We start from the raw sequence: 56,291 nt of genomic DNA, 5'->3' as shown, positions 1-56,291 counted from the left end.
TCCTGCGGCCCCGCGCTGCGCTTCGGCACCGGCGCGGGCATCACCTGGGGCTCCGACCCGGAGCGCGAGTGGCGGGAGACCGAGTTGAAGGCATCCCGGCTGCTCGCGGTAGCGTCGGAAGCGGAAGTCACGAGTGAAGGGACCGTACGCCCATGAAGGTCTGGCTCGACGGCGGGCTGCGCGAGGTGGCCGACGCCCGGGTCTCCGTGTTCGACCACGGCATCACCGTGGGCGACGGCGTCTTCGAGACACTGAAGGCCACCGGCGGCACCGCCTTCGCCCTCACCCGGCACCTGGAGCGGCTGGCCCGCTCCGCCCGCGGCCTCGGCCTGCCCGAGCCCGACCTCGACGAGGTGCGCAGGGCCTGTGCCGAGGTGCTGGCCGCGGAGCCCGTGCCGCACGGCAGGCTGCGCATCACGTACACCGGCGGTTCGGCGCCGCTGTCCTCCCACCGCAGCGACCCGGACGACAGCCGTCCCACCCTGGTCGTCGCCCTGGCCGCCGCCGCGCCGCGGCCGGACGAGACGGACGCCGTCACCGTGCCCTGGACGCGCAACGAGCGCGGGGCCGTCGCGGGGCTGAAGACCACCTCGTACGCGGAGAACGTCGTCGCGCTCGCCCGCGCGCACGACGGCGGCGCCAGCGAAGCGCTCTTCGCCAACACCCGCGACCGGCTCTGCGAGGGGACCGGCTCCAACGTCTTCGTCGTCCTCGGCGGCGAGCTGCACACCCCGCCGCTCGCCTCCGGCTGCCTGGCCGGGATCACCCGGCAGTTGGTGCTGGAGTGGACCGGCGCCCGGGAGACGGACCTGCCGTTCTCGGTGCTCGCCGAGGGCAGCGAGGTGGAGGAGGTCTTCCTGACGTCCTCGCTGCGCGACGTCCAGGCCGTACGGCGCCTCGACGGCCGCACACTGCCGGGTGCCCTGGGTCCGGTCGCGGCGAAGGCCATGCAGGTGTTCGCGGAGCGGTCGGCGGCGGACGTCGACCCGTAGGCCCGACCCGTGGAAGGTCCTGGCCACCGGCAGACTCCGCGCGTCCGAGGACGAAGGGGAAGCGATGACGACCCATCTGCGCCCGGCCGGAGCCGAGCGGCGTGAGCCGGGCGGCGGCCGTACGCGCGCCTTCGCCGTGTGCGTCAACGGCCGCCCGGTCGGCGAGGTCGAGCTGACCGCCGACCCGCGCCCCGGCCCCGCCACCGGGCGGGTGCGCACGCTGCGGATCCAGCAGTCCGAGCGCGGCCGCGGCCGGGGCACGGTGGCGGCGCTGGCGGCCGAGGAGGTGCTGCGGGGCTGGGGCTGCCGGGAGATTCTGCTCAGCCTGGACCCGCGCGCGGAGGTCGGCCTGCGGCTGGCCGCGGCGCTCGGCTACACCGAGACGGGCCGGACGATGGCCAAGGAGCTGGCGGCGGCGCCCGAGCTGCCGCCCGGCTCCGCGGTGCGGCCGATGGCGGCGGGCGAGTACCCGGGCTGGCGGGCGGCGGAGGTGGAGTCGTACGCGCGCCGCTGGCTGGACGAGGGGGCGCCGCCCGACGAGGCGCGGAGCCGTGCCGCTGCCGCCCAGGACGCGCTGCTGCCGGCGGGCGCCGCCACGCCGGACGTGGCGCTGCGCGTCCTGGAGCACGACGGGGCGGGGGTGGGCACGATCTGGATCGCGCTGAAGCCGCGGATCGCCACCGGGGGGTACGTCTACGCCGTGACCGTCTCGCCCGAGCACCGGGGGAGGGGCCACGGCCGGACGCTCATGCTCGCCGCGGAGCGCGAGTGCCTGGCGGCGGGGCTGCCCACGCTGGGCCTGCACGTCTTCGCGTGGAACGAGGTGGCGCGGCGGCTGTACGAGTCCCTGGACTACGCGCCCACGGCGTACCACCTGCGCAAGCCGCTGATCTGACCCGGGCGCGGGCCCGCCGCGCCCCGGCCGGGGGCACGGCCCCGGGACCCCGGGCGCCGCCCGGGCGGTGGGCGCTCGCCTCCGGCCCCCGCCTCCGGCCTTCGGCCCCGCAGTCCCGGCCCCGCCTCAGTCCGCCGCGGCCAGCAGCCGGTCCGCGATCTCCTCGATCCGCTCGCGCAGCCCCTCCTGGCTCTTGCCGCCGTCCAGGCGCTCGCCCCCGATGACGTACGTCGGCGTCCCCGTCACCCCGATCGCCTTGCCCTCGGCGACGTCCGCGTCCACGATCAGGAAGTGCCGCCCGTCCACCAGGGACGTCTCCACCTCCGCCGCGTTCAGGTCCAGCTCGCGCGCCGTCTCGACCAGCAGCGGCTCGCCCCGCTTGCCGAACTTCTCCGCCGCGGCCAGCACGGCCTCGACGTACTCCCAGCCCTTCCCCTGCGCGAACGCCTCCTCGGCGGCCTGGGCGCCCGCCATCGCGTGCTGGTGCTTTTCCAGCGGGAAGTGGCGCAGCCGGATGTCGAGCCGGTCCCCGTAGCGCTCCCGCAGCGTGCGCAGGTCGGCGAGCGCCGTCCGGCAGTCCGGGCACTGCAGCTCGCACCACACGTCGAGGACGGGCGCACCGTTCACATCGTTCTCCATGGACGTCAGTCTTCCAGGCCCCGGGGGGTGGCGCCGTCTCGGTCCTGCGGACGACCCGGACCCGGAGATGTCCCCCATGCCGTGCCGCACCATGGCAATCGCGGCGCGTTCCGGTGCACGATGGATGCATGTTCACCACCACGGTCTGCGCCGCGCTCTCCGCGGCGGGGCTCGCGATCGCGCTGTTGACCGCATACCGGCGAAGGTTCCGGCGGGCGACGAAGATCGCTGCCCTGTCGCTGGTGCCCGTCGGCCTGGCCATGGCGGGGCTGGTCAAGCTCGGCGGCAAGGTAGGCAAGGCCACCGGGGACTGGGCTACGGATCTCGTCTTCAAGCCCTCGGTCTGGGGCGGCTTCGGCGTGCTCGCCGTCGCCGTCGTGCTCTGGGTCGCCCAGCGCTTCGCCGGCGAGCGCGCCAAGCGCAAGGCCGGCGGGGGCGCCGCGTCCGCCCCTGCGGCAGCGCCCGCGGCGTCGCAGCCGGCGCTCGGCGGGGGCCGGGCCGGCACGTCGCGCGGTTCTGCGCCGGCGCCGAAGGGGCGCCGGGGCGCCGGCTCCGGGGACGAGGACTTCTCGGACATCGAGGCGATCCTGAAGAAGCACGGAATCTGACGCTACGGGCCCGCCGAACTACCCTGCGCAGCCGCGAAGTCGATCTCTGTCGACAAGAACTGATCATGCGCGGCCGATCTTCGTGAACAGGCCGGGTTTTCCTGGCGTGTTGCCCACTTGGGCATGCCTGCCTGCGCAATTATCTGCGCGAGATGAACGACCACACCCCCGCACCGCGGCCGCCGGCCCCCGCCGAGCCCCGCGGCTGCCTCTTCGCCCTGTCCCAGCCGCCGTTGATGCTCTTCCTCACCGTCGTGGGCGTGCTGATCTTCGGCACCTCGGTCTACGACCTCATCGGCTGGTGAGCGCCGCACCGCCGGCGGCCCCGGCCGCCGCCTTCCCCTCCCCGCTCCCGGTCCCGCCTTTGGCCGCGTCGCCCGTTCCGCTCCCCGCGCCGTTCCCGTTCCCCGTCCCGTTCTCCGCCGCCGCCTCGCGCTGCCGGGCGCGGTACGCCGCCACGTGCAGCCGGTTGCCGCAGGTGCGGCTGGAGCAGTAGCGGCGGGAGCGGTTGCGCGAGTAGTCGACGAAGGCCCGGCCGCAGCCCGGGGCCTCGCAGCGGCGCAGCCGCTCGCGCTCGCCGGCGACGACGAGGAACGCCAGCGCCATCCCGCCGTCCGCGGCCAGGTGTTCGGCCACGGAGGCGCCGGGTGCGAAGTAGTGCACGTGCCACTCGTAGCCGTCGTGGTCCGTGAGCTGCGGCGTGGTGCCGGCGGCGGCCACGATCGCGTTGAGCCGCTCCGCCGCCGCCCGGTCGTCCTCGGCGGCGAAGACGGCCGAGAGGTCGCTCCGTACCGCACGGACCGCGTCCAGATCGGAGCGGCAGAGCGCTTCGAGGCCGCTGATCTCCTGCTCGTCGACGAACCCCTGGAGCGCCCCCACGTCCACGAGTACGTCCCTTTCCTGTCCCCCGTCCCCGGCGTCGGTGTTCAGAAGCGCCACGACGATGTCGAGCGCGCACCGGGTGTCGTGATTGATGAGCACCGTTCCGCTCCCCTGGTCGGGCCGCGCGTTCCCCTGGTCGGTCTGACGCCGACTCTAGCCAAAACGTGACACCGCCGTCGCCCACGGTGGAACGACGGCGGTGCCGTGATGCGGTTGTCCGGTGGGGGGTCCGGCCGTCTCCCCGAGGCTGACGGCTACGGACGGTGAGGTCGTAGGGGCTCAGCTCTCCGCGAGGATGTGCGAGAGCTCGGTGTCGAGGTCGAAGTGGCGTGGCTCCGTCCCGGGCGGCACGGCGGCGTCCGTGCGCTTCAGGAAGGACTCCAGCGCCCTCGCGGGTGCTTCGAGCAGTGCCTCGCCCTCGGGCGAGCTGAGGGCGATGCAGACGACGCCCTGGCCGTGGCTTCTGGATGGCCAGACGCGGACGTCGCCGGTGCCGGTCGGGCGGTGGAGCCCTTCGGCGAGCAGATCGCGGGCGAACACCCATTCGACCGTCTCTTCTGCGCCCGTGTGGAAGGTGGCGTGCACGGCGTAAGGATCCGCGGTGTCGTACCGCAGACCTGCGGGGACAGGCAGGGAAGACTCGCTCGACACAACGAGGCGCAGGTGCAGCTCGCAGCTGACCGTGTGGTTCATAAGCGCCAGGGCCTTTCGCTCAGTGTGCGCTCGGGGATTCGCACGTCGGCGAAGTCGACATGCCACCTACCGGGGCGTTGTAAACCCCTCTGACTGTTTTGCGATGTTTTTCGTAGTTCGTACGGCCTAGTGAGGGTTCTCGGAGCAGGGCCGTTCCGGTGAACTCTCGGGCACGCATAGTTTGCGCTCTCTGGATGCGGAGAGTAACGAGAATCGGGCGCAGTGTGACGGAGGCGCGCGGAGGGTGCGTCGGTGATGGCCGGTAAGGGGTATACGGGGATGCTCACGCCGGGTGACATCGCGGTCGCCGTCACCGCGCGGCCGCGTCGCGCGGACGGGGTCTCTTCGGCCTCCCCGCGGCAACGGGTTTGAACGCCGACCCCGCCGCCCTGTATGGTTCTGACCGCGCCACCAAGGTGCTTCAGGGCGATTAGCTCAGGGGGAGAGCGCTTCGTTCACACCGAAGAGGTCACTGGTTCGATCCCAGTATCGCCCACAACGACGAAGGCGGTCTGCGTCCGCAAGAAGCACGGACGCAGACCGCCTTCGTCGTTACTGCGCGGCTCCGCCGCGCGGGCGGGGGCTCTGCCCCCGCACCCCCGCTTCCCGGCAACGGGGCACGCGGCAACGTCAATCGGGTCACGCCACCGTCGCCAGGCCGCTCGTGCGCAATGGCCAGGCCGGGTCGCAGCGTTCGTCCGAGCCCGTACGCGCGAACCACGCCGTCAGGCCGCGCGCCTGCGCGCCGTGCCAGGTCGCCTGCCGCACGTGCAGCTCCGGCGCGGTCAACTCGCCCAGCCGGTCCGCGTAGCGCTGCCCGATGGCCCGTACGAGGCGCAGCGCCGCCGTCGCGTCCGCGCCCGCCTCGTGGGCGCCGGCCAGCTCCACGCCGTAGTGCTCGCACAGCGCCGTGAGGGTCCGGCTGCCCTTGCGGTAGCGGTCGAGGTGCCGGTCCAGCACCAGCGGGTCCAGCACGCACAGCGGCGCGCCGCCGAGGTACTTCGGCAGCGAGGAGGCGCGGTGCCGGCGTAACTCGCGGTCCAGCAGCGTCAGATCGAACGGGGCGTTCATCACCACCAGCGGTACGTGGCTCGCGCACTGCGCCGCCAGCGCCTTGCCGACCTCCTCCATCACCGGCGCCGGCCAGCGGCCCAGCCGCTGCAGATGCGCCAGCGTCAGCCCGTGCACCGCCGTCGCCGCGGCCGGGATCTCCACGTCGGGGGAGACGAGCCAGGACGTACAGCGGGGCGGCGAGGTGATGTGGGGCTGGACGACGACGGCTGCGGAGAGTATCCGGTCGCGTTCCACGTCCACGCCGGTCGTCTCGGTGTCGAAAGCGGCCAGCGGCCCCTCGTACCAGAGCGTCATCAGCCCAACTCCCTGGAGTTTTACGGTCGGTGGGGTCGTCCCCACCCGACCGGGTGATACCCCCAACACCCCCCGTTCGAACAATGGTTGTTTGGCGGAGAGCCGGTGCGGTGACAACAGAGAGTGAGGGCCGGGCGCGCCTCGGCCGCCCGTGGCGGGGCCGGCCCCCGTCAGCTACCGACAGCGCGTGGAAGGCAGTTGGGCCATGGCCCTCACCCGGCCGGAACCGCGCGGCCCGCTCCCCGAGCGGACCGCACCGCGGCGCGGTGCTCTCACCGCGACGGCGTGCACGGAGACGCTGCAGACCGCCTGTCTGCACGCGGTCGTTGCCGCTGCCCGCTGCACCCCGGTGCAGCCCTTCCCCGGCAGCGGCATCGACCGGCACGTCCCGGTACGGGCCGCGCACCACCCTGCCTGCCACGCACTGATCCGTGTCTTCGCCGCCCGCGCGCACCGCGCGGGCCGGCAGGGGAGGGAGACCCCGATGTACCGGCAGCCTCCGGAGCCCGACCCCGCCCATACGGACCCCGCCGTGCTCGGCGCCCTCCTCGCCCGCCATGGCTGGCGCCGGCACGGCGGTTCCACCGGCCGGTACGCGCGCTTCACCCCGCCCGGCGACGCACCGGGCGGCGCCGGCGTCCTCGTACCGTCCGACCGCGCCTTCCCCGACTGCACCGACCTGCTCGCGGAAGCCCTCACCGCGCTGGCCCGCAGCCCCGAGCCGTCCGCCCCGCTCGTGCTCACCGCAGTGGCCGTGCCCAGCGACGAGGTGAGCTGGGAGTACGGCGCCGAGCGGCGCGCCGGGCCCGCCCGGTGGGCCGACGCCGAGCGGCTGTCCGCCGCCGCCCGCGCCATGCTGCTGGCCGGCGCGCTCGCCGCCCGCCGCCCCGCGGGCTTCCACGGCGCCCGGCTGCGCCCGCACGCCGCGCGGGACGTCGAGCAGACCCTGCTCGGCCCCGGCGCCCACGCCGCCCGGCTCACCGCCTTCGTCCCCGCGCCGGAGAGCCGCGCGGTCACCACCACGCTGCTCCGCGCCCTGCGCGGCACCCGCGAGGCGGTGGACAGGCAGCACACCACCGGGGCCATGGACGCCTTCGACCACGCCGTCGAACTCGGCGGGTGCCACGAGCTGGCCGAGGCCCTGACCGCCCTCGTGCGCGGCACGGACGGCGTGCGCATCGCCCTGGCCTGGGCGCCCGCGCACCCGCCGCCGAAAGGCTTCGCCGCCGCCCCCGAGCCGGTGGAGTTCACCCCCGGCGACATCCCGGCCCTGCAGCGGGCCGCCGTGCGCTACCGGCACCGGGAGCCCTCCCTCCCGGTCCGGCTCACCGCAGCCGTCACCCGGCTCAGCCGGACGGCAGCCACCGGCCCGGGCCGGGTGCGGCTGCGGGTACTCGCGGGCGCGGACGTCACCGAGGTGCGCACGTCGCTCGACGAGGAGGCGTACCGCGTCGCCGGCCAGGCGCACCTGGCCGGCGTCCCGGTGCGGCTCAGCGGCATGCTGGAGAGCCGCGGCGGCTTCCGGCGGCTGACCGGGGCGTCGGGGGTGCGGCCCGTACCGGTGGCGGACGCCGAGGGGGACCGGCTGCCGAAGGCGCACGAGCACCTGGACTTCTTGGACGAGGCGTACGGCGACGGCTGAGAGCACAGGTCCGCGCACGCGACGCCCGATTTCGCCGTGCGCCCCCCTGTCTCGGTACGATTCACGCCGTGCCGCCGCCGCGCGCGGCACCCCGTTCCCGTGAAGGAGACCCCGTGTCCGACGTCCGTGTGATCATCAGCCGCGATGCCGCCGAGCGGGAAGAGCGCGTGGTCACGACGGGCACGACGGCCGGCGACCTCTTCCCCGGCGAGCGCACCGTGATCGCCGCCCGCGTCGCCGGCGCGCTGAAGGACCTCGCGTACGAGGTCGCCGACGGCGACGAGGTCGCGCCGGTGGAGATCGACAGCCCCGACGGGCTGGACATCCTGCGCCACTCCACCGCCCACGTCATGGCCCAGGCCGTGCAGGAGCTGTTCCCCGAGGCCAAGCTCGGCATCGGCCCGCCCATCAAGGATGGCTTCTACTACGACTTCGACGTCCCCGAGCCCTTCCACCCCGACGACCTCAAGCGCGTCGAGAAGAAGATGCAGGAGATCGTCAAGCGCGGCCAGCGCTTCTCCCGCCGCGTCACCACCGACGCCGACGCCCGCGAGGAGCTGGCCGCCGAGCCGTACAAGCTGGAGCTGATCGGCCTCAAGGGCAATGCCGCCGAGGCCGCGGAAGGCGCGTCCGCGGAGGTCGGCGCCGGCGAGCTGACGATCTACGACAACCTCGACGCCAAGACCGGCGAGCTGTGCTGGAAGGACCTCTGCCGCGGCCCCCACCTGCCGACGACGCGGCTCATCCCGGCCTTCAAGCTGATGCGCTCCGCCGCCGCGTACTGGCGCGGCAGCGAGAAGAACCCGCAGCTCCAGCGGATCTACGGCACGGCATGGCCGTCGAAGGACGAGCTGAAGGCGCACCTGGAGTTCCTGGCCGAGGCCGAGAAGCGCGACCACCGCAAGCTCGGCACCGAGCTGGACCTCTTCTCCATCCCCGAGGACATCGGCTCGGGCCTGGCGGTCTTCCACCCCAAGGGCGGCATCGTGCGCCGCGTGATGGAGGACTACTCGCGCCGGCGGCACGAGGAGTCGGGCTACGAGTTCGTCTACACCCCGCACGCGACGAAGGGGAAGCTCTTCGAGAAGTCGGGCCACCTGGACTGGTACGCCGACGGCATGTACCCGCCCATGCAGCTCGACGAGGGCCAGGACTACTACCTCAAGCCCATGAACTGCCCGATGCACAACCTGATCTTCGACGCCCGCGGCCGCTCGTACCGCGAGCTGCCGCTGCGCCTCTTCGAGTTCGGGACCGTCTACCGGTACGAGAAGTCCGGCGTCGTGCACGGCCTCACCCGGGCCCGGGGCTTCACCCAGGACGACGCGCACATCTACTGCACCAAGGAGCAGATGGCCGGCGAGCTGGACTCGCTGCTCACCTTCGTGCTGAACCTGCTGCGCGACTACGGCCTGGAGGACTTCTACCTGGAGCTGTCCACCAAGGACCCGGAGAAGTCCATCGGCTCCGACGAGGTCTGGGCGGAGGCCACCGAGACCCTGCGCCAGGCGGCGGAGAAGCAGGGCCTGCAACTGGTCATGGACCCGGGCGGGGCGGCGTTCTACGGGCCGAAGATCTCGGTGCAGGCCAAGGACGCCATCGGCAGGACGTGGCAGATGTCCACGATCCAGGTGGACTTCAACCTCCCCGAGCGCTTCGACCTGGAGTACACCGCGGCGGACGGCTCGCGGCAGCGGCCCGTGATGATCCACCGCGCCCTCTTCGGCTCCATCGAGCGGTTCTTCGCCGTCCTGCTGGAGCACTACGCGGGTGCCTTCCCGGCGTGGCTGGCGCCGGTGCAGGTCGTCGGCATCCCGATCGGCGACGACCACGTGCCGTACCTCCAGGAGGTCGCGGCGAAGATGCGGGCCCGCGGGCTGCGGGTCGAGGTCGACTCCTCCTCCGACCGGATGCAGAAGAAGATCCGCAACGCCCAGAAGGCCAAGGTCCCGTACATGCTGATCGCGGGCGACGACGACATCGCCAAGGGCGCCGTCTCCTTCCGCTACCGCAGCGGCGAGCAGAACAACGGCGTGCCGATCGACGACGCGATCGACGAGGTGGCCCGCGCCGTCGCGGAGCGCGCCGGGTCGTGATCCGGCGCGGCCGGGGGCGCCGGGCCGGGCCCGGCGCCCGGTCGGCGGGGCCGTACGCCATATGCTGCTGAGCATGACCAGTGAGCCGGAGCAGCAGCTCGGGGTCGGCACCCCGGATCAGTTCCAGCGGCTGTGGACGCCGCACCGCATGGCGTACATCCAGGGGGAGAACAAGCCCACCGGCACCGACGCGGGCGAGGGCTGCCCGTTCTGCGCGATCCCGGAGAAGTCCGACGAGGACGGGCTGATCCTCGCCCGCGGCGCACAGGTCTACGCGGTGCTGAACCTGTACCCGTACAACGGCGGGCACCTGATGGTGGTCCCGTACCGGCACGTCGCGGACTACACCGAGCTGACCGACGAGGAGACCGCGGAGCTGGCGGTCTTCACCAAGCGCGCGATGACCGCCCTGCGCACCGCGTCCGGGGCCCAGGGGTTCAACCTAGGCATGAACCAGGGCCCGGTCGCGGGCGCCGGCATCGCCGCGCACCTGCACCAGCACGTGGTGCCGCGGTGGGGCGGCGACACGAACTTCATGCCGGTCGTCAGCCACACCAAGGTGCTGCCCCAACTCCTCGCGGACACCCGCACGATGCTCGCCGCCGCCTGGCCCGCGGGCTAGCCGCCGCCCGTCCGGGCCGCCTCGTCGCGATCGCGGCGTCCGATCGGGGTGAGTTTTCCAGTGTTTCGTGCACACTGGATCGGAAAGCGGGGGGTTCGGCCACCGCTGGCACGACGGTGTGCAGGGGGGCACAGATGTCGGGTGACGAGACGGTCGTCTATGCGGAGAAATCGTGGCACCCGCGGGCGGCGAAGGTACGGCTGACGACGGACACGCTGTCCGCGGGGCGGGGCCCGCGCGTGCGGGTCCGCGACATGAACCTGATGGCCATGGCCGAGGCGTATCTGCGCGGGAAGTGGCTCGGCGGCCGCGGGATGGAGCGCGAGCTGGCGCGGATCAGGAACGGGCCGGGCGTCGTGCCGCTGATCCACGTGACCGGTTCCGCCCATGTGATCCGGGTGCGGCAGGCGGCGGCGTTCGCCCGGGCCCTCGGGGAACTGGCGGTGGAGCTGAGCGGCGGGCCCAGGGAGGTGACCGCGGCGCGGCGGCGGGCCGAGGAGGAGGGCGTGCCGCTGTGGATGGCGCGGCGCTCCGCCGCGGGGCCGCACGGCGGCTTGGTGACGGTGGCCGTCGACCGGCGGCTGATACGGGCAGACGTGTGGGCCGAGGACGCGCCCGGGACACCCGCGGTGCGGCTGCGCGGTGAGGCCGGCCTCACCAACGAGGAGCTGCAGACGAGGAATCCGCCGCTGACGGTCACCGTGGCGGGGCGGCCGGCCGTGCTCACCGTCCTCGACTCCTCGGTACGGGGGTGGGTCGCCGTGCTCCGGACGGTGAAGGTGCAGTGGGAGCTGGAGGGGCGGGACGTGGAGTCGTCCCGGCTGCTCCGCGGCGGGCGCCCGGTGGCCCTGCTCACCCGCCGCCAGGACTGGGAGGTGCGGTACGCGCCGGTGGAGCCGCTGATGGACGTGCGGTACGAGACCGCGGACCCGCTGGACGCGGTGGTGGCCCACTTCTTCGGCGCGGTGTGCGGCGCGGGTGACGAGAACGCGCTGATCCGCCTCGGCACGATGCACCCGGTGCAGGACCCGTACGGGACGGGCGGGACGGATGGCGCGAGCCGCGGCTGGGACGACCCGTGGCCCACCAACCTGGGCTCCTCGCCCGGCGGCGCCGCCGGGGGCTGGTTCGACGGCGGTGATGTCAGTGGCGGCGGTGGCGGCGGCTTCGACGGCGGCGGTGGCGGGGGAGGGGGCGGCGACGGGTGAGCCCCGGAGGCGCTCCGGTCCTTCGGAACCGGGGCGCCCGCCCTATGCCGGGTCCGCCGCCTTCGCCAGCGCCTGCGCCAGGTCCGCCCACAGGTCGTCCGGGTGCTCGATGCCCACCGAGACCCGCACCGTGCCCTCGCCGATGTCCATCGCCGCCAGCGCCGCCGCGTCGAGTTGCCGGTGCGATGTGCTGGCCGGGTGCATGACGAGCGTCTTGACGTCGCCGAGCGACGGGCTCAGCAGCGCCAGCCGCAGCGACTCGACGCACCTGCGCCCCGCGTCCCGGCCGCCCGCCAGGTCGAACGCCAGCACCCCGCCGCCCGCGGCCAGCAGCCGGGCGGCCGTCGCGCGGTCCGGATGGTCCGGCAGCCCCGGGTGGCGGACCCGGGCGACCGCCGGGTGGGCGGCGAGCCGTTCGGCCAGCGTCAGCGCCGTCGCGGACTGCCGCTCGACGCGTAGCGCCAGGGTCGCCATGCCCCGCAGCGTCAGCCACGCCGCGAACGGGTCGGCCGCCGCGCCCTGTTCGACGGCGTGCGCCCAGACCCGGCGGCGCAGCTCAGCGTCGCGGAAGACGGCGACGCCGCCCAGGACGTCGGCGTGGCCGCCGAGGTACTTGGTCGCCGAGTGCACGACGACGGCGGCGCCGTGCTCGACCGGGCGGCAGAGCAGCGGGGTGGCGAAGGTGTTGTCGACGACGCCGGTGACCCCGGCCTCCGCGGCGGCGGCGAGGAGCGCGGGCAGGTCGGTGACGGCGGTGGTGGGGTTGGCGATGGTCTCCAGGTAGAGGACCCGGGTGCGGGGCGTGCAGGCGGCCCGTACCTCGTCGGCGTCCCGGCCGGAGACGTACGTGACCGACACTCCCCAGCGCTCCGCCAGATCGGTCAGCGTCGCGTACGTGCCGCCGTACAGCGAGCGCTGCGCGATGACGTGGTCGCCCGCGGAGAGCAGGCTGAGCAGCACGGCGTTGATCGCGCCCATGCCGGACGCGAACGCCAGCCCGCCCGCGCCCCCTTCGAGGTCGCTGACGGCCTCCTCCAGCGCGCGGACGGTCGGGTTGCCGAAGCGGCTGTAGAGGTACGCGCCGTCCGGGTCGTGGAAGGCGGCGGCCATCGCGTCGGCGGAGTCGAACGAGAAGACGTGCCCCTGGTGGATCGGCACGGTCACCGGGCGGCTGCCCTCGGGGACCGGCACGGGCGGATGGGCGGTACGGGTCGAGGGGTGCAGGTCGGCGCTCATGGCGAAAGTCTCCGCGGCGAATGGGTTGCCGGAACAGGGCCAATTCCGGGAGATTGGTCCGCCATGGACACCGACGACGTGCGGGCCTCCGACCTGGTGGCCGCCCTCGGCCGCTGGTCGGCCGGCCGCGGCCCGCTGTACGTGCTGCTCGCCGCCCGGCTCCGCCGGCTGGTCGACGAGGGCCGGCTGCGCCCGGGCGCCGCCCTGCCGCCGGAGCGGGCGCTCGCGGCGGCGCTGGCCGTGGGGCGCACGACGGTGGTCGCGGCCTACGGCGTACTGCGCCAGGAGGGCCGCGTCGTACGGCGGCAGGGGAGCGGCACCCGCGTCGCGGAGGCGGCGCTCGTGCCGGGGCGCACCGCGGAGACCGCGAACCCGCTCTTCCTCAACCTGCTGGAGCCGGCCGACGGCGTGATCCTGCTGAGCTGCGCCGCCCCCGACGGCCCGCCGCCCGAACTCGCCCGCGCCTACCGCGATCTGACCCTGCCCGCGACCGGCCTCGGCTACCATCCCGCCGGGCTGCCGGCCCTGCGCGCCGCCGTCGCCGCCCGCTACGCCGCCCGCGGCATCCCCACCGACCCGGCGCAGATCCTCGTCACCACCGGCGGCCAGCAGGCGCTGGCGCTGCTGACCCGGCTGTTCGTCGCCCCCGGCGACCCGGTGCTGGTCGAGGCGCCGGCGTACCCCGGCGCGCTGGACCTGTTCCGGGAGGCGGGCGCCGTGCTGCGGCCCGTGCCGGTGGGGCCGCACGGGATCGACGTGGACGCCGCCGTGCGGACGCTAGCGGAGCACCGGCCGGCGCTCGCGTACGTCGGCTCGGTGCACCAGAACCCGACCGCCGCCGTGCTGCCGCCGCTGCGCGGGCGGCGGCTCGCGGAGGCGGCGGGGCACTTCGGCGTACCGCTGGTGGACGACGAGGTGGTGGCGGACCTCGCGTTCGAGGGCGCCGCGCCGCCTTCGCTCGCCGCGTCCGCGGAGGGCGCCGAGGTCATCAGCGTCGGGTCGCTGAGCAAGGTGGTGTGGGGCGGGCTGCGCATCGGCTGGGTGCGCGCCCCCGCGGGGGTCGTCACCCGGCTCGCCCGGCTGAAGGCCGTCCACGACCTCGGCACCGACGTGCCGGCGCAGCTCGTCGCCGGCTCCCTGCTGGCCGCGTACGAACCGCTGCTCGCCCGCCGCCGCGCCGAACTGCGCGCCGCCCACGACCATCTGCGCGCCGAGCTGGCCCGGCTGCTGCCCTCCTGGGACTGCCCGCCGGTGCCCGGCGGGCAGACGGTGTGGCTGCGGCTGCCGTACGGGGACGGGGTGTCCTTCGCGCAGGTCGCGCTCCGGCACGGGGTCGCCGTCCTGCCCGGCGCCTGCGTGGACGCCGCCGGGGGCAGCGGCCCGTATCTGCGGCTGCACTTCTGCTCCCCGCGGGACGTGCTCACCGAGGCCGTCGAGCGGCTGACCGCGGCCTGGACGGCGTACGACGGGAGCTCCCGCCCGGCGACGCCCGCGGCCCTCGGCGGCGTGACGGTGTGACGGGGGCAGAACCCCCGCCCGCGTGCGCCGTGTGCGCCGTCAGGCGTCGTACACGTCCGCCCGCCGCGGCTCCGCGCCCTGCACCATCCCGCTGAGCGCCATCGACCGGCCGGCGAAGTTCGTGGTGTCCACGTTGTTCTCCTCCAGCACCCGCAGCGCGGCCTGGTGCACCACCCGCAGCACCGGCGTCGCCGCGCGCAGCGCGTCGTCCGCCATGAAGCGGTGCCGCCACGGCTTGTCCGCCCACACGTGCCGCAGCCCGAAGGGCTCGGGGAGCTTCAGCTTGCCGCCCAGGTAGTCCAGCAGCGGCGGATACCAGGTGAACGGCGCCCGCGCGGCCAGCCGCACCACCTCGCGGGTACGGACCAGGGGGAGCGGCTTCTCCTTGGTCTCCCAGAACTTCATGCCGCTCACGGTCTTCGTCTCGCGGCTGGGCTTGCTGGTGAACAGCGGGTGCACCGGGCCCAGCGCGTGCCCCGTGACCTCGATGCGCAGCGTCTGGTGCAGCACGGTCACGGAGACCAGCAGCGTGATGACCAACTGGCCGTCCCAGAGCGTGAACTGCACGCCCAGATAGTGCCGGTTGCCCGCGCCGAACTGCTGCTCGTTGCAGATCCGCTGGACCTCGAAGTCCCGTACGGAATAGCCGTCCACGATCGTGCCGCCGGGCCGGGCGACCTCGCCCGCGCCCTCGCCTATCGGCGAGACGATCCAGTGCTTTATCGCGGGTGCCGGGAAGCCGCCGGTGTGCAGCGGGGTGCGCTCCAGCATGCGCAACTGGTCGTGCACCGCCTTGGCGATGTCCCAACTGCGGAAGGGGTTGATCTCGCCGCCGGACTCCTTCGGCTTGAGGTCCTCCGCCAGGTGCCAGGCGCCCCAGCGGGTGCCCATGCCGAGTATCCCCTTGGGGCCCGCGTAGAAGACGACGTTGCTGTGCTGCTCCGCCGACAGCTTCGCCAGGCCCAGCCGCAGCCGCTCCGCGCTGGCGTCGCCGGGGTTGCTCGGCACCGCCTCGGGGATCTTGGCGCCGAGGCCGCCGCCGGACAGCAGCGCCGTCCAGTGCTCGCGCAGGCCCTTGGCGTACTGCTCACAGATCCGGTTCGCCCAGAACCACCCTATGATCGGCGCGACCAGCAGGCCGCGCAGATAGATGTACAGCAGGCCGCCGAGCGGCATCGTGATGAAGAGGTAGATGGCGGCGACGCCGATGATGCCGAGCAGCACGTACCCCACCGCGCCGACGCGCTTGTCCGACGCGCCGGCCAGGGTGCGGCGGAGCTGGAAGACGCCGAGCCAGAGCAGCACCCCGGGCAGGAAGAGCAGCCCGAAGACGCCCATCACCACGGTCAGCCGGGTGTCGCGCTCCTTGCGGTAGCGGTTGGCCGCCAGGCAGTGCTCCAGCACCGCCTGCGGCTCCGTGCCGAACGACTGGATGAGGGGCTTGCGGCCGTCGGCGAGCATGCGCACCGTGACGGCGCGCGCGAATGCCTCGCCCAGGTTCGGCTCGAAGAGCGAGAGCCGGCCCTTCTTGAAGTCCGACTTGCTCCAGTCGTTGTTGGCGTCGAGGAGCTTGGTGACGGCGCTGTCGCGGTACGCCGTGGAGGCGAGCGCGTGCGTCGCCGCCGTCTGACCCTGGGCGCCCGAGAGCGGCACCTGTGCGCGCGGGGCGAAGTCGAACTCCAGCCCCTCAGAACCTGCCACTGCCGCCCCCAACGCCGCGCGTCCGCCCCGGTGATGGGGCCGGGCCCGCGGGCAAGCGGGCCCGACCACCAATGTGCCCCAGCCTAGCCGCGGTCAACCTTCGCCAGCCTGCCGATCACGGATCTTCGCCGCCAACTGCTGCGGCATCGGCTCGTGTCTGGCGTACGAGCGGTCGAAGCGGCCCGTGCCGTGCGACAGGGAGCGGAGATCCACCGCGTACCTGCCGATCTCGAACTCCGGCACCTCCGCGCGCACCAGCGTCCGGCCGCCGCCGGCCTGCTCGGTGCCGACCACCCGGCCGCGCCGCCCGGACAGGTCGCTCATCACCGGGCCCACGTACTCGTCCGCGACGAGCACGCCGATCTCGGCGACCGGCTCCAGCAGGTGGATCTGCACCTGCGCCGCGGCCTCCCGCAGCGCCAGCGCGCCCGCCGTCTGGAACGCGGCGTCGGAGGAGTCCACCGAGTGCGCCTTGCCGTCGACGAGCGTGATCCGCACGTCGACCAGCGGATAGCCGGTGGCCACGCCTTTGACCGCCTGGCCGCGTACGCCCTTCTCCACCGACGGGATGAACTGCCGCGGCACCGCGCCGCCGATCACCTTGTCCACGAACTCGATGCCCGAGCCCTCCGGCAGCGGCTCGACCTCGATCTCGCAGATGGCGTACTGCCCGTGGCCGCCGGACTGCTTGACGTGCCGCCCGCGCGCCGCCGACCGGCCGGAGAACGTCTCGCGCAGCGACACCTTGTGGTCCACCGAGTCGACCTGCACGCCGTACCGCGTGCGCAGCCGCTCCAGCGCCACGTCGCGGTGCGCCTCGCCCAGGCACCAGAGCACCAACTGCCGCGTCGAGGAGTTCTGTTCCAGCCGCATGGTCGGATCCTCCGCGCACAGCCGCGCCAGGCCCTGCGACAGCTTGTCCTCGTCCTGCTTGGTGTGCGCCTCGATGGCCACCGGCAGCAGCGGGTCGGGCATCACCCACGGCGCCATCAGCAGCGGCTCGTCCTTGGCCGAGACCGTGTCACCGGTCTCCGCGCCGTTCAGCTTGCCCACGCAGGCGATGTCGCCGGCGATGGCCGCGTCCAGCGGGCGCTGGAGCTTGCCGAACGGGGCGGTCAGCGAGCCGATCCGCTCGTCGGTGTCGTGGTCCTCGTGGCCGCGGTCCTCCATGCCGTGCCCCGAGACGTGCACCGTCTGGTCGGGGCGCAGGGTGCCGGAGAAGACGCGCAGCAGCGAGAGCCTGCCGATGTACGGGTCCGAGGACGTCCTGACCACCTCGGCGGCCAGCGGCCCTGCCGGGTCGCAGGCCAGTTCCGCGCGCTCCTCGCCGCGCACGCTGGTCACGTCGGGGATCCGGCGCTCCGGCGGGGTGGGGAAGCCGCCGGTGATCAGCTCCAGCAGCTCGACCGTGCCGAGCCCCTGCGTGCCGCCCTCGGCGGCGGGCGCCGCGGCCAGCACCGGGTGGAACACCCCGCGCGCGACCGCCTTCTCCAGGTCCTGCACGAGCGTCTTGACCTCGACGTCCTCGCCGCCGAGGTAGCGGTCCATGAGGGACTCGTCCTCGCTCTCGGAGATGATGCCCTCGATGAGCCGGTTGCGCGCCTCCTCGATCAGCGGCAGCTCCTCCTCGCGAGGCGGTCTGTCCTCGCGGGCGCCGGAGGTGTAGTCGAAGACGCGCTGCGTGAGCAGGCCGATCAGCCCGTGCACGGGCGCGTGGCCGTCCGCGGCCTGCTCGCCGAGCAGCGGCAGGTACAGCGGCAGCACGGCGTCGGGGTCGTCGCCGCCGAACGCCTCCCGGCAGGTCTCCGTCATCTGGTCGAAGTCGGCTCTGGCGGCGTCCAGATGCGTGACGACGATCGCCCGCGGCATCCCGACCGCCGCGCACTCGTCCCACAGCATCCGGGTCGCGCCGTCCACGCCGTCCGCGGCCGAGACGACGAAGAGGGCCGCGTCCGCGGCGCGCAGACCGGCCCGTAGCTCCCCGACGAAGTCCGCGTAGCCGGGGGTGTCCAGCAGATTGATCTTGATGCCGTCCCATTCCACCGGGACCAGCGAGAGCTGCACCGAGCGTTGCTGGCGCTGTTCGATCTCGTCGTAGTCGGATACGCAGCCGCCGTCCTCGACCCGGCCGGCCCGGGTGAGCGCCTTCGTGGTCAGCGCCAGCGCCTCCACCAGCGTCGTCTTGCCGGATCCGCTATGGCCGACCAGCGCCACGTTCCGAATGTCGGAGGGCCGGGCGGCCGCCGCTGCCCTGCCGGCGGCTCCGGGGTGTGCGTTTGCCTTGTCACCCATGTGTCTCGCCTCCGTCTGACACGTGCGGTGCATTCGAGCTTTGCACCGCGGTCAGACCCCGTCCATAGCACGGACGGCTTCGGAACCGGCCACCGGCCGGACGTGCGTACGGGCCGCCGGTCAGGGGCCTACGGCCCGCGCGCCCCCGCCGGGGCGCTGGCTACGATGGCTGCGCTACCTTGAGCGACTTCCACCGACGAGTCCCCCGGCCAGCCGCGGGGGCCCGCCGACCGGCGACCCTGGGACGGCCATGCTGAACAAGTACGCGCGTGCGATCTTCACGCGTGTCTTCGCACCGATCGCCGCGATGCTGCTGCGTCGTGGCGTGAGCCCGGACACCGTCACCTTCGTGGGCACCCTCGGGGTGATGGCGGGCGCCTTGGCCTTCTTCCCGCGCGGGGAGTTCTTCTGGGGCACGGTGATCATCACCCTCTTCGTCTTCTCCGACCTGATCGACGGCACCATGGCCCGCCAGTCGGGCCGCTCCAGCCGCTGGGGCGCGTTCCTGGACTCGACGCTCGACCGGGCCGCGGACTCCGCCGTCTTCGGCGGCATCGCCCTCTGGTACGCGGGCGGCGGCGACGACCTCGTGCTGTGCGCGGTGGCGATCTTCTGCCTCGCCGGCGGCCAGGTCGTCTCGTACACGAAGGCCCGCGGCGAGAGCATCGGGCTGGCGGTGAAGGTCAACGGCCTGATGGAGCGCGCCGACCGGCTGGTGATCACGCTGGTGCTCGCCGGCTTCGCGGGCATGGAGCGCACCTTCGGCATCCCCCACATCGACCTCCTGCTGCCCATCGCGCTGTGGGCGGTCGCCGCGGGCAGCGCCGTCACGCTCTTCCAGCGGATGGTGACCGTGCACCGGGAAGCCGCGGAGAAGGACGCCGCCGACCCGCTGCCGCCGCCCGCGCCGCGCGGCGGCCCGCCCCCGGAGGCCGAGGCCGCGTCGGCGGACCAGGAGAGCGCGTGAAGGAGCGCCTGACCGACGGGATGTACGGCCTGGGCTGGGCCGCCGTGAAACGGCTGCCCGAGCCCGCCGCCAACGCCCTCGGCAGGCGCATCGCCGACACCGCCTGGCGCCGCGACGGCAAGGGCGTACGGCGGCTGACGTCGAACCTCGCCCGCGTCGTCCCGGACGCCGGGCCCGAGCGGCTGGCCGCGCTCAGCCGGGCCGGCATGCGCTCGTACATGCGCTACTGGATGGAGTCCTTCCGGCTGCCGGCCTGGAGCAAGCAGCGCGTCCGCGACGGCTTCGACCCCCGGGACGTGCACTTCCTCGAGGACGGCCTCGCCGGGGACACCGGCGTGATCCTCGCGCTGCCGCACATGGGCAACTGGGACCTGGCGGGCGCCTGGGTCACCACCAAGCTGGGGGTCCCCTTCACCACCGTGCAGGAGCGGCTGAAGCCGGAGTCGCTGTACGACCGCTTCGTCGCGTACCGCGAGAGCCTGGGCATGGAGGTGCTCGCGCACGGCGGCGCGAGCGCCTACGGCACCCTCGCCAGACGGCTGCGCGGCGGCGGTCTCGTGTGCCTGGTCGCCGACCGCGACCTGTCGGCCACCGGCGTCGAGGTGGACTTCTTCGGCTCCGCCGCCCGGATGCCCGCGGGACCCGCGCTGCTCGCCCAGCAGACCGGCGCGCTGCTGCTGCCCGTCACGCTCTGGTACGACGACTCTCCCGTCCTGCAAGGGAGGGTGCACGCGCCCGTCGAGGTGCCCGCGACCGGCACCCGCGCCGAGAAGACCGCCGTGATGACGCAGGCGATGGCCGACGACTTCGCCGCCGGCATCGCCGAGCACCCGGAGGACTGGCACATGCTGCAGCGCTTCTGGCTGGCGGACCTGGAGTCGCGGTGAGGGTCGGGATCGTCTGCCCGTACTCCTGGGAGGCGCCCGGCGGGGTGCAGTTCCACGTCCGGGACCTGGCCGAGCACCTGCGCGCCGCCGGCCACGAGGTCTCCGTCCTCGCGCCCGCGGACGACGACACCCCGCTGCCCGAGTACGTCGTGGGGGCCGGCCGCGCCGTCCCCGTGCCGTACAACGGATCCGTGGCGCGCATCAACTTCGGCTTCCTGTCCGCCGCCCGGGTGCGCCGCTGGGTGCGCGACGGCGACTTCGACGTGCTGCACATCCACGAGCCGGCCGCGCCGTCGCTCGCCCTGCTGGCCGTCTGGGCGGCGAAGGGGCCGATCGTGGCCACGTTCCACATGTCGAGCCCGCGCTCGCGCGGCATGATCGCCGCGTACCCGATCCTGCAGTCCGCGCTGGAGAAGATCAGCGCGCGCATCGCGGTCAGCGAGTACGCGCGCCGCACCCTGGTCGAGCACCTGGGCGGCGACGCCGTCGTCATCCCCAACGGCGTCGACGTCTCCTTCTTCGAGGGGGCCGGGCCCAAGGCCGAGTGGCAGGGCCGCACGCTGGGCTTCATCGGCCGGATCGACGAGCCGCGCAAGGGTCTGCCGGTGCTGATGGAGGCGTTCCCGCGGATCCTGGAGCGGGTGCCGGACGCCCGCCTGCTGGTCGCCGGGCGCGGTGACCCGGCCGAGGTCGCCGGGCACCTGGCGCCCGAGGTGCGCGAGCGGGTGCGGTTCCTCGGCATGGTCAGCGACGAGGACAAGGCGCGGCTGCTGCGCAGCGTCGACCTGTACGTCGCGCCGAACACCGGGGGCGAGTCGTTCGGCATCATCCTCGTCGAGGCGATGTCCGCGGGCGCGCCCGTGCTCGCCGCCGACCTCGACGCCTTCGTGCAGGTGCTGGACGGCGGCACGGCGGGCGAGGTGTTCGCCCGCGGGGACGCCGGGGACCTGGCCGAGCGGGCGGCCGGGCTGCTGCTGGACGACGCCCGCAGGGCCGAGCTGCGCGAGCGCGGCAGCCGGCACGTACAGCGCTTCGACTGGTCGACGGTCGGCGCGGACATCCTGGCGGTGTACGAGACGGTGACCCAGGGCGCCGCGTCGGTGGCGGAGGACGAGCGCGCCGGCCGCTGGGCGGCCCGCTTCGGCCCCACCCGCGACCGGGAGGCATGACGTGTCGACCGCCCTGACCCTGCTGCTCGTCGCCGTCGGGCTCTGCCTGATCGGCGTCTACCTGAGCTGGACCGCCGGCCGGCTCGACCGGCTGCACACCCGCATCGACGCCGCCAAGGCGGCCCTCGACGCCCAACTGCTGCGCCGCGCCTCGGTGGCGCAGGAGCTGGCCACCAGCGGCGTGCTCGACCCGGCCGCCTCGATCGTGCTCTACGAAGCCGCGCACGCCGCCCGGCAGGCGGAGGAGGACCAGCGCGAGGTCGCCGAGAGCGAGCTGAGCCAGGCGCTGCGGGCGGTCTTCGAGGCGCCGGAGCAGGTGGAGGCGGTGCGCGGGGCGCCGGGCGGCGAGGAGGCCGTACACGAGCTGGCGGAGGCCGCGCGGCGGGTGCCGATGGCGAGGCGCTTCCACAACGACGCGGTACGGGCGGCGCGGGCGCTGCGCCGGCACCGCAAGGTGCGCTGGTTCCGGCTGGCCGGGCACGCGCCGTTCCCGCTGGCGGTCGAGATGGACGACGAGCCGCCGCCGGCGCTGACCGACCGCGCCCCCGCGAGCTGACCCCCGCCGCCCGCCGGGCGGCCACAGCTTGCCGATTGGCTCTTTCCCGACCCCTCCCGCCTGGGGTTTCCTTGACGGTGGCGCGCGTTCGGGCCCGGCGTCCGAACGTGTTTACGATGGAAGCAGCGCACCGTACGCCACCCACACATCCACACCGCACCCATCACCGAGCGAGGTTCCACCGTGTCCAGCACGCCCAGCTCCGCCCCCCAGTCGTCGGCCCCCGAGACCGGCACCGCACGCGTCAAGCGCGGCATGGCCGAGCAGCTCAAGGGCGGCGTGATCATGGACGTCGTCACGCCCGAGCAGGCGAAGATCGCCGAGGACGCGGGCGCCGTCGCGGTGATGGCCCTGGAGCGGGTGCCCGCCGACATCCGCAAGGACGGCGGCGTGGCGCGCATGTCGGACCCCGACATGATCGAGGGCATCATCGAGGCCGTCTCCATCCCCGTGATGGCCAAGTCCCGCATCGGCCACTTCGTGGAGGCCCAGATCCTCCAGGCGCTCGGCGTCGACTACATCGACGAGTCCGAGGTGCTCACCCCCGCCGACGAGGTCAACCACTCCGACAAGTGGGCCTTCACCACCCCCTTCGTCTGCGGTGCCACCAACCTCGGCGAGGCCCTGCGCCGGATCGCCGAGGGCGCCGCCATGATCCGCTCCAAGGGCGAGGCCGGCACCGGGAACGTGGTCGAGGCCGTCCGCCACCTGCGCCAGATCAAGAACGAGATCGGCGCCCTGCGCGGCCTGGACAGCCACGAGCTGTACGCCGCCGCCAAGGAGCTGCGGGCCCCGTACGAGGTCGTCGCCGAGGTCGCGAAGCTCGGCAAGCTGCCCGTCGTGCTCTTCTCCGCGGGCGGCGTCGCCACCCCCGCCGACGCGGCGCTGATGCGCCAGCTCGGTGCCGAGGGCGTCTTCGTCGGCTCCGGCATCTTCAAGTCCGGCGACCCGGCCAAGCGCGCCGCCGCCATCGTCAAGGCCACCACCTTCTACGACGACCCGAAGGTCGTCGCGGACGCCTCCCGCAACCTCGGCGAGGCCATGGTCGGCATCAACCTCGACACCCTGGACGACGCCGAGCGCTACGCCGGCCGGGGCTGGTGAGGTCGGCAGCCATGGGCACCGCCCCCGCCATCGGCGTCCTCGCCCTCCAGGGCGACGTACGCGAGCACCTGGCCGCCCTGGAAGCGGCCGGTGCGCACGCCGTGCCGGTCCGCAGGCCGGCGGAGCTGGCGGAGGTCTCCGGCCTGGTCATCCCCGGTGGCGAGTCCACCACGATGTCCAAGCTCGCGGTCGCCTTCGGGCTGCTGGAGCCGCTGCGCGAGCGGGTGCGGTCGGGGATGCCCGCGTACGGCTCCTGCGCCGGCATGATCATGCTGGCGGACAAGATCCTCGACCCGCGCTCCGGGCAGGAGACCGTCGGCGGCATCGACATGATCGTGCGCCGCAACGCCTTCGGCCGGCAGAACGAGTCGTTCGAGGTGCCGCTGGAAGTGGCCGGCGTCCCCGGCGGCCCGGTGCACGGCGTGTTCATCCGGGCGCCGTGGGTGGAGTCCACCGGCGCCCGGGTGGAGCGGCTGGCGGAGGCCGGCGGGCATCCCGTCGCCGTCCGGCAGGGTCCGCTGCTGGCGACGTCGTTCCATCCCGAACTCACCGGCGACCACCGCGTGCACGCCCTCTTCGCGGATATGGTGCGCCGGGCCGCCTGACCGGCACCGGTAGGATCGACGAGTTCGTTGCCGGTTAGTCGAATGCGCGGAACGCGGAATGGAGCGGGGCTGTGTCCGGCCACTCTAAGTGGGCAACCACCAAGCACAAGAAGGCCGTGATCGATGCCAAGCGAGGAAAGCTCTTCGCCAAGCTGATCAAGAACGTCGAGGTCGCGGCGCGGCAGGGGGGAGCCGACCCCGACGGAAATCCCACGCTGTACGACGCGATCCAGAAGGCCAAGAAGCAGTCCGTCCCGAACAAGAACATCGACAGCGCCGTCAAGCGCGGCGCCGGTCTCGAAGCGGGCGGCGCCGAGTACGAGACGATCATGTACGAGGGCTACGGCCCCAACGGCGTGGCCGTGCTCATCGAGTGCCTGACGGACAACCGCAACCGCGCCGCCTCCGACGTCCGCGTCGCCATGACGCGCAACGGCGGCTCGATGGCCGACCCCGGCTCCGTGTCGTACCTGTTCAACCGCAAGGGCGTGGTGATCGTCCCCAAGGGCGAGCTGGGTGAGGACGACGTGCTGGGCGCGGTGCTGGACGCCGGCGCCGAGGAGGTCAACGACCTGGGCGAGTCCTTCGAGGTGCTCAGCGAGGCCGGCGACATGGTCGCGGTCCGCACCGCGCTGCAGGACGCCGGGATCGACTACGACTCGGCCGAGGCCAACTTCGTCCCCACCATGCAGGTGGAGCTGGACGAGGAGGGCGCCCGCAAGATCTTCCGGCTCATCGACGCCCTGGAGGACAGCGACGACGTCCAGAACGTCTTCGCCAACTTCGACGTCTCCGACGAGGTCATGGAGAAGGCCACCGCCTGAGCCGTACGCGCACACCGTGAGGGGCCCGCAGGATGGCGACATCCGGCGGGCCCTTCGGCCGCGCTGTCGGTGCCGGCCGGTAGCCTGCACACACGTACGCGGGCAGACGAGAGGGGGCGGCCGGTGCGGGTGCTCGGAGTGGACCCGGGGCTCACGCGGTGCGGTGTGGGCGTCGTGGACGGAGCGGCGGGCCGGGCGCTGCGGATGGTCGCCGTCGGGGTCGTACGCACCCCGTCCGACGCCCCGACCCCCGAGCGGCTGCTGCTCATCGAGCGCGGCATCGAGGAGTGGCTGGACGCGCAGCGGCCCGAGGCCGTCGCCGTCGAGCGGGTCTTCAGCCAGCACAACGTACGCACCGTGATGGGCACCGCCCAGGCCAGCGCCGTCGCCATCCTCTGCGCCGCCCGCCGCGGCCTGCCCGTCGCGCTGCACACCCCCAGCGAGGTCAAGGCCGCCGTCACCGGCTCCGGCCGCGCCGACAAGGCGCAGGTGGGCGCCATGGTCACCCGGCTGCTGCGGCTCGACGCCCCGCCCAAGCCGGCCGACGCCGCCGACGCCCTGGCGCTGGCCATCTGCCACCTGTGGCGCGCCCCCGCCCAGGACCGCCTGCTGCGCGCGCGGGCCGCGGGCGCAGCCCCGCGCGCGGCGACGGCCGCCCGCGCCGCCGCCCCCGGCGTGCGGCGCACCGCTCGCCCGGCCGACCGGAGCGCCGCCGGCCAGGGCGCCCCGCGCGCGGGCCGCGCGGGCCAGGACCGCCCGGAGACCCGGGACCGCGAGATCCGGAGAGACCCCGCATGATCGCCTTCGTCAGCGGCCCCGTGGCCGCCCTCGCCCCCGACGCCGCGGTCATCGAGGTCGGCGGCATCGGCATGGCCGTGCAGTGCACGCCCGACACCCTGTCCACGCTGCGCGTCGGCAACGACGCCCGGCTGGCCACCTCCCTCGTCGTCCGGGAGGACTCCCTCACCCTCTACGGCTTCGCCGACGACGACGAGCGCCAGGTCTTCGAGCTGCTGCAGACCGCCAGCGGCGTCGGCCCCCGGCTGGCCCAGGCCATGCTCGCCGTGCACCGCCCGGACGCGCTCCGCCTCGCCGTCTCCACCGGTGACGAGAAGACGCTGACCGCCGTCCCCGGCATCGGCAAGAAGGGCGCGCAGAAGCTGCTGCTGGAGCTGAAGGACCGGCTCGGCGAGCCGCTGGGCAGCAGCGGCCTCGTCGGCAGGCAGGCCGGCGCCGCCGCGGCCGCCGGCTGGCGCGAGCAGTTGCACGCCGCCCTCACCGGCCTGGGGTACGCGCCGCGCGAGGCCGACGAGGCCGTCGCCGCCGTCGCCCCGCAGGCGGAGGAGAACGGCGCCGCGCCCCCGCCCCTGCCGCAGTTGCTGCGCGCCGCCCTGCAGACCCTGAACCGCGCCCGATGACGGCGCCCGGCCCCGGGCGCGTACGGCGAACCTCGACAGCAACCGAACCACGACGGACGGATCCACGATGACCTGGGAGGACGCCGACCCGCGGCTGGTGGACTCGGCCGCCGGCGCCGACGACCGGGCGGTGGAGACGGCGCTGCGCCCCAAGGACCTGGCCGAGTTCGTCGGCCAGGAGCGGGTGCGCGAGCAGCTCGACCTGGTGCTGCGCGCCGCCCGCCAGCGCGGCGGCGCCGCCGACCACGTGCTGCTCTCCGGCGCCCCCGGGCTGGGCAAGACCACCCTCGCGATGATCGTCGCCGCCGAGATGGCCGCCCCGATCCGCATCACCTCGGGCCCCGCCATCCAGCACGCGGGCGACCTCGCCGCGATCCTCTCCTCCCTCCAGGAGGGCGAGGTGCTCTTCCTCGACGAGCTGCACCGCATGTCCCGCCCCGCCGAGGAGATGCTCTACATGGCGATGGAGGACCTGCGCGTCGACGTCATCGTCGGCAAGGGCCCGGGCGCCACCGCCATCCCGCTGGAGCTGCCCCCCTTCACCCTGGTCGGCGCCACCACCCGGGCCGGGCTGCTGCCCCCGCCGCTGCGCGACCGCTTCGGCTTCACCGGGCACATGGAGTTCTACTCGCCGGCCGAGCTGGAGCGCGTCCTGCACCGCTCCGCCCACCTCCTCGACGTCTCCGTGGACGCCGCCGGCGCCGCCGAGATCGCCGGCCGCTCCCGCGGCACCCCCCGCATCGCGAACCGCCTGCTGCGCCGGGTGCGGGACTACGCCCAGGTCAAGGCCGACGGCGTGATCACGCGCGAGATCGCCGCCCGCGGCCTGGAGGTCTACGAGGTCGACGGCCGCGGCCTCGACCGCCTCGACCGCGCCGTGCTCGGCGCCCTGCTCAAGCTCTTCTCCGGCGGCCCCGTCGGGCTGTCCACGCTGGCCGTGGCGGTGGGGGAGGAGCGGGAGACCGTCGAGGAGGTCGCCGAGCCCTTCCTCGTACGCGAAGGGCTGCTGGCCCGTACGCCCCGCGGCCGCGTCGCCACCCCGGCGGCCTGGGCCCACCTGGGCATCCCGCCCCCGCAGCCCGGCGGCGGCATGCAGCAGACGGCGTTCTGAGCGCCCCGGCGCGCCCGCCGCGGCGTGCCGGGGGCCCGGCGGCGCGGGTGCCCCCGCGGATACCGCGGCGGCGCGGGGAGTCGCCGGTTACGGAACCCGGGTGACATGCTGGGCGTTGTTCACACGGCGGAACTCGCTTAGACTCCGCCGACGCCTTCCGGAACCGGAGGGCACCCCCGCCCCCCAGAACGAGGCCGTGGCGAACGCGGTCCTACGAAGGAAACCCGGACACCGTGGATATCACGATTCTCTTGCCGTTCATCGTGCTCATCGGGGCGATGTTCCTGATGACCCGCTCGGCAAAGAACAAGCAGCGCCAGATGACGAACATGCGGGACCAATTGCAGCCGGGCAGCGGCGTGCGGACCATCGGCGGCATGTACGCCACGGTCAAGGAGGTCCACGAGGACACCCTCCTTCTGGAGGTGGCCCCGGGAGTACACGCGATCTACGCGAAGAACTCCATCGGCGCCGTCCTCGACGACGCCGAATACAACCGCATCGTGCACGGCGCTCCGGAGTTCGACGACGAGGACATTTCGGCGCCCGACGACGCCTCCTCGCTGACCGGGTCCGCCGACGACGCCGGTGACGAGGACGCCGAGGACCGCAAGGAGACCTCGGACCGCATCGACCTCGACAAGAAGGACGCGGCCGACGACGCCGAAGGCGACGCCGGGGCAGCGGACACCACCGACGAGGACGAAAAGAAGAACGGCGGCTCCGCCGCGAAGTGACCGCGGCCCTTCGGCGGCGGCCCCGCACCTGGTGCGGAGGCGCCGCCGGCCGCGGTGAACGGGGGACCGGTCACTTTTCGCCTCGCGGCACCGCGGGGCTACACTTCGTGATCGCGCGACGAGCCCCGCCGCGCGGTGTCTGGACAGGAGAATCGAGAAGGTGGCAGCACCCAAAACGGGCCGCAGGTCCCAGGGATCTCACGGCAGGCCCTGGCGCTCCCTGCTGCTGATCCTGACCGCGATCGCCGCGCTCACCGGTGGGATGTTCCTCTCCGGGCACACCACCCCGCGTCTCGGCATCGACCTCGCCGGCGGCACCAGCATCACGCTGGAGGCCAAGTCCCAGCCGGGCAGCGAGAACGCGATCAACTCCACCAACATGGATACCGCCGTCAACATCATCGAGCGCCGTGTCAACGGCCTCGGGGTGCAGGAGGCGGAGGTCCAGACCCAGGGCGACCGGCACATCATCGTCAACATCCCCAAGGGCACCGACCAGAAGTCGGCGCGCGAGCAGGTGGGCACCACCGCGCGGCTCTTCTTCCGCCCCGTGCTGTCGTACGAGGCGAACGAGCCGCCGTCGCCGTCGCCCAGCGCCTCGGAGTCCGGGGACAAGGAGAAGGACAAGGGCAAGGACGCCTCCTCCTCGCCGTCCCCGTCCGAGACCGCCTCCGACGAGGCGAGCGACGGCACCGGCCCGAGCGACGGCGCCACCGAGCAGGGCCGCGCCCTGTCCGAGGGCCTCGCCCAGGCCGACGACTCGCCCAGCCCGTCCGAGTCGCAGGCGCCGCCCGCCGAGACGCCCCCGGCCGAGCAGGCGCCCACCGGCCAGGTCCCCGCCGACGTGCAGAAGAAGCTGGACGCGCTCGACTGCTCCGACGTCGAGGAGCGCACCAAGATCGGCGAGAACGCCAAGCCGACCGACACCGTCGTCGCGTGCGACAGCGAGGGCGCGTACAAGTACGCGCTCGGCCCGGCCGAGGTCGAGGGCACGGACGTCGACGACGCCTCCGCCACCTACGACGCCCAGTCGGGCTCCGGCTGGATCGTGCAGCTCGAGTTCAACGGCAAGGGCTCCGACAAGTTCGCCGACGTCACCGGCACCCTCGCCGGCCAGGCCCCGCCGAACAACCAGTTCGCCATCGAGCTCGACGGCGAGGTCGTCTCCGCGCCCTCCGTCGACGAGTCGATCACCGGCGGCCGGGCGCAGATCTCCGGCAGCTTCAACCAGGAGTCGGCCGAGGAACTGGCCAACGTCCTGTCGTACGGTGCCCTGCCGCTGTCCTTCGAGGAGTCCGAGGTCACCACCGTTTCGCCGGCCCTCGGCAACGAGCAGCTCGAGGCGGGCCTCATCGCCGGTGCCGTCGGCCTGGCGCTGGTGATCATCTACCTCGTCGCGTACTACCGCGGGCTGGCCCTGGTGGCCGTCGTCAGCCTCATGGTCTCCGCCGCCCTCACGTACACGATCATGGCCCTGCTCGGCCCCGGCATCGGCTTCGCGCTGAACCTCCCGGCGGTCTGCGGCGCGATCGTGGCGATCGGCATCACGGCGGACTCGTTCATCGTCTACTTCGAGCGCATCCGGGACGAGATCCGCGAGGGACGCACGCTGCGCCCCGCGGTGGAGCGCGGCTGGCCGCGGGCCCGGCGCACCATCCTGGTGTCCGACTTCGTGTCCTTCCTGGCCGCGGCGGTGCTCTTCGCGGTCACCGTCGGCAAGGTGCAGGGCTTCGCCTTCACCCTGGGCCTGACCACGCTCCTCGACGTCGTCGTGGTCTTCCTCTTCACCAAGCCGGTCATGACCCTCCTGGCCCGCAAGCGGTTCTTCGCCAGCGGCCATCCCTGGTCCGGGCTCGATCCCAAACGGCTGGGAGCCAGGCCGCCGCTGCGCGGCCGCCCGCGCACCGCCGGTCCCGTCAACCCGAAGGAGGTCTGAGATGTCGCGCCTCGGCACCCTCGGCGCCCGCCTCTACCGCGGTGAGGCCGGCTACGACTTCGTCGCGAAGCGGTTCCTCTGGTACGGCGTCTCCATCCTCATCACGATCATCGCGGTGGCCGGCTTCTTCATCCGCGGCCTGAACATGGGCATCGAGTTCGAGGGCGGTGCGGTCTTCACCACCCCGAAGACCGAGACCTCGGTCTCGCAGGCCCAGGAGGTCGCCGAGGAAGCCTCGGGCCACCAGGCGATCGTCCAGGAGCTGGGCAGCGGGAAGCTCCGTATCCAGGTCAGCAGCATCGAGACGCAGCAGTCCGACAAGGTCAAGACGGCGCTCGCCGAAGAGCTGAACGTCGACGCCAAGGACATCAACGACCAGCTCGTCGGGCCCAGTTGGGGCGAGCAGATCGCGAACAAGGCGTGGCAGGGCCTGGCGATCTTCATGGTCCTGGTGGTGATCTACCTCGCCATCGCCTTCGAGTGGCGCATGGCGCTCGCGGCGCTCGTCGCACTGATCCACGACCTGACGATCACGGTCGGCGTCTACACGATCGTCGGCTTCGAAGTCACCCCGGGCACGGTCATCGGCCTGCTGACCATCCTCGGTTACTCGCTGTACGACACGGTGGTGGTCTTCGACGGGCTCAAGGAGAGCACGAAGGACATCACCAAACAGACGGGCTTCACCTACCGCGAGGCGGCCAACCGCAGCCTCAACGGCACGCTCGTCCGGTCCATCAACACCTCCGTCGTGGCCCTGCTGCCGGTCGCCGGCCTGCTGTTCATCGGCGGCGGCGTGCTCGGCGGCGGCATGCTCAACGACATCGCGCTGTCGCTGTTCGTCGGCCTCGCGGCCGGTGCGTACTCCTCGATCTTCATTGCCACCCCGCTGGTGGTCGACTTCAAGGAGCGCGACCCCGCCATACAGGCCCACAACAAGCGGGTCGCCGCCCGGCGCGCCTCCGACGCCCGGTCCGCCGCCCGCGGCGAGAAGGGTCCTGGCGGGCACGAGGACGGCCCGGGCGCGGCCGTCGAGGACGACGACCCCGAGGACGACCCCCGCGCCCCGCAGCCCGCGGGCCAGGGCGTCGTCGGGCCCCCGCGCGGCGAAGGGCGCCGGCAGCAGCCGGTGTCCCGGCAGCGCGGCCGGGGCCGCCCCTCCGGCAGCCGCGGCGGCCGGTCGGGAGGCAAGCGCCGGTGAGCGTGCCCCAGGGGACCAGAGAGCTGCTGCTCAGCCGGATCCAGGACGTGCCGGACTATCCGCAGCCGGGCGTGATGTTCAAGGACATCACCCCGCTGCTGGCCGACGCCAAGGCGTTCGCCGTGCTCACGGACGCGCTGACGGAGGTCTGCCGGGAGCAGGGTGCGCAGAAGGTCGTCGGCCTGGAGGCGCGCGGCTTCATCCTGGGCGCCCCTGTCGCGGTGCGCGCGGGGATCGGCTTCGTGCCCGTACGCAAGGCGGGCAAGCTCCCGGGCGCCACCCTCGGGCAGGCGTACGACCTGGAGTACGGTACGGCGGAGATCGAGATACACGCCGACGCCGTGCAGCCCGGCGACCGCGTGCTCGTCATCGACGACGTGCTGGCCACCGGCGGCACCGCGGAGGCGTCCGTGCAGCTCATCCGGCGGGCCGGCGGCACCGTCACCGGCGTGGCCGTGCTGCTGGAGCTGGGCTTCCTGGCCGGCCGGGCCCGCGTCGAGCAGGCGCTCGCCGGGGCTCCGCTGGACGCGCTCGTCACCGTCTGAGCCGCCGCCGGGGCCCGCACCGGCCCCGGCGCGTCCGGAGAGGCCGCCCGGCCGGCGTTCTGCCCGGTCGGGGGCCTGGTCAGGCGGTTGCCGGGTGGTGGGGGCGCGACGGCAGATACCATGGCAGTTCCGGGGATCTCCCCGCGGGCCGTCCACCGCCAAGGAGTGCTCTTGCCAGACGAGGCTCATCGGTCCACCGCGGCGCCGCCCGAGAAGCAGCGGCAGTCCGGCGCGGCGGACCGCCCGCTGCCCGCCCGGGCCGCCGAGAACGGCTCGGGCCGCCGGACCGCGCCGCCGGAGGGGGGGACGCAGCCGGCCACTCCGGCGCGCGTCGAGCCCGCCTCCGGCCACGGCGGCGGGCAGGCCGGCCGCGGCGGCTCCCCGAGCCGTGTGCGGGCCCGGCTGGCGCGCCTCGGCGTGCAGCGGCAGAGCCCGTACAACCCGGTGCTGGAGCCGCTGCTGCGGATAGTGCGCGGGAACGACCCGAAGGCCGACACCTCGACGCTGCGCCAGATAGAGCGCGCCTACCAGGTCGCGGAGCGCTGGCACCGCGGCCAGAAGCGCAAGAGCGGCGATCCCTACATCACCCACCCGCTGGCCGTCACCACGATCCTGGCCGAGCTGGGCATGGACCCGGCCACGCTGATGGCGGGGCTGCTGCACGACACGGTGGAGGACACCGAGTACGGGCTCGAAGACCTGCGCCGCGACTTCGGCGACCAGGTCACGCTGCTGGTCGACGGCGTCACCAAGCTGGACAAGGTCAAGTTCGGCGAGGCCGCGCAGGCGGAGACCGTACGCAAGATGGTCGTCGCCATGGCCAAGGACCCCCGGGTCCTGGTGATCAAGCTCGCCGACCGGCTGCACAACATGCGCACGATGCGCTACCTGCGCCGCGAGAAGCAGGAGCAGAAGGCGCGAGAGACGCTGGAGATCTACGCCCCGCTGGCCCACCGGCTGGGCATGAACACCATCAAGTGGGAGCTGGAGGACCTCGCCTTCGCGATCCTCTACCCGAAGATGTACGACGAGATCGTCCGCCTGGTCGCCGAGCGCGCCCCGAAGCGGGACGAGTACCTGGCCGTCGTCATCGACGAGGTGCAGCAGGACCTGCGCAGCGCCCGGATCAAGGCGACCGTCACCGGCCGCCCGAAGCACTACTACAGCGTCTACCAGAAGATGATCGTGCGCGGCCGCGACTTCGCCGAGATCTACGACCTGGTGGGCATCCGCGTCCTCGTCGACTCGGTCCGCGACTGCTACGCGGCGCTGGGCACCATCCACGCGCGGTGGAACCCCGTCCCCGGACGGTTCAAGGACTACATCGCGATGCCCAAGTTCAACATGTACCAGTCGCTGCACACGACGGTCATCGGGCCCGAGGGCAAGCCCGTCGAGCTGCAACTCCGCACGTTCGACATGCACCGCCGCGCCGAGTACGGCATCGCCGCGCACTGGAAGTACAAGCAGGAGGCGACCGGCGGCGCCGCCCGCCAGCAGGGCGCCGGCACCCGCAGGGGCAGCAAGTCCGAGCAGGTCAACGACATGGCCTGGCTGCGGCAGTTGATCGACTGGCAGAAGGAGACCGAGGACCCCGGCGAGTTCCTGGACGCGCTGCGCTTCGACCTCTCCCGCAACGAGGTCTTCGTGTTCACGCCCAAGGGCGACGTGATCGCGCTGCCCGCCGGCGCCACGCCCGTCGACTTCGCGTACGCGGTGCACACCGAGGTCGGGCACAAGACCATAGGAGCGCGGGTCGGCGGCCGGCTCGTACCGCTGGAGTCCGCGCTCGACAACGGCGACACCGTCGAGGTGTTCACCTCCAAGGCGGCCGGCGCGGGCCCCTCCCGGGACTGGCTGAACTTCGTCAAGTCGCCCCGCGCGCGCAACAAGATCCGCGCCTGGTTCTCCAAGGAGCGCCGGGACGAGGCGATCGAGCAGGGCAAGGACGCCATCGCGCGGGCGATGCGCAAGCAGAACCTGCCGATCCAGCGCATCTTCACCGGCGACTCGCTGGTCACCATCGCGCACGAGATGCGCTACCCCGACATCTCCGCGCTCTACGCGGCGATCGGTGAGGGCCACATCTCCGCGCAGAACGTGGTGCAGAAGCTGGTCCAGGCGCTCGGCGGCGAGGAGGCGGCCACCGAGGACATCGAGGAGACGGCGCCGCCGCTGCCCGGCAAGGCCCGCAAGCGCCGCGCGGCCAACGACCCCGGCGTGATCGTCAAGGGCGTCGACGACGTGTGGGTCAAGCTCTCCCGCTGCTGTACGCCGGTGCCCGGAGACCCGATCATCGGCTTCGTCACCCGCGGCAAGGGCGTCTCCGTGCACCGTGCCGACTGCGTCAACGTCGAGTCCCTGTCGCAGCAGCCCGAGCGGATCATCGAGGTGGAGTGGGCGCCGACGCAGTCGTCGGTCTTCCTCGTCGCCATCCAGGTGGAGGCGCTGGACCGCTCCCGGTTGCTCTCCGACGTCACCAGGGTGCTGTCCGACCAGCACGTGAACATCCTGTCCGCCGCCGTGCAGACCTCCCGCGACCGGGTGGCCACCTCGCGCTTCACGTTCGAGATGGGCGACCCGAAACACCTGGGGCACGTACTGAAGGCGGTACGGAAGGTGGAGGGCGTCTACGACGTGTACCGCGTCACCTCCGCCCGGAACAACTGAGCACCGCCGCCACCGTCCCCGTACGTGACCGGGCCCCCGCCGCACGGCGGGGGCCCGGTCACGTACCGGCTGGTGTCAGCCGGCTGATCCCTCTCAGCCGCCGAACTCCCGCAGGCCCTTGAGCGCCTGGTCGAGCAGCGCCTGCCGGCCCTCCAGCTCACGGGCCAGCTTGTCGGCCTTGGCCGTGTTGCCCTGCGTCCGCGCCTGCTCGATCTGCCGGTGCAGCTTGTCGACGGCGTCCTGCAACTGCCCCGTCAGGCCCTCGGCGCGTGCCCGCGCCTCCGGGTTCGTACGGCGCCACTCGGCCTCCTCCGCCTCGCCGATGGACCGCTCCACGGCGTGCATCCGGGCCTCGATCTTCGTCCGCGCGTCCCGCGGCACGTGCCCGATGGCCTCCCACCGCTCGTTGATCGAGCGGAAGGCGCCCCTGGCGGACTTGAGGTCGGTGACCGGCAGCAGCTTCTCCGCCTCCGCGACCAGCTCCTCCTTGCGCGTCAGGTTCTCGCGCTGCTCGTGGTCGCGCTCGGCGAAGACCTCGCTGCGGGCCTGGAAGAAGACGTCCTGCGCGCCGCGGAAGCGGGACCACAGGTCCTCTTCCTGGTCGCGCTGGGCGCGGCCGGCGGCCTTCCAGTCCGCCATCAGCTCGCGGTAGCGGGCGGCCGTCGGCCCCCACTCGCGGGAGCCGGAGAGCGCCTCCGCCTCCTCCACCAGCTTCTCCTTGCGCCGCCTGGCCTCCTCGCGCTGGGCGTCGAGCGACGCGAAGTGCGCCTTGCGGCGCTTGGAGAACGCCGAGCGCGCGTGGCTGAAGCGGTGCCACAGCTCGTCGTCGCTCCTGCGGTCCAGCCGGGGCAGGCCCTTCCAGGTCTCCACCAGCTCCCGCAGCCGCTCGCCGGCCGCGCGCCACTGCTCGCTCTGCGCCAGCTCCTCCGCCTCGGCGACCACCGCCTCCTTGGACTCGCGCACCTCCTGCTGGTGCTTGTGCTTGGCCGCCTTGCGCTCCTCCTGACGGGCGCCGACGGCCTCCACCAGCCGGTCGAGCCGCGCCGTCAGCGCGTCCAGGTCACCGACCGCGTGCGCCTCCGTGACCTGCGCGCGCAGGTGCTCGATGGCGGTGGTGGCGTCCTTCGTGGACAGGTCGGTCGTCTGCACCCGGCGCTCGAGGAGGCCGATCTCCACGACCAGGCCCTCGTACTTGCGCTTGAAGTAGGCGAGCGCCTCCTCGGCCGAGCCCGCCTGCCAGGAGCCGACGACTCGTTCGCCGTCGGCGGTACGCACGTACACGGTGCCCGTCTCGTCGACCCGGCCCCATGGGTCGCTGCTCACAGCGCCTCCTCACATGACGCCCCGCGGGCCCGGCAGCCCGGCGGCGTCTTCCACAGTTGTCTGCGGCCGGAAAGGGGATGGGGTACCGGATCCGGCCGATCCGGCGGCGGGCGAAAGCGACTGCCGCCGGCACCCCCGCACCTGCACAACGCCAACATAGGCGAACGGCGGGCCGGCTGTCCGCATCCCGCGCGAGACCAATCCCGTAACGACGCGGCGCCGGCCGTGGCTCAGCGGTCGGTCTCCTGCGCCTTGGTGCCCTTGGTGACGGTCGCCTTGTCGATGACCACCGTCGCGTTCGGGGCGGTGTTGCCCGTCTGCGGGTCCTGCGGCTGCGCGCCGGCCTCGGCGATGGTCTTGACCGTGGCCGTGCCTTCGTCGGTGAGCTGACCGAACGGCGTGTAGTTCGGGGGCAGCGGGCTGTCCTGGTAGACGAGGAAGAACTGGCTGCCGCCGGAGTCCTTCTGACCGGTGTTGGCCATCGCCACGGTGCCCGCGGGGTACGTCCCGCCCTTGACCGCCTTGTCCTTGAGGTTCTCGTCCGGGATCGTGTAGCCGGGGCCGCCCTGGCCGGTGCCGGCCGGGTCGCCGCACTGCAGCACGAAGATGCCGGACTCCTGACCGGTCAGCCGGTGGCACGGGCTGTGGTCGAGGTAGCCCTCGTCGGCGAGGAAGCGCATGTTGTTCACCGTGTGCGGTGCCTTGCCCGCGTCCATCTCGATGCCGATGTCGCCACAGGTGGTCGACAGCGTCATCGTGTAGGTCGCCGAGTCGTCGATGTCGAGCTTCGGCTCCTTCTTCCACGTCTTGTCCGACGGCTTGCCGTCCTCCGGCTTGCCGCAGGGGTCGTGGGCCTTCTCCGGGCTCGCGCTGGGCGCCGCGGCGTCGTCCTTCTTCTTGTCGTCGTCGTCCGACCCGAAGCCGGTGAAAGCCGCGACCGCGACGACGGTGATCACCACCACCAGTGGGGCGGTGATGATCGCCGCGAGCTTGCGGTTGTGCTTTCTGCGGTCGGCGCGCCTGCGCTGCTGCCGCTCGTACTTGTCCCGGGCGAGCTGCCGCCTCCGCTGGTCCCTGCTGACCACCGCGTCTTCTCCTTCACGTCGCTGCCACACGCGTTCGTGGACCGGAATTCCGTGTGCCGTACCGTATATCGATTCGCTGCCGGATGAGGAGCGCCGGTAGTCTCGGTACGGCCGCAATTCCGGGGCCGCCGCCGGCCGCGCGGCTCCCGGCGGCGGCACACATCCGACGAGATCCGACAGGTGAAGGACGATCGTGCTCATTGCCGGGTTCCCCGCGGGCGCATGGGGCACCAACTGTTATCTCCTCGCCCCGGCCGCCGGGGAGGAGTGCGTGATCGTCGACCCCGGGCACCGGGCGGCGGACGGGGTCGCGGAGGCCGTCGCCAAGCACCGGCTGAAGCCGGTCGCGGTGGTGCTCACCCACGGCCACCTCGACCACGTCGCCTCGGTGATCCCCGTCTGCGGCGCCCACGACGTGCCCGCCTGGATCCACCCCGCCGACCGGTACATGCTCACCGACCCGGAGAAGGCTCTCGGCATGTCCGTGGGGGCGCCGCTGCTCGGCGACCTGACCGTGGGCGAGCCGGACGACGTGGCCGAGCTCGCCGACGGCGCCGAGCTGGAGCTGGCCGGGCTGAGCCTCACGGTCGCGCACGCGCCCGGCCATACCAAGGGGTCGGTGACCTTCCGGCTGCCCGAGCAGCAGGATGTGCCGCAGGTCCTCTTCTCGGGCGACCTGCTCTTCGCCGGCTCCATCGGACGCACCGACCTGCCCGGTGGCGACAGCGCCGAGATCCTTCAGTCGCTGGCCCGCGTGTGCCTGCCGCTCGACGACTCGACCGTGGTGCTCCCCGGACACGGCCCCCAGACCACCATCGGCCGCGAGCGCGCCGGCAACCCCTTCCTGCAGGAGCCGGCCGCCGGCCGGGCGGACGGCCCGGCCGCCCCGCCCCGCCACCAACGACGAATGTGACGACACCCTCCGTGAGCACTTCACCGGCCTTCAAGGCCCCCAAGGGCACCTACGACCTGATCCCGCCGCGCTCCGCGGCCTACCTCGCCGTCCGCGAGGCGTTCGCCGCGCCCGTACGCCGCGCCGGCTACGGCTACGTCGAGACCCCCGGCTTCGAGGACGTGCGGCTCTTCGCCCGCGGCGTCGGCGAGTCCACCGACATCGTGACCAAGGAGATGTACACCCTCACCACCAAGGGCGGCGACGAGCTGGCGCTGCGCCCCGAGGGCACCGCCTCCGTGCTGCGCGCGGCGCTGGAGAGCAATCTGCACAAGCAGGGCAACCTGCCGGTCAAGCTCTGGTACTCCGGCTCCTACTACCGCTACGAGCGCCCGCAGAAGGGCCGTTACCGGCACTTCTCCCAGGTCGGCGCCGAGGCCATCGGCGCCGAGGACCCGGCGCTCGACGCCGAGTTGATCGTCCTGGCCGTCGACGGCTACCGCGCGCTGGGGCTGACCGGCTTCCGGCTGCTGCTCAACTCGCTCGGCGACCAGGAGTGCCGGCCCGCGTACCGCACCGCGCTCCAGGACTTCCTGCGCGGCCTCGACCTCGACGAGCCCACCCGGGAGCGGATCGAGATCAACCCGCTGCGGGTGCTCGACGACAAGCGCCCCGAGGTCAGGGCCCAGCTCGACGCCGCGCCGCTGATGCGCGACCACCTGTGCGAGGCGTGCAAGGCGTACCACGAGCAGGTCCGCGAGCTGCTGACCGCCGCGGGCGTCGCGTACGAGGACGACCCGCGGCTGGTCCGCGGCCTCGACTACTACACCCGCACCACCTTCGAGTTCGTCCACGACGGCCTCGGCGCGCAGTCCGCCATCGGCGGCGGCGGCCGCTACGACGGGCTGTCGGAGATGATCGGCGGCCCCGCGCTGCCCTCGGTGGGCTGGGCGCTGGGCGTGGACCGCACGGTGCTGGCGCTGGAGGCCGAGGGCGTGGCGCTGGACCTGCCCGCGACCACCGACGTGTACGCGGCGGCGCTCGGCGAGCAGGCCCGCAGGACGCTCTTCGGGGTGGTCACCGAGCTGCGCAGGGCCGGGGTCGCGGCGGACTTCGCGTTCGGCGGCAAGGGCCTGAAGAACGCGATGAAGTCCGCCGACCGCTCCGGCGCGCGCTTCGCGCTGGTGGCGGGGGAGCGGGACCTCGCCGAGGGCGTGGTGCAGCTCAAGGACCTCGGCAGCGGCGAGCAGCGGGCGGTCGGGCTGGCCGAGGTCGTCGGCGAGCTGCGGAAGCTGCTGGCCTGACCCCTGCGGGTGGTGCGGTGACGGGCGGATTTACGCCGGTCGAATGCGCGGTCGGGCATCGTTGACCCCTGCCGGTGGATGGCCGGAGGGTCACCGGCCGATCACCGGTGCACCGGTGCCCGATCGCCCTGCGTTGCGGCACAATGAACTGCCGCCACCGAGCCGAGCCCACGGAAGCAGAGATGACCACGACCGCAACGAGAACGGCCCCGTCCCCGCACGAGGACCCGCCCGATTCCGGACTGATCGGGTCGGGCCGACCGTTCGCCTGGCTGCTGGTGATCGGCGGCGTGCTGGGTCTGGTCGCGTCCGCGGTGATCACGCACGACAAGATGAAGCTGCTGGAGGACCCGAACTACGTCTCGGCCTGCAGCCTGAACCCCGTCCTGTCGTGCAACAACATCATGAAGAGCTGGCAGGCGTCGGTGTTCGGGTTCCCGAACCCGTTCGTCGGCTGGATCGCCTTCCCGATGCTCGTCGTGATCGGCGTCGGCCTGCTGTCCGGCGCCACGCACCGCCGCTGGTGGTGGACCGGGCTGTGGGCGGGCTCCCTCTTCGGGGTCGGCTTCGTCACCTTCCTCCAGTACTCGTCGCTGTACAAGATCGGCTCGCTGTGCCTGTGGTGCTCGCTGGTCTGGGCGGTGACGATCCTGATCTTCTGGTACACGACCGTGCACAACGTCAAGACCGGCGTCTTCCCGGTCTCGGCGCGGGTGCGCGAGACGGTGCTGGAGTTCAACTGGGTGGTGCCCGTCCTCTGGTACGGGATCCTGCTCATCCTCATCGGCATCCGCTGGTGGTCGTACTGGAAGACGCTCCTCTGAGCGCTGTCAGTCCGGTGGCATAGGGTCACAAGCGTGGAGCCCGACCTGTTCACCGCAGCGGCCGAGGAGCGCCAGGAGAAGGATCCCGGCAGCTCCCCGCTGGCCGTCCGGATGCGCCCGCGCAGCCTCGACGAGGTCGTGGGCCAGCAGCACCTGCTCAAGCCCGGCGCACCGCTGCGGCGGCTCGTCGGGGAGGGCGCCGGCGGCCCCGCGGGCCCGGCCTCCGTGCTGCTGTGGGGCCCGCCTGGCACCGGCAAGACGACTTTGGCGTACGTGGTCAGCCAGGCCACCCAGAAGCGCTTCGTGGAGCTGTCCGCGATCACCGCTGGCGTCAAGGAGGTCCGCGCGGTCATCGAAGGCGCCCGCCGCGCCGCCGGGGGGTACGGCAAGGAGACCGTCCTCTTCCTCGACGAGATCCACCGCTTCAGCAAGGCCCAGCAGGACTCGCTGCTGCCCGCGGTGGAGAACCGCTGGGTGACGCTGATCGCGGCCACCACGGAGAACCCGTACTTCTCGGTGATCTCCCCGCTGCTCTCCCGCTCGCTGCTGCTCACCCTGGCGCCCCTCACCGACGACGACGTGCGCGGGCTGCTGCGCCGCGCGGTCGCCGCCGAGCGCGGCCTCGGCGGCGCGGTGACGCTGCCCGAGGACTCCGAGGGCCACCTGCTGCGCATCGCGGGCGGCGACGCCCGCCGGGCGCTCACGGCGCTGGAGGCGGCGGCCGGGGCGGCGCTGGCGCAGGGCGAGGCGGAGGTGTCGCTGCCGACGCTGGAGGCGGCGGTGGACCGCGCGGCCGTGGCGTACGACCGGGACGGCGACCAGCACTACGACGTGGCGAGCGCCCTGATCAAGTCCGTGCGCGGCTCGGACGTGGACGCGGCGCTGCACTATCTGGCGCGCATGATCGAGGCGGGCGAGGACCCGCGGTTCATCGCCCGCCGGCTGATGATCTCCGCCAGCGAGGACATCGGCCTCGCCGACTCCTCGGCGCTGCAGACGGCGGTCGCGGCGGCCCAGGCGGTGGCGATGATCGGCTTCCCGGAGGCGGCGCTGACGCTGGCGCACGCCACGGTGGCGCTCGCGCTGGCCCCGAAGTCCAACGCGGTGACGAAGGCCATCGGCGCGGCCATGGACGACGTGCGGGCCGGGAAGGCGGGCCCGGTGCCGGCGCATCTGCGGGACGGGCACTACAAGGGCGCGGAGAAGCTGGGGCACGCGCAGGGGTACGTGTATCCGCACGACATACCGGGCGCCATCGCCGCCCAGCAGTACGCGCCGGACGCCCTCGCCGGCCGCAGGTACTACGAGCCGACGCGGTACGGCGCGGAGGCGCGGTACGCCGAGGTGGTCGAGCGGGTGCGCGAGCGGCTGGCTGGCGGGGGCCAGGACGGCCCCGGCCGGGGCGACGAGCGCGACTGACCGGCCGCGCGGGGCCGGGCCGGCGGGACCGGCCGCGCGGTGACGCGGATCACGGTGCGCAGCCGCCGGGAATGCCCGAAATCGCGGGCGCGTTTTTCAAGATGAGAGCGCGAGAGCGCCGACATCGCTTAAGGTAAGCCTTGCCTAACTTTCCTGAGGAGGACGGAACCACGTGAACCAGCCGCGCCCCAAGGTCCGCAAGTCGCGGGCCCTCGGCATCCCGCTCACCCCGAAGGCCGCCAAGTACTTCGAGAGTCGCCCCTACCCGCCCGGCATGCACGGCCGCGGCCGGAAGCAGACGAGCGACTACAAGGTACGGCTGCTCGAAAAGCAGCGCCTGCGCGCGCAGTACGACGTCAGCGAGCGCCAGCTCGTCCGGGCGTACGACCGCGCCAGCAAGGTGCAGGGCAAGACCGGTGAGGCGCTGATCGTCGAGCTGGAGCGGCGGCTGGACGCGCTCGTCCTCCGTGCCGGCCTGGCCAGGACCGTCTACCAGTCCCGGCAGATGGTCGTCCACGGCCACATCGAGGTCAACGGCCGCAAGGTCGACAAGCCGTCCTTCCGGGTCCGCCCCGACGACGTGGTGACGGTCCGCGAGCGCAGCCGCGAGAAGTACCCGTTCCAGGTCGCGCGCGAGGGGGGCTACGCGACGGACGGCGAGACCCCCCGCTACCTGGAGGTCAACCTCCCGGCGCTCGCGTTCCGGCTGGACCGGGAGCCCAACCGCCGCGAGATCCCGGTCATCTGCGACGAGCAGCTCGTCGTGGAGTACTACGCCCGCTGACGGCCCCGCCCGCCGCGGGCGCACGGAACGTACGCGGAAGTATGCGCAACGTACAATCCGCTCGCGCAACTCCCCAGTGCACGGGGGTTAATCCGGTACGGGGCTGTCGGTCCGGCGCGATAGGGTCGGAGCCTGCCCTGGCAGCGCAACACCCCGTCGACTCGCCCGGCGAGCAGCCCTGAAGGAGCGGTGCATCGTGTCCGGTGGAGAGGTGGCCGGCATCCTCGTGGCCGTCTTCTGGGCCATCCTGGTCTCGTTCCTGGCCGTGGCCCTCTTCCGGCTCGCCCGTACGCTCCGCGCGGCGGGCGAGTTGGTCACGCGCGTGACCGAGGAGGCCGTGCCGCTGCTCGCGGAGGCCGGCGCCACTGTCCGCTCGGCCAACACGCAGCTCGCCCGGGTCGACGCCATCGCCTCCGACGTGCAGGAGGTGACGGCCAACGCCTCGGCCCTGTCCTCCACCGTCTCCACCGCCTTCGGCGGCCCCCTGGTGAAGGTGGCCGCGTTCGGGTACGGGGTGCGGCGTGCGCTCGGCCGGAACCGCGGCCCCGCCGGGGACGACGGCGACGTGATCGTCGGCGGCCCGGTCGGCGGGCCCGCCGCGCGTGCGGCGCGGGCCGCAGGGGCCGCGGGCGCCCGGGTGCCCGCCGCCCGCCGGGGCTTTTCCGCCAGGCGCAGAAAGGGCTGAGCAGCATGTTCCGTCGGACCTTCTGGTTCACGACCGGTGCGGCCACCGGAGTCTGGGCCACCGTCAGGGCGCAGCGCGCGATGCGCCGCGTCTCGCCGGAGGGCATCGCCGCCACGGCGGCCAACCGCGCCGTCGACACCGGCCGCCGCGCCCTGCTCTTCGCCCAGGACGTGCGCGCCGCGATGGCCGAGCGCGAGGGCCAGCTCAACGACGCCCTCGGGCTCAGCCCCCGCAGCCGCCCCGCGGAGCTGCCGGGACAGGGCGCCAAGGCCCAGCTCGAACGGAAGGCCGCGCGGCGCCGCCCCGCCGACCGCAGCCCGTACCACCGCAATCGCCACCTGAAAGAGGACCACTGATGGAGTCGGCCGAAATCCGCCGCCGCTGGCTGCGCTTCTTCGAAGAGCGTGGGCACACCGTCGTGCCGTCGGCGTCGCTGATCGCCGACGACCCCACGCTGCTCCTCATCAACGCGGGCATGGTCCCCTTCAAGCCGTACTTCCTCGGCGAGGCCACCCCGGCGTACAAGCGCGCCACGAGCGTGCAGAAGTGCATCCGCACCCCGGACATCGACGAGGTCGGCAAGACCACCCGGCACGGCACGTTCTTCCAGATGTGCGGCAACTTCTCCTTCGGCGACTACTTCAAGGAGGGCGCCGCCACCCTCGCCTGGGAGCTGCTCACCAGCTCGCAGCACGCGGGGGGTTACGGGCTGGACCCCGAGCGCCTGTGGATCACGGTCTACGAGGACGACGACGAGGCCGAGCGCATCTGGCGCGACGCCGTCGGCGTCCCCCCGGAGCGCATCCAGCGCCTGGGCAAGGAGGAGAACTACTGGGACATGGGCGTGCCCGGTCCCTGCGGTCCCTGCTCCGAGGTCAGCTACGACCGCGGCCCCGAGTTCGGCGAGGCCGGCGGCCCCGCCGTCAACGGCGAGCGCTACGTGGAGCTCTGGAACCTGGTCTTCATGCAGTACGTGCGCGGTCCCGGCAAGGGCAAGGACTACCCGATCCTCGGCGACCTGCCCCAGCAGAACATCGACACGGGACTCGGCCTCGAACGCCTGGCGATGATCCTGCAAGACGTGCACAACATGTACGAGATCGACACCTCGCGCGCCGTCATCGACAAGGCCGAGGAGCTGACCGGCGTGCGCTACGGCGCCGCCGACCACTCGGACGTCTCGCTGCGCGTCGTCTCCGACCACATGCGCGCCTCCGTCATGCTCATCGGCGACGGCGTCACCCCCGGCAACGAGGGCCGGGGCTACGTGCTGCGCCGCATCATGCGCCGCGCCGTGCGCAACATGAAGCTCCTCGGCGCCGACCGCCCCGTCGTCGGCGAGCTGGTCGACGTCGTCATCTCGACCATGGGCGAGCAGTACCCGGAGCTGATCGCCGACCGCAAGCGCATCGAGTCCGTCGCGCTCGCCGAGGAGGCCCGCTTCCTCAAGACCCTCAAGGCCGGCACCAACGTGCTGGACACCGCCGTCACCGAGGCCAAGTCGGCCGGCTCCGGCGTGCTCCCCGGCGACAAGGCGTTCCTGCTCCACGACACCTGGGGCTTCCCGATCGACCTCACCCTGGAGATGGCCGGCGAGCAGGGCCTGACGGTCGACGAGGACGGCTTCCGCCGGTTGATGAAGGAGCAGCGGGACCGGGCCAAGGCCGACGCCGCCGCCAAGAAGACGGGCCACGCCGACCTGTCCGCGTACCGCGAGGTCGCCGACTCCGCCGGCGCCACCGAGTTCACGGGCTACACGCACACCGACGCCGAGTCCACGGTCGTCGGCCTGCTGGTCGCCGGCGTGGCCTCGCCCGCCGCCACCGAGGGCGACGAGGTCGAGGTCATCCTCGACCGCACCCCTTTCTACGCGGAGGGCGGCGGCCAGCTCGCCGACACCGGCCGGATCCGGCTCGGCTCCGGCGCCGTGGTCGAGGTGCGCGACGTGCAGCAGCCGGTGCCGGGCGTCAGTGTGCACAAGGGCGTCGTCCAGGTCGGCGAGGTCACCGTGGGCGAGCCCGCGCAGGCCGCCATCGACGTGAGCCGCCGCCGCGCCATCGCGCGCGCCCACAGCGCCACCCACCTGACCCACCAGGCGCTGCGGGACGCTCTCGGCCCGACGGCCGCCCAGGCGGGCTCCGAGAACGCCCCGGGCCGCTTCCGCTTCGACTTCGGCGCGCCCGCCGCCGTACCGGGCGGCGTCCTCGGCGACGTCGAGCAGAAGATCAACGAGGTGCTCGCCCGCGAACTCGACGTGCACGCCGAGGTCATGTCGATGGAGGACGCCAGGAAGCAGGGCGCGCTGGCCGAGTTCGGCGAGAAGTACGGCGACCGGGTGCGCGTCGTCACCATCGGCGACTTCTCCAAGGAGCTGTGCGGCGGCACTCACGTGCACAACACCGCCCAGCTCGGCCTGGTCAAGCTGCTCGGCGAGTCCTCCATCGGCGCCGGCGTGCGCCGGGTGGAGGCCCTGGTCGGCGTGGACGCGTACAACTTCCTGGCCCGCGAGCACACCGTGGTCCACCAGCTCACCGAGTTGCTGAAGGGCCGCCCGGAGGAACTGCCCGAGCGGATCTCCGGCATGCTGGCCCGGCTGAAGGACGCGGAGAAGGAGATCGAGAAGTTCCGCGCCGAGAAGGTGCTGCAGGCCGCCGCCGGGCTGGCCGAGGGCGCCACGGACGTCGGCGGCGTCGCGCTGGTCGCCGCCCGGGTGCCGGACGGCACGGCAGCCGACGACCTGCGCAAGCTCGTCCTGGACGTACGCGGCCGGATCCCCGGCGACCGCCCGGCCGTCGTGGCGCTCTTCTCCGTCGCGGCTGGTCGTCCCATCACCGTGATCGCCACCAACGAGGCGGCCCGCGAGCGCGGTCTGAAGGCCGGCGACCTGGTGCGTACGGCCGCCAAGACGCTCGGCGGCGGCGGCGGTGGCAAGCCCGACATCGCCCAGGGCGGCGGGCAGGACCCGCAGGCCGTCGGCGAGGCCGTGGCCGCGGTGGAGCGGGGCGTGGCGGAGGCCGCCTGACATGGAACCGCCCCCGGAGGGCCGGACGATCCGCCGCGGGCGCAGGCTCGCGGTGGACGTCGGCGACGCCAGGATCGGGGTCGCGTCCTGCGACCCCGACGGGATCCTCGCCACACCCGTGGAGACCGTGCCGGGCCGGGACCTGCCGGCGGCGTTCCGCCGGCTGGCCGCGCTCACCGAGGAGTACGAGCCGCTGGAGGTGCTCGTCGGCCTGCCGCGCTCGCTGCACGGCGGCGAGGGCCCGGCGGCCGCCAAGGTCCGCGGCTTCGCGGAGAAGCTGGCGCGCCGCGTCCACCCCGTACCCGTGCGGCTCGTCGATGAACGCATGTCCACCGTGACGGCCGCTCAGAACCTGCGTGCGGCCGGGAGATCGAGCCGCAAGGGCCGATCGGTGGTCGACCAGGTGGCGGCCGTCGTCATCCTCCAGAGTGCGCTGGAAGCCGAACGGGCGTCAGGGGTGGCGCCGGGTGAGAGCGTCGGGGCGGCCCCGTGATCGCGATACGGTAACGTTCCGCGCGGACACGGCACCCGTCGTATAAAAGCACCGGCGGCCACGCGGCATAGGGGACTGATGACTGACTACGGCCAAAACCCCGGCTCCCAACCCTGGCAGCCCGACGACGGCCATTACGGCGGGCAGCAGGACTGGTCGGGCGGGCAGCCCGGCGCCGGGCACCACCACTACGGGGGACAGCAGCCGCAGCAGCACTACCCGCACCAGCAGCAGTCCTCCTGGGACTCGGGCCAGCACCAGCAGTACCCCGGCGGCTGGGACACCACCGGCGGCGGCGGGATGCCGCTGGCCGACCCCTACGCCGCCCCCGCGCCCCAACCCGACTACTACGGCACGCCGGACGCCTACCCGCCGCCGAACCCGCACCCGCGCGGCCCGCACCCGCAGCAGCAGCAACCGGGCCACCCGCACCAGCAGCCGGGACCCCCGCAGCCCGGGCACCACCAGCCCCCGCCGCACCACCAGCCCCCGCCGCACCACCAGCCCCCGCCGCACCAGCAGCAGCCCCCGCACCCGGGCCAGGGCGGCCGCCGCAACGGCGCCCGCGAGGACTGGGACCCCGCCTCCCGCCCGCCCGAGCGCGACGACCACCCCTTCTTCGACGGCGGCGGCGACGGGGACGACGACTTCGACGACGGCCCCCGCGGGGGCCGCGGCGGCGGCCGGAGCGCCGGCCGCGGTACGGGCCGCGACCGCCGCGGCGCCAAGCGCCGCAACGGCTGCGCGTGCCTGGTCATCGCCCTCGTGCTGGCCGCGGGCCTCGGCGGCCTCGGCTACCTCGGCTACAACTTCTGGAACGACCGCTTCGGCGCCGCGCCCGACTACTCGGGCGAGGGTGAGGGCAGCGTGAACGTGGAGATCCCCGAGGGCGCGAGCATCACGCAGATGGGGAACATCCTCAAGGACAAGGGCGTGGTCAAGAGCGTCCAGGCGTTCGTCGACGCCGCGGGCGACGAGATGCTCCACCCCGGCTCGTACACGCTGCACAAGGGCATGTCGGGCGAGGCCGCGGTCAAGATGATGCTGAACCCGGAGGCCGCGAACCAGCTCGTCATTCCCGAGGGCCGGCGCGCCACCGCCGTCTACACGATGATCGACGAGCACCTCGGGCTCAAGGAGGACACCACCGCCAAGATCGCCGAGAAGGGCGATCTCGGCCTGCCCGACTGGGCGGAGGGCAACCCCGAGGGCTTCCTGTGGCCGTCGAGCTACTCCGCCGCCGAGGGCACCGACCCCAAGAAGCTGCTGCGCGAGATGGTCAAGCGGGCCAACGCCAAGTACACCGAGCTGGGCCTGGAGGACAAGGCGGCGAAGGTGGGGCAGACCCCGTACGAGATCGTCACCATCGCCAGCCTCATCGAGGCGGAGGGGCAGTCGAAGGAGGAGTTCGGCAAGGTCTCGCGGGTCATCTACAACCGCCTGAAGCCGGACAACACCGCCACCAACGGCATGCTGCAGTTCGACTCCACCATCAACTACGCCAAGGGCGAGTCGAACCTCGACATCTCCAACCAGGACACGCAGTTCGACTCCCCGTACAACACCTACCTCCACGCCGGCCTGCCGCCCGGGCCCATCGACAACCCCAGCGAGCGGGCCATCGTGGCGGCCCTCGACCCGACCGCGGGCGACTGGCTGTACTTCGTCACCGTCAAGCCGCGCGACACGCGCTTCACCGACAGCAAGGACGAGCACGACCGCAACGTCGAGGAGTTCAACGAGAACCAGCGCAAGAAGGAGGACGAGTGATCGCGCAGAACCGGCGCGCGGCCGTCCTCGGCTCGCCCATCACCCACTCCCTCTCGCCGGTGCTGCACCGCGCCGCGTACGGCGAACTGGGCCTGACCGGCTGGACGTACGGCCGCTACGAGGTGGACGAGCGGCGGCTCGCCGGCTTCCTCGACAGCCTGGAGCCGGGGGAGTGGGCCGGGCTCTCGCTGACCATGCCGCTCAAGCGCGCGGCGATCCCGCTGCTCGACGAGGTCAGCGCCACGGCCCGGTCGGTCGAGGCGGTGAACACCGTCGTGCTGCACGACGACGGCCGCCGCTTCGGCGACAACACCGACATCCCCGGCATCACCTCGGCGCTGCGCGAGCGCGGCATCGAGAAGGTCGAGCGCGCCGCCGTCCTCGGCGCCGGCGCCACCGCCTCCTCCGCGCTCGCCGCCCTCGCCTCCGTCTGCACCGGGGAGGTCACCGCGTACGTGCGCTCCGCCGCCCGCGCGACGGAGATGGAGCAGTGGGGCGAGCGCCTCGGCGTCTCGGTGCGCTGTGCGGACTGGTCCGAGGCCGCCGCCGCCTTCGACGCCCCGCTGGTCGTCGCCACCACCCCGGCCGGGGCCACCGACGGCCTCGCGGCCGCGGTCCCGGAGCGCCCGGGCGCGCTCTTCGACGTGCTGTACGAGCCGTGGCCCACCCCGCTCGCCGGGGCGTGGGCCGCCCGCGGCGGCACAGTCGTCGGAGGTCTCGACCTGCTGGTGCACCAGGCGGTGCTGCAGGTGGAGCAGATGACGGGGGCCGCGCGGGCCCCGCTGGCGGCCATGCGCGAGGCCGGCGAGGCCGCGCTGCGCGCCCGTACGCCCTGAGGCCCCCGGCACCCCCGGGGGGCCGGCTGCCGGGGGTGCAAGTGTTTGCCTGTCCGGCCGTCCATTCCGTGGACCTGGACAAGTGCGGGGCGCCGGGCGTGCGAGGATCGGGGGCGAGGACTTCGCACTCGTAAGGGAGCACCGTTGAGCAGGTTGCGCTGGCTCACCGCAGGGGAATCGCACGGCCCGGCACTCGTCGCGACGCTGGAGGGCCTCCCCGCGGGAGTGCCTGTCACCACGGACCTGGTCGCCGACCACCTCGCCCGCCGCCGGCTGGGGTACGGCCGCGGGGCGCGGATGAAGTTCGAGCGCGACGAGGTCACCTTCATCGGCGGCGTACGCCACGGGCTCACCCTCGGCTCCCCGGTCGCGGTCATGATCGGGAACACCGAGTGGCCCAAGTGGGAGAAGGTCATGGCCGCCGACCCGGTGGACCCGGCCGAGCTGGAGGGCATCGCCCGCAACGCCCCGCTGACCCGCCCCCGCCCCGGCCACGCCGACCTCGCCGGGATGCAGAAGTACGGCTTCGACGAGGCCCGGCCGGTGCTGGAGCGGGCCTCCGCCCGCGAGACCGCGGCCCGGGTGGCGCTGGGCGCCGTGGCCCGCTCGTACCTGAAGGAGACCGCCGGCATCGAGGTCGTCTCGCACGTCGTGGAGCTGGGCGGGGCGAAGGCCCCGTACGGCAGCATCCCCGTTCCGGGCGACGTGGCGCGGCTCGACGCCGACCCGGTGCGCTGCCTGGACGCGGACGCGAGCAAGGCGATGGTCGAGGTGATCGACCAGGCCCACAAGGACGGCGACACCCTCGGCGGCGTCGTGGAGGTCGTCGCGTACGACGTACCGGTCGGCCTCGGCTCGCACGTGCACTGGGACCGCCGGCTGGACTCCCGGCTGGCCGGGGCGCTCATGGGCATCCAGGCGATCAAGGGCGTCGAGCTGGGCGACGGGTTCGCGCTGGCCGGCGTGCCGGGATCGCAGGCCCACGACGAGATCGTCGGCACCGGCGACGGCATCCGCCGCTCCTCCGGCCGCTCCGGTGGCACCGAGGGCGGGCTGAGCACCGGCGAGCTGCTGCGGGTGCGCGCCGCGATGAAGCCCATCGCGACCGTGCCGCGGGCGCTCGCGACGGTGGACGTCGCCACCGGCGAGGCCACCAAGGCGCACCACCAGCGCTCCGATGTCTGCGCCGTACCCGCGGCGGGCATCGTGGCGGAGGCGATGGTGTCGCTGGTGCTGGCCGACGCGGTGGCGGAGAAGTTCGGCGGCGACAGCGTCACCGAGACCGCCCGCAACGTCCGCGGCTACCTGGAGAATCTGACGATCCGATGACCAGCAGCACCGAGGGCCGTGAGCGCCCCGACACCGCATCCGAGCCGGCCGCCGCGGGCGGCACGGACGGCCCCGCCGTCGTGCTCGTCGGCCCGCCGGGCGCCGGCAAGTCCACCGTCGGCGCCGTGCTCGCCGCCCGGCTCGGCACCACCGTCCGCGACACCGACGAGGACATCGAGAAGGCCGCGGGCAAGCCGATCCCCGACATCTTCTACGACGACGGCGAACCCGCCTTCCGCGCCCTGGAGCGCGCCGCCGTGCGCACCGCCCTCGCCGAGCACCCCGGCGTGCTGGCCCTCGGCGGCGGCGCCGTCATGGACCCCGGCACCCGCGAACTGCTCGCCGCGCACCGCGTCGTCTTCCTCGACGTCGAGATGGCCGACGCCGTCAAGCGCGTCGGCCTCGACGCCCCCCGCCCGCTGCTCGCCGTCAACCCCCGCCAGCAGTGGCGCACCCTGATGGAACAGCGCCGCCCGCACTACACCGAGGTCGCCCGCGCGACCGTCACCACCGCCGGCCGCACGCCGGACGAGGTCGCGGAACTCGTACTCGCAGCATTGGAGAGCCACCCCGCATGACACCGAGCGCCGAAGGGGCCGAGGTCACCCGCATCCACATCGGCGGCACCGCGGGCACGCAACCGTACGAGGCCGTCGTCGGCCGGCAGTTGCTCGGCGAGCTGCCGCGGCTGATCGGCGAGCGGGCCAGGCGCGTCGCCGTCCTCGTGCCGGAGGCGCTGGCCGAGACCGGCGAGGCGCTGCGCGAAGACCTGGCGGGGCAGGGGTACGAGGCCGTCGTCATCCAGGTGCCGAACGCGGAGGAGGCCAAGACGGCCGAGGTCGCCGCCTACTGCTGGCGGGCCCTGGGCCAGTCCGGCTTCACCCGCAGCGACGTCGTCGTCGGCGCGGGCGGCGGCGCCACCACGGACCTCGCCGGGTTCGTGGCCGCGACCTGGCTGCGCGGCGTGCGCTGGGTCGCGGTGCCGACGACCGTGCTGGGCATGGTGGACGCGGCGGTCGGCGGCAAGACCGGCATCAACACCGCGGAGGGTAAGAACCTCGTCGGCGCGTTCCACCCGCCGGCCGGGGTGCTGTGCGACCTCGCCGCGCTGGACTCCCTCGGCGTCCACGACTACGTCTCCGGCCTCGCCGAGGTCATCAAGGCCGGCTTCATCGCCGACCCGGCGATCCTGGAGCTGGTCGAGGCCGACCCGGAGGGCGCCCGCAGCCCCGCGGGACCGCACACCGCCGAGCTGGTCGAGCGCGCGATCCGGGTCAAGGCCGAGGTGGTCTCGACGGATCTGAAGGAGTCGGGCCTGCGCGAGATCCTCAACTACGGGCACACCCTCGGCCACGCCATCGAGAAGAACGAGCGCTACAAGTGGCGGCACGGTGCCGCCGTCTCCGTCGGCATGGTCTTCGCCGCCGAGCTGGGCCGCATCGCCGGCCGCCTCGACGACGCCACCGCCGACCGGCACCGCGCGGTGCTCAGCGCCGTCGGGCTGCCCGTGACGTACCGCGGCGACCAGTGGCCCAAGCTGCTGCAGACGATGAAGGTGGACAAGAAGACCCGTGGCGACCTGCTGCGCTTCATCGTCCTCGACGGGCTGGCGAAGCCCGTCGTGCTGGAGGGACCCGACCCGGCGATGCTGCTCGCCGCGCACGCCGAGATCGCGGCGGGCGCCGGGGAGGCGGCCCGATGACGCGCGTGCTCGTGCTCAACGGGCCGAACCTCGGCCGCCTCGGCTCCCGCGAGCCCGACGTCTACGGCGCCACGTCTTACGCCGGGCTCGTCGAGCAGTGCACCGCCCTCGGCAAGGAGCTGGGCTTCGAGGTCGAGGTGCGGGAGACCAACGACGAGGCGGAGCTGATCCGCTGGCTGCACGAGGCCGCGGACGGCCGGCTGCCCGTGGTGATCAACCCGGGCGCCTTCACGCACTACTCGTACGGGATGCGCGACGCGGCGGCGCAGCGCACGGCGCCGCTGATCGAGGTGCACATCTCCAACCCGCACGCCCGTGAGGAGTTCCGGCACAATTCGGTGATCGCGGCCGTGGCCTCCGGCACGATCGCGGGCTTCGGCATCGGCTCGTACCGGCTGGCGCTGCGCGCGCTGGCGGAGGACCTGGCCGCGTCCTGACTCCCGGCTGTCGATACGGTACGGGCCGCTCCGGTGCCCCGTACCGCACGGGCCGTCAGCCGCCGTCCGGGACGACGTAACCCTCCGAGGAACACCTGCCCCATGCCGCCGCGGCCCAGCGGCCGCTCGACGCGGTACGGGCCGAACCGCCGCCCGCCGTCCGCCTCCTGTCCAGCGCCCATGCGCCGCCCTCTCGCCGGTCCCGGGTCTGCCGGCGCCCGGATGACTGAAGACGCCCCGTACCGCCATTGGAGTTCCGGATCTTCTTTTCGCCGCGAAGGCGTAACCTCACGGCGCCCGCGGCGGATAGGAAGTCCGGGACATCTGAGTCCCCGTCAGAAACACTCGGACACACCGACGACGAGGAGAAACACGGATGCGTGTATGGGCGCGGGTGGCGGTCGCGATGGTCGCGGCGCCGGCGGGCGTGGGACTGCAGGCCGGGGTCGCGACCGCCGACGAGCACTACAACGGCGGCAGCGTCTCGAACGGGTCGAGCTTCGCCCTCCTCCGCACGGGGCAGATCGACGACCCGATGGAGGACGTGCTGGAGCACTTCCTCCTGGTCGGCGGAAACCACACCTGGGACTAGGTCCGCGCGGGGCTCCTGGCAGGATCGTTCCCACCATGGCGGGTCGTGCGGGTACCGTGCGGGGCTAAGGCAGCCCCGGACCGCGGTACGGCCATGACCAGCCGGGCGTCGGTACGTGACGGGTCACAGAGCAGAGGGTGCACGGGATGCAGCACGCAGTGGGGGTTCCGCAGCCGCCCCGGGGCAGACCTGGCCCCGCCGGTCCGCCGCCGGTGGCCGGGCCGCACGACGCGGTGGAGACGACCGGCCACATCAAGCTCCCGGTCGGCGGCCCCGTGGCGCTGCCCAGCCCGCCGCCCGCCCCGATGCCGCACGGCGCACCGCCACCGACGGTGGCGGTGCTGCTCATCGGCCCCGCCGGGGCCGGCAAGACCACCGTCGCGCGCTACTGGGCGGACACCCGCAGGGCGCCGACCGCGCACATCAGCCTCGACGACGTACGCGAGTGGGTGCGCGCCGGCTTCGCCGACCCGCAGGCCGGCTGGACCGACCACTCCGAGGCGCAGTACCGGCTGGCCCGCCGCACCTGCGGCTTCGCCGCCCGCAACTACCTGGCCAACGGCATCTCCTGCATCCTCGACGACGCCGTCTTCCCCGACCGCCCCGTGATCGGCCTCGGCGGCTGGAAGCGGCACGTCGGCCCCGGGCTGCTGCCCGTGGTGCTGCTGCCGGGCCTGGAGTCCGTCCTCGCCCGCAACGCCGCGCGCACCGGCAACCGGCGGCTCGCGGACGAGGAGGTGGCCCGCATCCACGGCCGGATGGCCGGCTGGTACGGATCCGGGCTGCCGATCATCGACAACTCGCACCACGACGTGCCCGCGACCGTCCGGATGCTCGACGACGTCGTCGGGCGCAGCCTGGCGAGCCCGCCGGCCTGGTAGCCGCGTCCGGTCGTACGGCACCGGCCCCGCGCCGTCCCGTGCGGGGCCGGGCTCCGTGCCCGTACGGACGCGCTCCGGCGGCTCGGGACCCCGGGCCGCCCTAGGCTCGGATCATGCCCGAGGTGCACGCTGCCCGCCGTACCCGGCTGCGCTCCCACTGCGAGGCGGCCGGCAGCGACGCCGTGCTCGTCTCCCGGCCGGCGAACATCACCTACCTCACCGGCTGCGCCCCGCCGGGGGCCGTCCTGCTGCTCGGCGCCGGCGAGGACATGCTCGTACGGCCCGGCGATCCCGCGCAGGATCCTGCCGGCGCCCCGCAACCCGACGACCTGCGGGTCCACGCCCTCGGCGGCCCAGAAGGAGACGCCGCCGTCGCGGCCACCGGACTCGCCGCCGCGGGCGGGGCCACCACGCTGGCCGTCGAGGAGCACCACCTGACCGTGGCCCGGCACCGCGCCCTGGCCTCCGTCGCGCCCCGGCTCGGACTGATGGACCTGTCCCGCGCCGTGGAGCAGCAGCGCCTCGTCAAGGACGACGAGGAGATCGCCTGCCTGCGGATCGCCGCCGAGATCGGCGACCAGGCGCTGGGCGAGCTGCTGGAGTCCATCCTCGTCGGCCGTACGGAACGGCACCTGGCGCTGGAGCTGGAGCGGCGGCTGGTCGACCACGGCGCCGAGGGCCCGGCGTTCCCCACCGCCGTCGGCACCGGGCCGCACGCCGGCCGCGCCGGGCACGTACCGACCGACCGGCGGGTGGAGGAGGGCGACTTCCTCACCGTCTGCCTGGGCGCGCGCTACCGCGGCTACCGCTGCGAGATCGGCCGCACCTTCGTCGTCGGCACCGCCCCGGACGACTGGCAGATCGAGCTGTACGACCTGGTCTTCGCAGCGCAGCGGGCCGGCCGGGAGGCGCTGACGCCGGGCGCGGAGTACCGCGACGTGGACCGGGCGGCGCGCCAGGTGCTCACCGCGGCCGGGCACGGCGACGGCGTCGGTCCCTTCACCGGTCACGGGGTGGGACTCGAAATCGACGAGGACCCGCGGCTGGCCCCGGGTGCGATGGGTAAACTGGACGCTCGTGTGCCGGTCACCGTCGAGCCGGGAGTCCATCTCCCCGGCCGGGGCGGAGTCCGGATCGACGACACGCTCGTCGTCCGCTCGCCGGCGGACGGCGGTCCCGAGCTACTCACCATCACGACGAAGGAACTGCTCGCGCTCTGACCCCGGCCGGGTCCTGGGCGAATCCGGGCCTCCTTCGTCGTCCACGCAGTCCAGGAGATTTCGCGACGTGGCCACCACGAACGACCTCAAGAACGGCTTGGTGCTCAAGCTCGACGGCGACCAGCTCTGGTCCGTCGTCGAGTTCCAGCACGTGAAGCCCGGCAAAGGCCCTGCCTTCGTCCGTACGAAGCTGAAGAACGTGCTCTCCGGCAAGACCGTCGACAAGACGTTCAACGCCGGGGTGAAGGTCGAGACGGCCAACGTCGACCGCAGGGACATGCAGTTCTCGTACAAGGACGGCGAGTACTTCGTCTTCATGGACATGGAGACGTACGACCAGGTCCACATCGACCCCAAGACCGTCGGGGACACCGCCAACTACCTGCTGGAGGGCTTCGACACCACCGTGGCGCTGCACGAGGGCACGCCGCTGTACGTGGAGCTGCCCGCGGCCGTCGAGCTGACCATCGCGCAGACCGACCCGGGTGTGCAGGGCGACCGCTCCACCGGCGGCACCAAGCCGGCCGAGCTGGAGACCGGCTTCTCCATCCAGGTCCCGCTCTTCATCTCCACCGGCGAGAAGATCAAGGTCGACACCCGCTCCGGCGAGTATCTCGGCCGCGTGAGCGGCTGACGTGGCCGCACGGAACACGGCGCGCAAGCGCGCGTTCCAGATCATCTTCGAGTCCGATCAGCGCGGTGCGCCCGCGGGGCAGGTGCTGGAGGACTGGATCCGGCTGGGCGCCACCGACCCCCGGCAGCCGCCGGTCGGCGAGTTCACCCGGCGGCTGGTCGAGGGCTACGAGGAGCACGCCGCCCGGATCGACGAGCTGCTGGGCTCGTACTCGGTCGGCTGGACCCTGGACCGGATGCCGGTCGTGGACCGCAGCATCCTGCGTCTGGGCGCGTACGAGCTGATCTGGGAGGACGAGACGCCGGACGCGGTGGCGATCGACGAGGCGGTGCAGCTCACCAAGGAGTTCTCCACGGACGACTCCCCGGGCTTCGTCAACGGCCTGCTGGGCCGGCTCCAGGAGCTGAAGCCGCGGCTGCGCAGGGACGTGGAGACGGTCCCGGAGCCGGCGGAAGGGGAGACCGCGGCGGAAGCGGAGGCGGTCCCGGAGCCGGGAGCGGACGCGGACGCCGCGGCGGCGCCGCGGGCCGGCCGGGATGCCGGTGCGGACCAGGGCCGCGACGCCGACGGCGAAAGCCCGGGCGCCGCGCGGGACGAGAGCCGCGACGCGGGGGCCACCGGGGAGTCCGGTGCCGGCGCGGCGGAGGCCGTGCCCGGCGCCGCACCGGCGGAGGACGTGCCGGACGGCGCGCGGTCCGACGCCGGCTAGCGCCCCGCGCGCCTCATACGCGGACTGCCGCCGGGGGGGGGGGGGGGGCCCCCGGGGGGGGGGGCCCCCGCGCCCCCGGCCGGGGGGGGGGGGGGGGGGGGGGGGGGGGGCGGGGGGGGGGGGCCGGGCGGCCCCGGGGCGGGGTGGCTATCGGGGCAGAGCGGACGTACCGCCCGCGGGCGGGTCCGCCTGTGACACCGCCGACTCCGACTCGCGGCGGGCGCTGGC

Annotated in this window: 52 protein-coding genes, 1 tRNA gene and 2 pseudogenes (1 of these 55 running past the window's edge); 46 read left to right on the top strand and 9 right to left on the bottom strand. The window is 73.4% G+C overall.

Annotation, left to right across the window (positions count from 1 at the left end; all coding sequences use genetic code 11):
• The 3 genes from ACFYVJ_RS22305 to ACFYVJ_RS22295 form a co-directional block, all read left to right on the top strand.
• On the top strand, nt 1-156 hold the final stretch of the coding sequence (locus tag ACFYVJ_RS22305) for a chorismate-binding protein (protein WP_388894000.1). The gene continues 915 nt to the left of window position 1, outside the view; 156 of the gene's 1,071 nt are visible here — the last part of the coding sequence; the start codon falls outside the window, past its left edge; it ends in the stop codon at nt 154-156.
• The gene (locus tag ACFYVJ_RS22300; protein ID WP_388893997.1) at nt 153-992 is read left to right on the top strand and encodes an aminotransferase class IV; all 840 of its coding nucleotides are present in this window, start codon (nt 153-155) and stop codon (nt 990-992) included. The genes ACFYVJ_RS22305 and ACFYVJ_RS22300 overlap by 4 nt, the downstream gene beginning before the upstream one ends.
• A gap of 64 nt (nt 993-1,056) precedes the next feature.
• Nucleotides 1,057-1,887: a GNAT family N-acetyltransferase gene (locus tag ACFYVJ_RS22295; RefSeq protein ID WP_388893994.1), complete on the top strand. Its 831-nt coding sequence runs from the start codon at nt 1,057-1,059 to the stop codon at nt 1,885-1,887.
• A gap of 126 nt (nt 1,888-2,013) precedes the next feature.
• On the opposite strand, the gene ACFYVJ_RS22290 is transcribed toward ACFYVJ_RS22295, so the two are convergent.
• Nucleotides 2,014-2,526, bottom strand: a complete 513-nt coding sequence (locus ACFYVJ_RS22290; RefSeq protein WP_388893991.1) for a DsbA family protein — start codon at nt 2,524-2,526, stop codon at nt 2,014-2,016.
• A gap of 128 nt (nt 2,527-2,654) precedes the next feature.
• On the opposite strand from ACFYVJ_RS22290, the gene ACFYVJ_RS22285 reads away from it, so the two are divergent.
• Together ACFYVJ_RS22285 and ACFYVJ_RS22280 are read left to right on the top strand one after the other, a co-directional pair.
• Nucleotides 2,655-3,134 (top strand): hypothetical protein, encoded by a 480-nt coding sequence (locus ACFYVJ_RS22285; RefSeq protein WP_388893988.1) that lies wholly within the window; start codon nt 2,655-2,657, stop codon nt 3,132-3,134.
• A gap of 152 nt (nt 3,135-3,286) precedes the next feature.
• On the top strand, nt 3,287-3,439 hold the full coding sequence (locus tag ACFYVJ_RS22280; RefSeq protein WP_199850565.1) for a hypothetical protein: 153 nt from the start codon (nt 3,287-3,289) through the stop codon (nt 3,437-3,439).
• 118 nt (nt 3,440-3,557) lie between these two features.
• Here the strand turns inward: ACFYVJ_RS22280 and ACFYVJ_RS22275 are convergent.
• Nucleotides 3,558-4,115: pseudogene (locus ACFYVJ_RS22275) on the bottom strand (CGNR zinc finger domain-containing protein); the annotation flags it as partial.
• 180 nt (nt 4,116-4,295) lie between these two features.
• Nucleotides 4,296-4,709, bottom strand: a complete 414-nt coding sequence (locus ACFYVJ_RS22270) for an SsgA family sporulation/cell division regulator (protein ID WP_018836768.1) — start codon at nt 4,707-4,709, stop codon at nt 4,296-4,298.
• Between the two features lie 424 nt (nt 4,710-5,133).
• On the opposite strand from ACFYVJ_RS22270, the gene ACFYVJ_RS22265 reads away from it, so the two are divergent.
• A tRNA-Val gene (locus tag ACFYVJ_RS22265) sits at nt 5,134-5,205 on the top strand.
• 143 nt (nt 5,206-5,348) lie between these two features.
• Here ACFYVJ_RS22265 and ACFYVJ_RS22260 read toward each other — a convergent pair.
• Nucleotides 5,349-6,077, bottom strand: a complete 729-nt coding sequence (locus tag ACFYVJ_RS22260) for a 3'-5' exonuclease (RefSeq protein WP_388893984.1) — start codon at nt 6,075-6,077, stop codon at nt 5,349-5,351.
• 484 nt (nt 6,078-6,561) lie between these two features.
• Here ACFYVJ_RS22260 and ACFYVJ_RS22255 point away from each other — a divergent pair, with 484 nt between their 5' ends.
• From ACFYVJ_RS22255 to ACFYVJ_RS22240, 4 genes are all read left to right on the top strand, one after another.
• Complete coding sequence (locus tag ACFYVJ_RS22255; RefSeq protein ID WP_388894275.1) at nt 6,562-7,719, top strand: hypothetical protein; 1,158 nt, start codon at nt 6,562-6,564, stop codon at nt 7,717-7,719.
• A 113-nt stretch (nt 7,720-7,832) separates the two neighbouring features.
• The gene (gene thrS, locus ACFYVJ_RS22250; RefSeq protein WP_388893982.1) at nt 7,833-9,815 is read left to right on the top strand and encodes a threonine--tRNA ligase; all 1,983 of its coding nucleotides are present in this window, start codon (nt 7,833-7,835) and stop codon (nt 9,813-9,815) included.
• A 61-nt stretch (nt 9,816-9,876) separates the two neighbouring features.
• Nucleotides 9,877-10,437, top strand: coding sequence for an HIT family protein (locus ACFYVJ_RS22245; RefSeq protein ID WP_388893980.1), 561 nt, complete (start codon nt 9,877-9,879; stop codon nt 10,435-10,437).
• A gap of 134 nt (nt 10,438-10,571) precedes the next feature.
• On the top strand, nt 10,572-11,645 hold the full coding sequence (locus ACFYVJ_RS22240; RefSeq protein ID WP_388893978.1) for a hypothetical protein: 1,074 nt from the start codon (nt 10,572-10,574) through the stop codon (nt 11,643-11,645).
• 42 nt (nt 11,646-11,687) lie between these two features.
• On the opposite strand, the gene ACFYVJ_RS22235 is transcribed toward ACFYVJ_RS22240, so the two are convergent.
• Complete coding sequence (locus ACFYVJ_RS22235) at nt 11,688-12,881, bottom strand: trans-sulfuration enzyme family protein (RefSeq protein WP_388893976.1); 1,194 nt, start codon at nt 12,879-12,881, stop codon at nt 11,688-11,690.
• A gap of 63 nt (nt 12,882-12,944) precedes the next feature.
• On the opposite strand from ACFYVJ_RS22235, the gene ACFYVJ_RS22230 reads away from it, so the two are divergent.
• On the top strand, nt 12,945-14,399 hold the full coding sequence (locus ACFYVJ_RS22230) for a PLP-dependent aminotransferase family protein (RefSeq protein ID WP_388893973.1): 1,455 nt from the start codon (nt 12,945-12,947) through the stop codon (nt 14,397-14,399).
• 39 nt (nt 14,400-14,438) lie between these two features.
• On the opposite strand, the gene ACFYVJ_RS22225 is transcribed toward ACFYVJ_RS22230, so the two are convergent.
• Complete coding sequence (locus tag ACFYVJ_RS22225; RefSeq protein WP_388894272.1) at nt 14,439-16,052, bottom strand: hypothetical protein; 1,614 nt, start codon at nt 16,050-16,052, stop codon at nt 14,439-14,441.
• 141 nt (nt 16,053-16,193) lie between these two features.
• The gene (locus tag ACFYVJ_RS22220; RefSeq protein WP_388893971.1) at nt 16,194-18,392 is read right to left on the bottom strand and encodes an elongation factor G-like protein EF-G2; all 2,199 of its coding nucleotides are present in this window, start codon (nt 18,390-18,392) and stop codon (nt 16,194-16,196) included.
• Nucleotides 18,393-18,642: 250 nt separating this feature from the next.
• Between ACFYVJ_RS22220 and pgsA the strand changes: the two genes are divergently transcribed.
• The 15 genes from pgsA (at nt 18,643) to ACFYVJ_RS22145 (ending at nt 34,122) form a co-directional block, all read left to right on the top strand.
• Entirely contained in the window at nt 18,643-19,359 is a 717-nt protein-coding gene (gene pgsA, locus ACFYVJ_RS22215) for a phosphatidylinositol phosphate synthase (RefSeq protein ID WP_388893969.1), read from the top strand.
• 20 nt (nt 19,360-19,379) lie between these two features.
• Nucleotides 19,380-20,246 carry a phosphatidylinositol mannoside acyltransferase gene (locus tag ACFYVJ_RS22210; protein ID WP_388894269.1) on the top strand — a complete coding sequence of 289 codons (867 nt, stop codon included), beginning with the start codon at nt 19,380-19,382 and terminating at the stop codon, nt 20,244-20,246.
• A complete protein-coding gene (locus tag ACFYVJ_RS22205; RefSeq protein WP_388893967.1) occupies nt 20,243-21,415 on the top strand; it encodes a glycosyltransferase family 4 protein in 1,173 nt (390 codons plus the stop codon). The genes ACFYVJ_RS22210 and ACFYVJ_RS22205 overlap by 4 nt, the downstream gene beginning before the upstream one ends.
• A gap of 1 nt (nt 21,416) precedes the next feature.
• Nucleotides 21,417-21,971: a hypothetical protein gene (locus tag ACFYVJ_RS22200; protein ID WP_388893965.1), complete on the top strand. Its 555-nt coding sequence runs from the start codon at nt 21,417-21,419 to the stop codon at nt 21,969-21,971.
• A gap of 183 nt (nt 21,972-22,154) precedes the next feature.
• On the top strand, nt 22,155-23,075 hold the full coding sequence (pdxS, locus tag ACFYVJ_RS22195) for a pyridoxal 5'-phosphate synthase lyase subunit PdxS (protein ID WP_101425516.1): 921 nt from the start codon (nt 22,155-22,157) through the stop codon (nt 23,073-23,075).
• A gap of 11 nt (nt 23,076-23,086) precedes the next feature.
• Nucleotides 23,087-23,680: a pyridoxal 5'-phosphate synthase glutaminase subunit PdxT gene (gene pdxT / locus ACFYVJ_RS22190; RefSeq protein WP_388893962.1), complete on the top strand. Its 594-nt coding sequence runs from the start codon at nt 23,087-23,089 to the stop codon at nt 23,678-23,680.
• Between the two features lie 71 nt (nt 23,681-23,751).
• Nucleotides 23,752-24,504, top strand: a complete 753-nt coding sequence (locus ACFYVJ_RS22185) for a YebC/PmpR family DNA-binding transcriptional regulator (RefSeq protein ID WP_388893960.1) — start codon at nt 23,752-23,754, stop codon at nt 24,502-24,504.
• A 123-nt stretch (nt 24,505-24,627) separates the two neighbouring features.
• Nucleotides 24,628-25,302, top strand: a complete 675-nt coding sequence (gene ruvC / locus ACFYVJ_RS22180; protein ID WP_388893958.1) for a crossover junction endodeoxyribonuclease RuvC — start codon at nt 24,628-24,630, stop codon at nt 25,300-25,302.
• Nucleotides 25,299-25,922: a Holliday junction branch migration protein RuvA gene (ruvA, locus tag ACFYVJ_RS22175; protein WP_388893956.1), complete on the top strand. Its 624-nt coding sequence runs from the start codon at nt 25,299-25,301 to the stop codon at nt 25,920-25,922. The genes ruvC and ruvA overlap by 4 nt, the downstream gene beginning before the upstream one ends.
• Before the next feature lie 67 nt (nt 25,923-25,989).
• The gene (gene ruvB / locus ACFYVJ_RS22170) at nt 25,990-27,033 is read left to right on the top strand and encodes a Holliday junction branch migration DNA helicase RuvB (protein WP_388893954.1); all 1,044 of its coding nucleotides are present in this window, start codon (nt 25,990-25,992) and stop codon (nt 27,031-27,033) included.
• A gap of 233 nt (nt 27,034-27,266) precedes the next feature.
• A complete protein-coding gene (yajC, locus tag ACFYVJ_RS22165; RefSeq protein WP_388893952.1) occupies nt 27,267-27,770 on the top strand; it encodes a preprotein translocase subunit YajC in 504 nt (167 codons plus the stop codon).
• 160 nt (nt 27,771-27,930) lie between these two features.
• A complete protein-coding gene (gene secD, locus ACFYVJ_RS22160) occupies nt 27,931-29,706 on the top strand; it encodes a protein translocase subunit SecD (protein WP_388893950.1) in 1,776 nt (591 codons plus the stop codon).
• A 1-nt stretch (nt 29,707) separates the two neighbouring features.
• Nucleotides 29,708-30,907: a protein translocase subunit SecF gene (gene secF, locus ACFYVJ_RS22155; protein ID WP_388893948.1), complete on the top strand. Its 1,200-nt coding sequence runs from the start codon at nt 29,708-29,710 to the stop codon at nt 30,905-30,907.
• Nucleotides 30,904-31,452: an adenine phosphoribosyltransferase gene (locus tag ACFYVJ_RS22150; RefSeq protein ID WP_388893946.1), complete on the top strand. Its 549-nt coding sequence runs from the start codon at nt 30,904-30,906 to the stop codon at nt 31,450-31,452. The genes secF and ACFYVJ_RS22150 overlap by 4 nt, the downstream gene beginning before the upstream one ends.
• A gap of 171 nt (nt 31,453-31,623) precedes the next feature.
• Nucleotides 31,624-34,122 carry a RelA/SpoT family protein gene (locus ACFYVJ_RS22145; protein WP_388893944.1) on the top strand — a complete coding sequence of 833 codons (2,499 nt, stop codon included), beginning with the start codon at nt 31,624-31,626 and terminating at the stop codon, nt 34,120-34,122.
• 93 nt (nt 34,123-34,215) lie between these two features.
• On the opposite strand, the gene ACFYVJ_RS22140 is transcribed toward ACFYVJ_RS22145, so the two are convergent.
• Together ACFYVJ_RS22140 and ACFYVJ_RS22135 are read right to left on the bottom strand one after the other, a co-directional pair.
• The gene (locus tag ACFYVJ_RS22140; protein WP_388893942.1) at nt 34,216-35,445 is read right to left on the bottom strand and encodes a DUF349 domain-containing protein; all 1,230 of its coding nucleotides are present in this window, start codon (nt 35,443-35,445) and stop codon (nt 34,216-34,218) included.
• Between the two features lie 230 nt (nt 35,446-35,675).
• Nucleotides 35,676-36,530, bottom strand: coding sequence for a peptidylprolyl isomerase (locus ACFYVJ_RS22135; protein WP_388893940.1), 855 nt, complete (start codon nt 36,528-36,530; stop codon nt 35,676-35,678).
• A gap of 193 nt (nt 36,531-36,723) precedes the next feature.
• Between ACFYVJ_RS22135 and ACFYVJ_RS22130 the strand changes: the two genes are divergently transcribed.
• The 20 genes and pseudogenes from ACFYVJ_RS22130 to nusB form a co-directional block, all read left to right on the top strand.
• Entirely contained in the window at nt 36,724-37,443 is a 720-nt protein-coding gene (locus ACFYVJ_RS22130; protein ID WP_388893938.1) for an MBL fold metallo-hydrolase, read from the top strand.
• Complete coding sequence (gene hisS, locus ACFYVJ_RS22125; protein ID WP_388893936.1) at nt 37,440-38,726, top strand: histidine--tRNA ligase; 1,287 nt, start codon at nt 37,440-37,442, stop codon at nt 38,724-38,726. Before ACFYVJ_RS22130 ends, hisS begins: the two co-directional genes overlap by 4 nt.
• Nucleotides 38,727-38,908: 182 nt before the next feature.
• On the top strand, nt 38,909-39,550 hold the full coding sequence (locus tag ACFYVJ_RS22120; RefSeq protein WP_388893934.1) for a vitamin K epoxide reductase family protein: 642 nt from the start codon (nt 38,909-38,911) through the stop codon (nt 39,548-39,550).
• A gap of 33 nt (nt 39,551-39,583) precedes the next feature.
• On the top strand, nt 39,584-40,969 hold the full coding sequence (locus ACFYVJ_RS22115; RefSeq protein WP_388893932.1) for a replication-associated recombination protein A: 1,386 nt from the start codon (nt 39,584-39,586) through the stop codon (nt 40,967-40,969).
• Between the two features lie 172 nt (nt 40,970-41,141).
• Nucleotides 41,142-41,753 (top strand): 30S ribosomal protein S4, encoded by a 612-nt coding sequence (rpsD, locus tag ACFYVJ_RS22110; RefSeq protein WP_388893930.1) that lies wholly within the window; start codon nt 41,142-41,144, stop codon nt 41,751-41,753.
• Between the two features lie 211 nt (nt 41,754-41,964).
• Nucleotides 41,965-42,438: a DUF948 domain-containing protein gene (locus tag ACFYVJ_RS22105; RefSeq protein ID WP_388894266.1), complete on the top strand. Its 474-nt coding sequence runs from the start codon at nt 41,965-41,967 to the stop codon at nt 42,436-42,438.
• Between the two features lie 5 nt (nt 42,439-42,443).
• Nucleotides 42,444-42,794 (top strand): DUF6167 family protein, encoded by a 351-nt coding sequence (locus ACFYVJ_RS22100; protein WP_388893928.1) that lies wholly within the window; start codon nt 42,444-42,446, stop codon nt 42,792-42,794.
• On the top strand, nt 42,794-45,460 hold the full coding sequence (gene alaS / locus ACFYVJ_RS22095) for an alanine--tRNA ligase (RefSeq protein WP_388893926.1): 2,667 nt from the start codon (nt 42,794-42,796) through the stop codon (nt 45,458-45,460). Before ACFYVJ_RS22100 ends, alaS begins: the two co-directional genes overlap by 1 nt.
• A gap of 1 nt (nt 45,461) precedes the next feature.
• The gene (gene ruvX / locus ACFYVJ_RS22090; protein ID WP_388893924.1) at nt 45,462-45,953 is read left to right on the top strand and encodes a Holliday junction resolvase RuvX; all 492 of its coding nucleotides are present in this window, start codon (nt 45,462-45,464) and stop codon (nt 45,951-45,953) included.
• Nucleotides 45,954-46,031: 78 nt separating this feature from the next.
• Nucleotides 46,032-47,723 carry an endolytic transglycosylase MltG gene (gene mltG / locus ACFYVJ_RS22085; protein ID WP_388893922.1) on the top strand — a complete coding sequence of 564 codons (1,692 nt, stop codon included), beginning with the start codon at nt 46,032-46,034 and terminating at the stop codon, nt 47,721-47,723.
• The gene (locus ACFYVJ_RS22080; RefSeq protein ID WP_388894262.1) at nt 47,723-48,559 is read left to right on the top strand and encodes a shikimate dehydrogenase; all 837 of its coding nucleotides are present in this window, start codon (nt 47,723-47,725) and stop codon (nt 48,557-48,559) included. The genes mltG and ACFYVJ_RS22080 overlap by 1 nt, the downstream gene beginning before the upstream one ends.
• 144 nt (nt 48,560-48,703) lie before the next feature.
• On the top strand, nt 48,704-49,888 hold the full coding sequence (gene aroC, locus ACFYVJ_RS22075; protein ID WP_388893920.1) for a chorismate synthase: 1,185 nt from the start codon (nt 48,704-48,706) through the stop codon (nt 49,886-49,888).
• A complete protein-coding gene (locus ACFYVJ_RS22070) occupies nt 49,885-50,466 on the top strand; it encodes a shikimate kinase (protein WP_388893918.1) in 582 nt (193 codons plus the stop codon). Before aroC ends, ACFYVJ_RS22070 begins: the two co-directional genes overlap by 4 nt.
• Nucleotides 50,463-51,590, top strand: a complete 1,128-nt coding sequence (gene aroB, locus ACFYVJ_RS22065) for a 3-dehydroquinate synthase (RefSeq protein WP_388893916.1) — start codon at nt 50,463-50,465, stop codon at nt 51,588-51,590. Before ACFYVJ_RS22070 ends, aroB begins: the two co-directional genes overlap by 4 nt.
• The gene (gene aroQ / locus ACFYVJ_RS22060) at nt 51,587-52,027 is read left to right on the top strand and encodes a type II 3-dehydroquinate dehydratase (protein WP_388893914.1); all 441 of its coding nucleotides are present in this window, start codon (nt 51,587-51,589) and stop codon (nt 52,025-52,027) included. Before aroB ends, aroQ begins: the two co-directional genes overlap by 4 nt.
• Before the next feature lie 376 nt (nt 52,028-52,403).
• Nucleotides 52,404-52,619 carry a hypothetical protein gene (locus ACFYVJ_RS22055; RefSeq protein WP_388893912.1) on the top strand — a complete coding sequence of 72 codons (216 nt, stop codon included), beginning with the start codon at nt 52,404-52,406 and terminating at the stop codon, nt 52,617-52,619.
• 146 nt (nt 52,620-52,765) lie between these two features.
• Nucleotides 52,766-53,500: an AAA family ATPase gene (locus tag ACFYVJ_RS22050; RefSeq protein ID WP_388893910.1), complete on the top strand. Its 735-nt coding sequence runs from the start codon at nt 52,766-52,768 to the stop codon at nt 53,498-53,500.
• Nucleotides 53,501-53,613: 113 nt separating this feature from the next.
• The gene (locus ACFYVJ_RS22045; RefSeq protein ID WP_388893908.1) at nt 53,614-54,720 is read left to right on the top strand and encodes an aminopeptidase P family protein; all 1,107 of its coding nucleotides are present in this window, start codon (nt 53,614-53,616) and stop codon (nt 54,718-54,720) included.
• Between the two features lie 67 nt (nt 54,721-54,787).
• Nucleotides 54,788-55,354 (top strand): elongation factor P, encoded by a 567-nt coding sequence (gene efp / locus ACFYVJ_RS22040; RefSeq protein WP_101425548.1) that lies wholly within the window; start codon nt 54,788-54,790, stop codon nt 55,352-55,354.
• A gap of 1 nt (nt 55,355) precedes the next feature.
• A pseudogene (nusB, locus tag ACFYVJ_RS22035) lies at nt 55,356-55,781 on the top strand (transcription antitermination factor NusB); the annotation flags it as partial.
• Nucleotides 55,782-56,291: the final 510 nt, after the last annotated feature.

Source organism: Streptomyces sp. NPDC004134 (assembly GCF_042874195.1).
GTDB lineage: Bacteria > Actinomycetota > Actinomycetes > Streptomycetales > Streptomycetaceae > Streptomyces.
Note: the sequence above shows the minus strand (reverse complement) of the source record. Positions and strands in the feature narration are given on the sequence as shown.

Excerpts from the sequence above, each read along its gene's own strand:
- ACFYVJ_RS22300 (WP_388893997.1), top strand. The coding sequence starts at position 153 with ATGAAGGTCTGGCTCGACGGCGGGCTGCGCGAGGTGGCCGACGCCCGG.
- ACFYVJ_RS22295 (WP_388893994.1), top strand. The coding sequence starts at position 1,057 with ATGACGACCCATCTGCGCCCGGCCGGAGCCGAGCGGCGTGAGCCGGGC.
- ACFYVJ_RS22290 (WP_388893991.1), bottom strand. The coding sequence starts at position 2,526 with ATGGAGAACGATGTGAACGGTGCGCCCGTCCTCGACGTGTGGTGCGAG.
- ACFYVJ_RS22285 (WP_388893988.1), top strand. The coding sequence starts at position 2,655 with ATGTTCACCACCACGGTCTGCGCCGCGCTCTCCGCGGCGGGGCTCGCG.
- ACFYVJ_RS22280 (WP_199850565.1), top strand. The coding sequence starts at position 3,287 with ATGAACGACCACACCCCCGCACCGCGGCCGCCGGCCCCCGCCGAGCCC.
- ACFYVJ_RS22270 (WP_018836768.1), bottom strand. The coding sequence starts at position 4,709 with ATGAACCACACGGTCAGCTGCGAGCTGCACCTGCGCCTCGTTGTGTCG.
- ACFYVJ_RS22260 (WP_388893984.1), bottom strand. The coding sequence starts at position 6,077 with ATGACGCTCTGGTACGAGGGGCCGCTGGCCGCTTTCGACACCGAGACG.
- ACFYVJ_RS22255 (WP_388894275.1), top strand. The coding sequence starts at position 6,562 with ATGTACCGGCAGCCTCCGGAGCCCGACCCCGCCCATACGGACCCCGCC.
- ACFYVJ_RS22245 (WP_388893980.1), top strand. The coding sequence starts at position 9,877 with ATGCTGCTGAGCATGACCAGTGAGCCGGAGCAGCAGCTCGGGGTCGGC.
- ACFYVJ_RS22240 (WP_388893978.1), top strand. The coding sequence starts at position 10,572 with ATGTCGGGTGACGAGACGGTCGTCTATGCGGAGAAATCGTGGCACCCG.
- ACFYVJ_RS22235 (WP_388893976.1), bottom strand. The coding sequence starts at position 12,881 with ATGAGCGCCGACCTGCACCCCTCGACCCGTACCGCCCATCCGCCCGTG.
- ACFYVJ_RS22230 (WP_388893973.1), top strand. The coding sequence starts at position 12,945 with ATGGACACCGACGACGTGCGGGCCTCCGACCTGGTGGCCGCCCTCGGC.
- ACFYVJ_RS22220 (WP_388893971.1), bottom strand. The coding sequence starts at position 18,392 with ATGGGTGACAAGGCAAACGCACACCCCGGAGCCGCCGGCAGGGCAGCG.
- pgsA (WP_388893969.1), top strand. The coding sequence starts at position 18,643 with ATGCTGAACAAGTACGCGCGTGCGATCTTCACGCGTGTCTTCGCACCG.
- ACFYVJ_RS22210 (WP_388894269.1), top strand. The coding sequence starts at position 19,380 with ATGTACGGCCTGGGCTGGGCCGCCGTGAAACGGCTGCCCGAGCCCGCC.
- pdxT (WP_388893962.1), top strand. The coding sequence starts at position 23,087 with ATGGGCACCGCCCCCGCCATCGGCGTCCTCGCCCTCCAGGGCGACGTA.
- ruvA (WP_388893956.1), top strand. The coding sequence starts at position 25,299 with ATGATCGCCTTCGTCAGCGGCCCCGTGGCCGCCCTCGCCCCCGACGCC.
- ruvB (WP_388893954.1), top strand. The coding sequence starts at position 25,990 with ATGACCTGGGAGGACGCCGACCCGCGGCTGGTGGACTCGGCCGCCGGC.
- secF (WP_388893948.1), top strand. The coding sequence starts at position 29,708 with ATGTCGCGCCTCGGCACCCTCGGCGCCCGCCTCTACCGCGGTGAGGCC.
- ACFYVJ_RS22120 (WP_388893934.1), top strand. The coding sequence starts at position 38,909 with ATGACCACGACCGCAACGAGAACGGCCCCGTCCCCGCACGAGGACCCG.
- ACFYVJ_RS22100 (WP_388893928.1), top strand. The coding sequence starts at position 42,444 with ATGTTCCGTCGGACCTTCTGGTTCACGACCGGTGCGGCCACCGGAGTC.
- alaS (WP_388893926.1), top strand. The coding sequence starts at position 42,794 with ATGGAGTCGGCCGAAATCCGCCGCCGCTGGCTGCGCTTCTTCGAAGAG.
- ruvX (WP_388893924.1), top strand. The coding sequence starts at position 45,462 with ATGGAACCGCCCCCGGAGGGCCGGACGATCCGCCGCGGGCGCAGGCTC.
- mltG (WP_388893922.1), top strand. The coding sequence starts at position 46,032 with ATGACTGACTACGGCCAAAACCCCGGCTCCCAACCCTGGCAGCCCGAC.
- ACFYVJ_RS22070 (WP_388893918.1), top strand. The coding sequence starts at position 49,885 with ATGACCAGCAGCACCGAGGGCCGTGAGCGCCCCGACACCGCATCCGAG.
- aroB (WP_388893916.1), top strand. The coding sequence starts at position 50,463 with ATGACACCGAGCGCCGAAGGGGCCGAGGTCACCCGCATCCACATCGGC.
- aroQ (WP_388893914.1), top strand. The coding sequence starts at position 51,587 with ATGACGCGCGTGCTCGTGCTCAACGGGCCGAACCTCGGCCGCCTCGGC.
- ACFYVJ_RS22055 (WP_388893912.1), top strand. The coding sequence starts at position 52,404 with ATGCGTGTATGGGCGCGGGTGGCGGTCGCGATGGTCGCGGCGCCGGCG.
- ACFYVJ_RS22050 (WP_388893910.1), top strand. The coding sequence starts at position 52,766 with ATGCAGCACGCAGTGGGGGTTCCGCAGCCGCCCCGGGGCAGACCTGGC.
- ACFYVJ_RS22045 (WP_388893908.1), top strand. The coding sequence starts at position 53,614 with ATGCCCGAGGTGCACGCTGCCCGCCGTACCCGGCTGCGCTCCCACTGC.